The sequence below is a fragment of the Paraburkholderia caribensis genome, assembly GCF_002902945.1.
Taxonomy (GTDB): domain Bacteria; phylum Pseudomonadota; class Gammaproteobacteria; order Burkholderiales; family Burkholderiaceae; genus Paraburkholderia; species Paraburkholderia caribensis.
The window spans coordinates 2411999-2469511 of the sequence record NZ_CP026101.1 but is presented as its reverse complement, the minus strand read 5'-3'; the positions used below and the strand labels follow the sequence as shown (position 1 = coordinate 2469511).

The window sequence follows — 57513 nt, the reverse complement described above, 5'->3', positions numbered from 1 at the left end:
CGCGATCGAGGACATGACGGAGCTGCGGCTGATGGTCATGCGCGAAACGTGGTGAACGGGCCAACGTGAGCCGGGCGGCGTCGGGCGCAGGTCGGCGCGCTGTCACCAGATTGACTCGTTGCCCGTCTACGCTGCCCGCGTCGGCCGTGGTCCGTCCCTGCTTGAAACATGGCGTATTCATGACGGCGCGGGCGCGACAAGCAGAAACTCCGCGCACGCGCCATGGGTATTAGTGCCGAAGTGCTACAATACCGCCCTTTCCGGCGGATGTTTCCGCCGGCCGGAGCCGGCCGCATGCTTGCCGACACTCGCCGACGTTTGCGGCGCGAGTTCGGGCCTTGTGCGGAACGCCGTGGCTCCGCCTTCATCCTGATGTCCTGATGCCCTCCGCGGCCGCGGCCGCTGCAGAAGAAGCTGCAGAAACAATCTGAGCGGACGCCCCCGCGGCCGCCTTTGGCAACGCGCAAGCGGCAAAGCGCAGGCGCATTTTTAGCGAAAGCCACCATGTCCGACACAGCAACCACGCCTACCAACGCGACCTTCGACCAGTTCGGCCTGCATGCCGACATTCTCAAAGCCATCGCGGAACAGGGCTACACGACGCCGACGCCGATCCAGGCCGAGGCGATCCCAGTCGTACTGGGCGGCCGGGACGTGATGGGCGCCGCGCAGACCGGGACGGGCAAGACGGCCGGTTTCTCGCTGCCGATCATCCAGCGTCTGTTGCCGCTCGCCAGCACGAGCGCCTCGCCGGCCCGCCACCCGGTCCGCGCGCTGATCCTCACGCCGACGCGCGAACTCGCCGACCAGGTCGCCGCCAACGTGCAGGCGTACGCCAAACACACGTCGCTGCGCAGCGCTGTCGTGTTCGGCGGCGTCGACATGAATCCGCAATCGGCGGAACTGCGGCGCGGCGTCGAAATCCTGATCGCGACGCCGGGACGCCTGCTCGATCACGTGCAGCAGAAGACAGCCAATCTCGGCCAGGTGCAGATTCTCGTGCTCGACGAAGCCGACCGGATGCTCGACATGGGCTTTCTGCCCGACTTGCAGCGCATCCTGAACCTGCTTCCCGCCGAACGTCAGACGCTGCTGTTCTCGGCGACGTTCTCGCCGGAAATCAAGAAGCTGGCGGCCACGTATCTGCGCAATCCGCAGACGATCGAAGTGGCGCGCAGCAACTCGACGGCCACCAACGTCACGCAGATCGTCTACGAAGTGGCCGAGGGCGACAAGACGGGCGCCGTCGTGAAACTGATCCGCGATCGCGGCCTCAAGCAGGTGATCGTGTTCTGCAACAGCAAGATCGGCGCGAGCCGTCTCGCGCGTCAGCTGGAGCGCGACGGCGTGATTGCCACCGCGATTCACGGCGACCGCACGCAGAGCGAACGGATGCAGGCGCTCGACGCGTTCAAGCGCGGCGAGATCGAGGCGCTGGTTGCAACGGACGTGGCGGCGCGCGGTCTCGATATTGCCGAGTTGCCCGCCGTGATCAACTTCGATCTGCCGTTCAACGCGGAAGACTACGTGCACCGGATCGGCCGGACGGGCCGTGCGGGCGCATCGGGCGATGCGCTGTCGCTGTTCAGCCCGAACGAGCGCAAGCAGCTTGCCGACATCGAGAAGCTGATCAAGCGGCCGCTCGACGTGCAGCGCCTGACCGTCGATACGCCTGTGCGTCATCATCACGACGAGCGCGGCGCGCGACGCGAACGCGACGATCGCGGCAGCCGCCGCCGTACGACGGGCGCGCACGAGCGTCCGGCGCACGGGACGCACCATCGTCAGCAACCTGTCGACGATTTCTTCCTGAAGCCGTATGAGCCGTCGCCTTCTGCGGTCTCGGCTGCCGCGAAGCGCGACGAAGCACCCGCTGCGCCGCAGAAGCCTGCGTCGAAGCAGCCGCTCGCCGCGCTGCTGGGCGGCTTCGGCATGCCGCGCAAGACGACGCCCTCGAACTGATGTCGTGCCGCTGTTCGCGTGCTTGCGCGAATAGCGATGATCTCAAACGGAAACGGCGCCTTTGCAGGCGCCGTTTCCGTTTTGTGGCCAGTGTGATGGACGCGTCAGCGTTTGACGCGCTCCGACCAGGCGGCGATCGCTTCCGCGTAGAACGAATCCAGCGACTTCGCTGTTTGTGTCAGCTTCAGGCCGAGATGCAGCGCTGCGTCGGTCAACGCAACGAGCGGGTCGGTCGCGCTCAGCGGCAATGCGCCCGTCTGCTTGCTGAGTTTTTCGCCGTCGGCATTCGTCACGACGGGGACATGCAGATAAGAGGGCGTCGGCAGGCCCAGACAATGTTGCAGGTAGATCTGCCGCGCGGTGGAGTCGAGCAGGTCCGCGCCGCGGACGATGTGCGTGATGCGTTGATCCGCGTCGTCGACCACCACGGCCAGTTGATAGGCCCATTGATCGTCCGCGCGGCGCAGGACGAAATCGCCGACTTCGGTGGCGAGATTCTGGGTTTGCCGGCCTTGCCAGCCGTCGTCGAAGGTCACGATGGCGGCGTCGCCGTCCGGCACCCGCAGGCGCCATGCACGCGCGGGCTTGCCGTTCAGGCCGTTGCGGCAGGTGCCTGGATAGGCGAGGGTCGTATGCCGCGCGTGCGCGCGTACGAGCGAATCGGCGATTTCCTTGCGTGTGCAGCCGCACGGATAGACGAGGCCCGTGGCTTGCAGGCGCTCGAACGCGTGCTGGTAGAGCGGCATGCGCCGGCTTTGCCAGACGGGCGGCTCGTCGGCCACCATGCCGAAGCGGGCGAGGGTATCGAGGATATCTTCCGCCGCGCCGGGAACGGTGCGCGGGCCGTCGATGTCCTCGACGCGCACGAGCCACGCGCCGCGATGCGCGCGGGCGTCGAGCCAGCTTGCCAGCGCGCTGACCAGCGAGCCGAAGTGCAGCGGGCCTGTCGGCGACGGCGCGAAACGGCCGCGATAGGGTGCTTCGGTAACGGTCGTCATGCGAGGGTGTGGCGAGCGGCAGCGGCGCCGCCTATGCGCAACGGGTTCATGCGAGTAACGATGACGCGATGCGAGCGCCGCGATTACGCCGCGTGCGCCGCACCGACCTGCCGCTGCGCTTCCGGATGGCAGGATGCGCAGGTCTTGCCCGGCACGTAGAACGGCGACTTCTGGTCTTCCGGCGTGACGACGGCGCGGCAGCCGAAGCATTGGGTGGTCGCTGTCGGCTGAAGGTTCGGGTCGAGCGCGGTGCGATAGTCGAACACGAAACATTCGCCGTTGTAGTGCGCGCCGCCCACTTCCTCGAAATACTTCAGGATGCCGCCTTCGAGCTGATAGACATTGTCAATGCCGACTTCCTTCATGTGGATGGCTGCCTTCTCGCAGCGGATGCCGCCCGTGCAGAACGACACGACCGTCTTGCCTTCGAGGTCCGCGCGGTTCTGCTCGATCACTTCGGGGAACTCGCTGAATTTCGTGATCCGATAGTCGAGCGCGTTATCGAACGTGCCGACATCGACTTCAAATGCGTTACGCGTGTCGAGCATCACGACAGGGCGCCCCGCGTCGTCGTGGCCGCGGTCGAGCCATGCCTTCAGCGTGCGGGCGTCGACGGCCGGCGCGCGGCCCAGTTCCGGCTGGATAGCCGGTTTTTTCATCGTGATGATTTCGCGCTTGAGCTTGACGAGCATACGGCGAAACGGCTGTTTCTCGGACAGGCTTTCCTTGAATTGCAGTTCGGCGAACTTGCCTTCGAACAGCGGGTCGTGGCGAACGTAGTTGATGAATTCGCGTACTTGCGGAATGTTACCGGCGATAAACAGGTTGATGCCCTCCGGCGCGAGCAGGATGGTGCCGCGCAGGCCGAGTTCGTTGCAGCGCGCGGTGACGAGCGGCCGCCATTCGACGGTTTTGTCGAGCGTCACGAACTGGTAGGACGAAAGATTCAGGATATTCATGCTGGTCCAGCGACAAAGCGCCGTGCGCGGCGCGCGCATCAAGGGCTGGCGCAGCACGCGTACGGCAGAAAAATGGATTCGAACGCGTATTATCCCTCATCCTGGCAGTCGGTCCGCAATCCGCCGGACAGCATATTGACCTGCGTCGAAATAGCCGCACGGCCGACCCGCGCAAGCGCTCACGGCCATTGACAAAGGCCGGCGCGCGAGCCCGCCTGGCCGGGTGGCCAACAGGGGCGTTCGGACGCGCTTTGGCCGAAAAATTTCAGGAGGGCGGGGTTACAATGTCGCCCATGTCAGATCCCCGCTTCGTCCATCTCCGCGTTCACTCCGAATTCTCGATTGCCGATGGCATCGTGCGTATCGACGACGTCGTCGCTTCCGCTGCCAAAGACGGTCAGGGCGCGCTCGCGCTCACCGATCTCGGCAATGCATTCGGCCTCGTCCGTTTCTACCAGGAAGCCCGTGGCAAAGGGGTCAAACCCATTGCCGGCTGCGACGTCTGGATCACGAATCCCGACGACCGCGACAAGCCTTCGCGGCTTCTGTTGCTGGTCAAGAACAAGACCGGCTATCTGAATCTTTGCGAACTGCTGTCGAAGGCGTGGCTGACGAACCAGTATCGTGGGCGCGCGGAAGTGGACACCGCGTGGCTCGAAGGCGGGCTCGCCGAAGGGCTGCTCGCGCTGTCGGGTGCGCAGCATGGCGACGTCGGCATGGCGCTCGCGGCGGGCAACGAGGAAGCCGCGAGGCGCAACGCACAGCGCTGGGCGGCGATCTTTCCGAACGGTTTCTATATCGAACTGCAGCGCGGCGGCCAGCCCGGTGCGCAGGCGTATGTGCAGCAGGCGGTCGCGCTCGCGGCGTCGCTGAAGCTGCCCGTGGTCGCCACGCATCCGCTGCAGTTCATGACGCCCGACGACTTCACCGCGCACGAGGCGCGCGTGTGTATTTCGGAAGGCGACATGCTCGCGAATCCGCGTCGCCAGAAGCGCTTCACGACAGACCAGTATTTCCGCACGCAGGCCGAGATGGTGGAGATGTTCGCCGACATTCCGTCGGCGGTGGCCAACACCATCGAAATCGCGAAGCGTTGCAATCTGACGCTCGAACTCGGCAAGCCAAAGCTGCCGCTGTTCCCGACGCCGGACGGCATGTCGCTCGACGACTACCTGGTGCAACTGTCGAAAGAAGGGCTGGAAAAGCGTCTGGAGCAACTGTTCCCGGAACAGGATAAACGCGACGCGCAGCGCGAAACGTATTACGCGCGGCTCGACTTCGAATGCGGCACGATCATCAAGATGGGCTTTCCCGGCTACTTCCTGATCGTCGCGGACTTCATCAACTGGGCGAAGAACAACGGCGTGCCCGTGGGGCCCGGCCGGGGCTCGGGCGCGGGCTCGCTGGTCGCCTACGCGCTCGGCATTACCGACCTCGACCCGCTGCGCTACAACCTGCTGTTCGAGCGTTTTCTGAATCCGGAGCGGGTGTCGATGCCCGACTTCGACATCGACTTCTGCCAGCACGGCCGCGATCGTGTGATCCAGTACGTGAAGGAGAAGTACGGCGCGGACGCCGTGTCGCAGATCGCCACCTTCGGCACGATGGCCGCTAAGGCCGCCGTGCGCGATATCGGCCGCGTGCTCGATCTCGGCTACATGTTCACGGACGGGGTCGCGAAGCTGATTCCGTTCAAGCCCGGCAAGCACGTCACCATCGCCGACGCGATGAAGGAAGAGCCGCTCTTGCAGGAGCGCTTCGACAACGAAGACGAAGTGCATCAGCTGCTCGAACTCGCGCAGCGCGTGGAAGGCCTGACGCGTAACGTCGGCATGCACGCGGGCGGCGTGCTGATCGCGCCCGGCAAGCTGACGGATTTCTGTCCGCTCTATACGCAGGGCGATGAAAGCGGCGTCGTGAGCCAGTATGACAAGGACGACGTCGAAGCCGTCGGCCTCGTGAAGTTCGACTTTTTGGGCCTGACCACGCTGACCATTCTCGACTGGGCCGAGCGCTATATTCGCCGTCTCGATCCGTCGAAGGAGAACTGGTCGCTCGCGCAGGTGCCGCTCGACGACCCGGCGTCGTTCTCGATCCTCAAGAAAGCGAACACGGTCGCCGTGTTCCAGCTGGAAAGCCGCGGCATGCAAGGCATGCTGAAGGACGCGCAGCCCGATCGCTTCGAGGACATCATCGCGCTCGTGGCGTTGTACCGTCCGGGCCCGATGGACCTGATTCCGAGCTTCTGTGCGCGTAAGCACGGCCGCGAAACGGTCGAATATCCAGACCCGCGCGTCGAGCCTGTTCTGAAAGAGACCTACGGCATCATGGTCTACCAGGAGCAGGTGATGCAGATGGCGCAGATTATCGGCGGCTATTCGCTGGGTGGCGCCGACCTGCTGCGTCGCGCGATGGGCAAGAAGAAGCCCGAGGAAATGGCGAAGCACCGCGAGATCTTCGCCGAGGGCGCGGCGAAGAACGGCCTGACACGCGAGAAGGCCGACGAGACCTTCGACCTGATGGAGAAGTTCGCGGGCTACGGCTTCAACAAGTCGCACGCGGCTGCCTATGCGCTGCTCGCGTACCACACCGCGTGGCTCAAGGCGCACCATCCCGCCGAATTCATGGCGGCCAATATGTCGCTCGCGATGGACGACACGGACAAGGTCAAGATCCTGTTCGAAGACTGCATCGCGAACAAGATGGCCGTGCTGCCGCCGGACATCAACATGTCCGCATACCGCTTCGAGCCTGTCGCGGAACCCGACGGCAAGCGTTCGCGCACGATCCGCTACGGTCTCGGCGCGATCAAGGGCAGCGGCCAGAACGCGATTGAAGAAATCCTGCGCGCGCGCGAGGAAGGCTTGTTCGTCGATCTGTTCGATTTCTGCAACCGGATCGATCGCCGCATCGTCAATCGCCGCACGATCGAAGCGCTGATTCGCGCAGGCGCGTTCGATTCCTTGCACGAGAACCGCGCGCAACTGATCGCGTCGGTGTCGCTCGCCATGGAAGCCGCGGATCAGGCGAGCGCCAACGCGATGCAGGCGGGCCTGTTCGATATGGGCGACGCACCGTCGCAGGGCCATGAACTGATCGACGAACCCGCGTGGCCGGAAAAGCGCCGTTTGCAGGAAGAGAAGACGGCGCTCGGCTTCTACCTGTCGGGCCATCTGTTCGATGCCTACAAGGACGAAGTGCGCCGCTTCGTGCGTCAGAAGATCGGCGAATTGAAGGAAGGGCGTGACAAACTGGTGGCGGGCGTGATCGTGTCGCTGCGTACGCAGATGACCCAGCGCGGCAAGATGCTGATCGCACTGCTCGACGACGGCACGGGCCAGTGCGAAGTGACCGTCTTCAACGAGCAATTCGAGGCGCACAAGCAGTTGTTCAAGGAAGACGAACTGCTCGTCGTCCAAGGCCAGGCGCGCAATGACGCGTTCACGGGCGGCATCCGCTTTACCGTCGATACGCCGATGGACCTCGGCCGCGCTCGCACGCGTTACGCGCAAGCAGTGAAGGTGCAGATGAACGGCAACGCGAATGCGCTCGTGCTGCGCTCCGTGCTCGAAGCCTATCGCGCGAAGCCGGAAGACGCGGAAGTCGCTGCGCCTCCGCCCGCTGCGCGAGGCGGCGGGCGTGGCGGCTTCGGCGGCAACGGCGATTCGGGCGGGCGCGGGCAGCGGCAATCCGCGCCGATGCCGAACGGCCTTGCCGTGCAGATCGTCTATCGCAGCGACAACGCGGAAGGCGAAGTGCGGCTTGGCGATGCATGGCGCGTGAGGCCGACGGACGAACTGCTGGCCGCATTGCGCAGCGAGTTTTCGGGCAGCGCGATCGAGATCGTGTATTGATGCCGGTGCCGGGCGGCGGGTGTTGATGGTTGTCGATGAATCGAATCCGATTAACCGGACCGCCCGCGCTCAACGACCCGAAGCGCCTTCGCGGCCGAGTTGCGCAAGCTTCAGAAACCGGTAATACACGGTTTCCGCATTGAACATCGCGATCATGAAACCCGCCCGGCCGTCGAGAAATCCACGCCGCAAGAAATAGGTTCGCACGAACGCCCAGGCGCCTCGTGCGACGGCCTTGCCGAAGCTGCCGCGTTGACCTGCCGCATGCCGCTGTTGCGCGCCTGCCGTCGAATACGCGTCGAGCTTGCGCAGCACCGCCTCGAAGTCTTCGTACGAGTGGTGCATCAGCTTGCCTTCCAGCCGCTTCGCGGGCGAATCGAACACGAGCCGCTCGTGCACGAGGTCGTCCGAGAAGCGCGCGGCGCCGCGTTTGAAGAGGCGCGGAATCCAGTCGGGATACCAGCCGCCGTGGCGCACCCAATGTCCGCAGAAGGCGGACAGGCGGTCGACTGCATAGACATCGGCGGCGGGCGCGGCGAGCACGCCCGCAATCGACACGGCCAGTTCCGGCGTGACGATCTCGTCGGCGTCGATCGACAGCACCCAGGCCGTGCCGAGCGCATCCAGCGCGCGGTTCTTCTGCGGGCCGAAGCCGGGCCAGTCGGTGTGTGTCAGCACGCGCGCGCCGTGTGCGCGGGCGATCTCGACGGTGCGGTCGGTGCTGCCGCTGTCGACGACGACGATCTCGTCGGCGAATGCGACGGCGCGCAGGCATTCGTCGAGGCGGAGCGCGGCGTTCTTCGTGATGAGCGCGACGCCGAGTGTGGGTTGTGTCATGCGAATGGATGCCGGGAGAGACGGCGCACGGTCCGCCCCGCCTGCTGCCGGGGTACCGTCGCCCAACGAAAGTTGCGCAAGTATATACACAGCGGCGCACAGCGGGATGGCGGCCGGCGCCAGGCGCCGGCCCGTGGCGAACGGGCGCCTCAGCCCGTTTCGCCCGCACCGCGCCGTGAAAATCTGCAAACGCGTGGATTTCCAATCATTTAGCCGCGTCGGGATGGCATGCCGAACGGTTTACAATGTCGCATTCGCAATCCGCCCCAGGGGCGGCCTACGGGTGCCGTGAAGCGCGCCCGCATTCTCAGAGGAAGTCTTGAGCGCCAAGCCAACGTTAAGCAAGCCCATCGGCTCCCGTGAAGCAACGTCGACTGTCGTCGTCCTGCGCCGGCTGTGGCCGTATGTGAAGCCGCTCATCTGGACCGTTGTCGCCGCCATCCTCACGATGGGCGTCGTCGCCGCCACCGAGGCGGGGATTCCCGCACTGCTCAAGCCGCTGCTCGACCACGGCTTCGGCGCGCACAGCAGCGACAGCGCGAAATGGTTCGTGCCGCTCGCCATCATCGGCCTCGCGCTGTTGCGCGGCGTCACGCAGTACGCGTCGGGCTATCTGCTGTCCTACGTGTCGAACCGCATCCTGCTGGATCTGCGGCTGACCATGTTCAACCGGATGATACACAGCAGTGTTTCGTTCTTTCAGCGCGAGACGGCCAGCACGGTCATCAACGCAATCGTCTTCGAGGTCAACCAGATCCTGAACGTGCTGATCGGCGTGATGGTGACGCTCGTGCGCGATTCGCTGACGGTCGTGTTCCTGCTCGGTTACCTGTTCTACCTGAACTGGCGCCTGACGCTGATCGTCGCGGTGCTGCTGCCGGGCATCGGCTGGCTGGTCGGCAAGATCAACCGCCGGCTGCGTCGCCTGAACCGCGAGCATCAGACGCTCACCAACGAGTTGTCCTATATCGTCGAGGAGACGGTAGGCGGCTACAAGGTCGTCAAGGTGCACAACGGCGAGCGGTACGAGATCGACCGTTTCACGGAAATGAGCAAGCAGCTGCGCGGCTATTCGATGCGCATGACGGTATCGGGCGGCCTCGCGCAGCCGCTGACGCAGTTTCTGGCATCGATCGCGCTCGCGGTCGTGATCACGATTGCCGTCGTGCAGTCGTCGCACGACCAGACTACAGTCGGCGGCTTTGTCGCGTTCGTGACGTCGATGTTGCTGATCATCTCCCCGCTCAAGCATCTGATGGACGTGAATCAGCCGTTGCAACGCGGGATGACGGCGGCCGAACTGATCTTCGGACTGATCGACGAGCCGTCGGAGCCGCCGGGCGGCGGGCGCAAACTCGAGCGTTCGACGGGCGAGGTCGAATTCCGCGACGTGTCGTTCAGGTACGGCGCGAGCGGACCGATGCAGCGGCAGACGCTCGATAGCGTGTCGTTCAAGGTCGCGCCCGGTGAAATGGTCGCGCTGGCCGGCCCATCGGGCAGCGGCAAGACGACGCTCGTGAACCTGCTGCCGCGCTTCTTCGATCCGAGCGGCGGGCAGGTGCTGGTCGACGGCGTCGCGTTGCCGGAGTACGACATTCATGAATTGCGCAGCCAGATCGCGATGGTGAGCCAGGACGTCGTGCTGTTCAACGACACGATCGCGAACAACGTCGCCTACGGGCAGACGGCCGACGCCGAACGCGTGAAGGCGGCCTTGCATGCGGCCAATCTGTGGGACACGGTGGCGGCGATGCCGAACGGCATCGAGACGCTGATCGGCGACAACGGCATGATGCTGTCGGGCGGCCAGCGCCAGCGTCTCGCGATCGCACGCGCGGTGTACAAGGACGCGCCCATCCTGATTCTCGACGAAGCCACGTCTGCGCTCGATTCCGAATCCGAGCGCCACGTGCAGGCCGCGCTCGAAACGCTGATGAAGGGCCGCACGACGCTCGTGATCGCGCACCGGCTGTCGACCATCGAGCGCGCGGACCGCATCCTCGTGCTCGACGCGGGACGCATCGTCGAGCGAGGCAGCCATCGCGAACTGCTCGCGCAGAACGGGCTGTACGCGCATCTGCATCGCATCCAGTTCCAGCAGCATGCGGCGTGACGACCGTGTGACCCCACGATAGAACGCCCGCGCGGCCCTGTGCCGCACGCGGGCGCGCCCGCCGCTGCGATGCGTGCGATGCAGCCGGCGACCACTCAGACAGTTGGCATGATTCACATCTTCAACGGCTTTCACAATCCGAACGGCGGCAGCGAGCAGGAGGCACTGCGCCTGTACGAGCTGCTGCACGGCAGGGGCGACGTGCAGCTCTGGAGCACGTCGTCGCGGACGTCCGAGGAACTGTCGGCGGCCTTTCCGATCCGCCGGCTCGCTCCGCTCAAGGGCAGCGTGCCGCGCGGCGGCACGTATGTGTTCGTCGGCGCCCATTGGCGCAACCGGGCGTGGCCGTATTTCGCGGCCCGCCCCGAGCGGCTCGTGTACGTGTTCAATACGTTTCATCCGAAGCTGCTCGCGCTGACGTCGACGCCGCCGCCGCTGTTGCGCTGGCCCGCGACCGAATTCGTGCTGATTTCCGCGTTTCAGTCCCGGCTGTTGGGCGTGAAGGGCGAGATCCAGCCGTCGCCGATCGATATCGGCCGCTTTGCGCCGCGCGTGCGTGACACTCGCGCGCAACCGGTAATCGGCCGTCTGAGCCGCGATACGGCTGACAAGCATCATCCCGACGACATCGCCGTGTACAGGACCCTTGCTGAGCGCGGCTGCAAGCTGCTGCTGCAAGGCGCGACGACGCTGGCGGCGGCATTGCCGCAAGACGACGCGATCCGTCTGTTGCCCGAGGGCGCGATGGCCGCGCCGGACTTTCTGCACGAGCTCGATATCTTCTACTACCGCACGGGCGAGCACGTCGAGACGTTCGGCCGCGTGGTGCTCGAGGCGATGGCGTGCGGTTTGCCCGTCGTGTGCCACCGGCACGGCGGCTACGCCGATGTTGTGCGGCATGGCGAGAACGGGTATCTGTTCGATACATCCGAAGAAGCGCTGGCGATACTTGCCGAACTCGTTGCGCAGCCGGCGTTGCGCGCGAAGATCGGTGCTGCCGCGCGCCGGACCGTCGAGGAACTGTATTCCCCAGCGGCGCTCGATGCCCGCAGCGCGTTCTATCTGCGCGGCGCCACGCGATGACCTTCCGCGCCTTACGGCCGCTTGCGTGGCGCGCGGGCGTGAAACCAAATCGCATGGCGGCCATGAGATGATGGCGATGGCGTGACCCGTCGACGGGGCCCGGACGCAGGCAGCAGCGGGTAGAAACCGGTAGAAACAGGTAGAAACAGGCAGGATCAGCAGGATCAACAAGATCAACTAAAGGCACCGGCTGAAGAAACCGGGCCATCGACGCAGCGAGCCCTTGGTCCGAGGCTACGCGAGCGCATTTCGTCAATGAGAGTTGAAGCATACATGCAACACGCTACAAGAGATTCGTATCCCCTGATCCTTGCGCGAAGTTTCGCGCTCATCGCGCTGTTTGCCGTGCCGTTGTCGACGGCCGGCGTCAATATCGCGGCGACCCTGTTTGCGGTGTGCGCGCTGCTGTCGCCCGAAGTGTGGCGCAACTGGCGCTCGCTGTTCACCGACCGTGTGTGCGTCGCAGCGCTGCTGCTCGCTGCCGCGCTGACGCTGAGCCTTGCATGGACGACGGCGGACCGCGTGCACGCGCTGGACTTCCTGATGAAGTACCGCAAGCTGATCTATTTGCCGCTGCTGATCCTGACGTTCCGCGATTGCCGCACGACCGCGTGGACGACGGTCGCGAAGTGGGCGCTATTTAGCGCGCTGACGCTTTTGCTGCTGCTGTCATGCTCGAATTACTTCGGCTGGACGTCCATTGGCTCGTGGCATTCGAATACCGATCCGATCCGCAGGGCGTGGGTCTTCAAGGACCATATCGCCGCGGGCATCATGATGGCGCTGCTGTTTTACCTGGCGCTGAGCTTCGCGAAGCAGTCGCGCGCGCGGGCCGCGAAGGTGGCGCTCTACGTCGTCGCGCTGCTGGCCATCGTCAACGTGCTGCTGATGATGCAGGGGCGCACGGGCCAGATCATCGCGATTCTTTTCATCCTGATTTACGTCGTGACGTACTTCACCTCGCTACGCGGCGTGAAGCCGTGGGTCCGGTGGGGGAGCGGCGCCGTGCTGGTGGCCATTGCGGGTAGTCTCGTGTACGCGGCGCTGCATTCGCACGGTTCGCGGCTCGCGGAAACGAACGACGAAATCAGCGCATACGAAACGTCCAACAAGAACACGTCGATGGGCGTACGCATCGTGTTCTACCGGCGCAGCCTTGAATTACTGGCTGAGCGCCCGATCATCGGCCACGGCGTGGGCACGGTGCAGGACGAGTTCGACGCATACGCGCGCAACAACACGGGTGCCGCCGCGGCCACGGCAGGCAATCCGCACAATGAATTTCTGCTGATGGGCGTTCAGTTGGGCGCGGTCGGCATTGCGCTATTCGTGTTTCTGCTCGTGCAGATCGGTCGGACCGCGATCGAATTGCGCGAGCCGGCGCGCACGATCGTGTTCGCTTATCTATTCGCTTTTACGATCGGCTGCTTTGCGAACTCGCTGTTGCTCAACTTTACCGAAGGGAATCTGTTTATCTTCCTCATCGGCATTTTCTTGAGTTGTCGTCGAGGCACGCCTTCGCAGACGGAAGAGCGCCTCGGCAGGTAAGACTGATTCGACCCGGCTCAGACGCCGCTCGTCACCAGCGACAGCACCGACAGATCCGGATGCGTGCCTTCAATAATGCTCTTGCCGACGTGCACGGCTTCATAGGTCGCGTCGTCGAGTGTCTTAAACGATTCTTCTCCATCCGCGTGAAATGTCACCGTGTGGCCGGGCGCTTTCGGGTCGGCGCCAGGATGGCACACGTAGCCGATATACGTGTAGCGTTCGCTACCGTCTTTCAGTGACGGCGCGACGTGAATCTCGAAGCCTTCATAGTCGACTTTTTGCCAGTTCAGGGTTGCGGCTTCGTCGGGCATGATTGCCTCCGTGCGGACGGCGCCGTCGGCGGCCTGACGATGATGGGCGACGTCGACGCTTGCCGTGTGTCGTGCGCCGCGGCGCGCGGCGCGATTCGAGACGAGGTGAAAAGGGATTCAGTGCCGGGATTCAGTGCCGGTGGCGCAGGCGCTCCCACCATCGATGCCCGTCGTAACGGCCCGACATTGCGTCGCGGATGTGATGAAGGTGATGCTCGCGCCGCAATTGATGCGACAGCAGCGTCGCGATGACCGCCAGCACGACGATGCCGACCACGATGCCAACCATTGATTCAGCCATGGCTGCCTCCGTCTATTGCAACTGCATATCGAAAGTCTAGCTGATTTGCCGGAACAGGGCGGACGGCGGATGGCCCGACGCCACGCCCGATCAATCTCTGTAACCTCTACTCGGAAGTGATTGAAATTTCGTATCGCTTCGCGATGCGGGATGCATTGATGAGTCAGTTTTCGTCGTCGGAAAGCAGCGCTTCGAGCCCGAAAAGCCACGCAATGCCGAAGGTCAGCAGGCCCCCCGCCGAGCGCTTCCGTAACGTGCTTTTCTCGTGAGACGCGGGGCGGTAAAGCCCGTCGTAGCAAGGGTTAGGTAGAGCTGTCTGGTCATCGTTGTATTCGTATTGTTCGGAGCGCATGTCGCCTCCCGCGTGCGGTGTGATCCTCTGACAGCAAACGGCGTGCCATCAGAGGTGCGCGGAAGAGGTGGCGAATCACATCAGCACGATGTCGTACTGCTCCTGACTCAGATTCGACTCGACCTGCAATGAAACCGGCTTGCCGATGAAATCAATCAGCATGGCCAGATGTTGGGATTCTTCTTCGAGAAACAGATCGATCACCTGCTGCGACGCGACCACGCGAAACTCGCGCGGATTGAACTGGCGGGACTCACGCAGAATTTCCCGCAGCACGTCATAGCACACGGTACGCGCCGTCTTCACCTGCCCCTTGCCCTGGCAAACAGGGCAAGGCTCGCACAATACATGCGCAAGCGACTCACGCGTACGCTTTCGCGTCATCTCGACGAGCCCGAGCTGCGAGAACCCGTTCACCGTCACGCGGGTGCGGTCGCGTGAAAGTGCCTTCTTGAGTTCGTTGAGCACCTGATCGCGATGCTCGACGTTTTCCATATCGATGAAGTCGATGATGATCACGCCGCCCAGATTGCGCAGCCGCAACTGACGCGCGATGGTATGCGCCGCTTCGAGATTGGTCTTGAAGATCGTGTCGTCGAAATTGCGCGCGCCGACGTAGCCGCCCGTGTTGACATCGATGGTCGTCATCGCTTCCGTCTGGTCGATCACCAGATAGCCGCCCGACTTCAGATCGACACGCCTCGACAACGCGCGCTGGATTTCCGTCTCGATGTTGTACAGATCGAAGAGCGGACGCTCGCCCGTGTAGTGATGGAGCTTCGACGACACCGCAGGCGTGAACTCGGCCGCGAACTCCGCGAGCATCTGATACGTCTCGCGCGAATCCACCTGAATGCGCGTGGTCTCGTCATTGACGAAGTCGCGCAGCACGCGCTGCGCGAGATTCAGGTCCTGATAAAGCAGACTCGTGGGCGGCATGCGCTGCCCTTGCGAGAGTATCGTTGTCCATGTCTTGCGCAGATAGGCGACGTCAGCAGCAAGCTCTTCGCTCGACGAGTCTTCGGCGATGGTGCGTACGATGTAGCCGCCTTTCTCGTCGACGGGCAACACCGATGTCAGACGCGCACGCACGGCTTCGCGCTCGGCTTCGCTTTCGATCTTTTGCGAAATGCCGATATGCGGTTCCTGCGGCAGATAGACGAGCGTGCGCCCGGCGATGCTCACCTGCGTGGACAGCCGCGCGCCTTTCGTGCCGATCGGGTCCTTGACGACCTGGACCATCAGCGTTTGCCCTTCGAAGACGATCTTCTCGATGGGCTGATGCGGCACCTGCTGTTGCGTGTCGCCCGCGAGCCGCGGATGCCAGATATCGGCAACATGTAGAAACGCGGCGCGTTCCAGACCGATATCGATAAACGCGGACTGCATGCCCGGCAGCACCCGCACCACCTTGCCGAGATAGACATTGCCGACGCGCCCGCGTGACAGCGTGCGCTCGACGTGAAGCTCCTGCACTGCGCCCTGCTGGACCAACGCTACGCGCGTCTCCTGTGGCGTAACGTTAATCAGGATTTCTTCGTTCATGGTGTTGTTTTAGAAGTCGATGCTCGCCGCACGTAGAAGAGCAGCGGTTTCAAACAATGGCAAACCCATGATACCTGAATAGGACCCGTCGATATGCTCGATAAACTCCGCTGCGCGCCCCTGAATGCCATACGCGCCCGCCTTGCCGAGCGGCTCGCCGCTTGCTGCGTAACGGCGCAGCGCATCGCTTTGCACTGCAGCAAAGCGCACGCGCGATACCGATAGCGCGGGCGCGAGCAGTTCGCCATCTGCATCGACGACGGCCACGGACGTCAGCACTTCATGATCGCGGCCCGCGAGCCGAGTCAGCATCGCGACGGCGTCGTCGGCATCGATCGGCTTGCCGAGAATCGCGTCGTCGATCGTGACGGTTGTGTCGGCAACGAGGATGGGCGCATTCGCGTGGCCGCCCGCGACCAGCCGCGCGCGCGCCGCATGCGCCTTCGCGACGCACACGCGCATCACGTAGTCGTGCGCGCGCTCGCCGGGCAACTCGGCCTCGAGCGCTTCCGCGTCTTCGTCGGGGCGCGGCAGCAGCAGTTCGAAACGCACGCCCAATTGCGTGAGCAACTCCTGGCGGCGCGGGCTTTGCGACGCGAGATAGACGAACGGAAAGACAGCGGACTGATTGGACATGGATCGGCTTTAAAGAAACGGGAGACGCGGCTCGGCAAAGGCGCAAGCCAACGAAAGCGTTGAGCGTAACAGATGACGCAGACGGTTCAACCTGGCCATTCGGCCAGGTTGTGCAGGGCGAGGGACAGCGGGAAGATGAAGTGTGTTCAGACCCGGAGTTCAGGCCCGATGATACGGATGATTCTGCGTGATGGTCCACGCGCGATACAGTTGTTCGGCAAGCAGCACACGGACCATCGCGTGCGGCAGCGTCAGGCTCGACAGACGCAGCAGCATGTCCGCGCGCGCCTTCAGTTCGGGGTCGAGCCCGTCTGCACCGCCGATCAGAAACGCGACGTCGCGCCCATCCTGTTGCCACGAGGGCAGGGCGTTGGCGAGCTGCATCGTGGTCCAGTCCTTGCCGCGTTCATCGAGCGCGACGATGCGCGCGTTCTTCGGCAACGCGGCTTCGATTTTCTGGCGCTCGGCGGCCATCACGCTTTCGGCCGAGCGGCCAGACGAACGCTGCTCCGGCTTGAGTTCGCGCAATTCGATGCGCAGCTCGGGCGGCATGCGCTTCGCGTACTCGTCGAAGCCCGTGGCGATCCAGTCGGGCATCTTGTGGCCAACCGCGACGATATGCAGTTTCATCGTCAGCCTCGCGCCTGGTCAGCACCGCCCGCAGTGGCAAGCGCGAATCCCTTGATGGACAGCGGCACGCTCACGAGCGGCGGCGGGCAGGTGCCTTGCGCGCGGGACGCGCGACGGGTGCATCTTCCTCTTCGTCCTCGTCGTCGAACGGCTCTGACGGACGGGCGCCGCCGAACGGGTTCGGCGTCGACAGCTTCACGCGCACCGGCTTGTCGCCCCAGATCTCTTCGAGGTTGTAGTACTGGCGCAGGGCCGGCTGAAGGATGTGCACGACGGCATCGCCGCAGTCCACCAGCACCCATTCGCCGATGTCTTCGCCCTCGGTGCTGATGATGTCGCCGCCCGCTTCCTTGACCTTTTCGCGCACGCTGGACGCAAGCGCCTTGGTCTGGCGGTTCGACGTGCCGCTCGCGACGATCACGCGGTCGAACAGTTCGGTGAGGTGGCTGGTGTTGAACACCCTGATGTCTTGCGCCTTGACGTCTTCGAGTCCGTCGACGATCGCGCGTTGCAGCTTGCGTATATCCATGGTTACCGATGTTGGTACAGATGATGTTGAACAATATAGTCCCACACAGCAGTGGGGACATGATCTGGTGCGGACTGCACTTGCACGGCAGCGCCGCTTGCAGAGGCGTCCGCATCGTTTTCGAACCACGCGCGCAGATGCGCGCGGATGTCGGTGGCCGACACGTCCAACGCAAGCGACGTGTCGATCAGCAAATGCCCGGCGGGTGTCGCCCGCAGCGTGCCGGCTTGCGCCGCGCGCTGCGCGATGGCTGCCGCGACGGGAGCCGGCACGGCCGTTACGTCGAAACCCGGGCGTGTCGCGGCGGCGATATGCGCATAGTCGAACAGACGCTGCCAGTCTCGCCACGTGTCGAGCCGCACGAGCTGGTCGGCGCCGATCAGAAGCGAGATCGACGCGTCCGCGCCTTCGCGCTCGCGCCAGCGCCGCAGTGTTTCGACCGTATAAGTGGGGCCGTCGTGCTCGATTTCATCCGTGGCGACGCTGACGGTCACGCCCGGCAGCGTCAACGACGCAGCGGCCGCGCGCGTCATGGCGAGCCGGTCTTCGGCCGCCGATACATCCGCCTTCTGCCACGGCTGGCCAGCCGGCATCAGCACGAGTTCGGTCAGATCGAGCGCCTCGGCGAAACGTCGCGCGAGCGCGAGGTGGCCGTCGTGGATCGGGTCGAACGTGCCGCCGAGTATGCCGATGCGTCGGCGCAATGCCCGTTGAGGTGCGACGGATTGAGCGGTCGGATTCAGTTGCGGTTCCTTTGCCTGTCAGTAAAAGCGGGTAGCGCGCGACGGGTCGCGTCAGACCCACTCGCGCGGAACGAGAAAGTCGCTGGTCAGGCGCGCCTCCGGCGTGCCCGGTTCGGGCTGCCAGTTGTAGCGCCAGTTTACGACAGGCGGCATCGACATCAGGATCGATTCCGTGCGGCCGCCGCTTTGCAGCCCGAACAGTGTGCCACGGTCGAAGACGAGGTTGAACTCGACGTACCGGCCGCGCCGGTAGGCCTGGAAGTCGCGCTGGGCCTCGCCGTACGGCATGTTGCGGCGTTTTTCGACGATGGGCAGATAGGCGTCCAGAAACGCGTCGCCGACGCTCTTGACCATCGCGAACGACTGCTCGAAGCCAGGCTCCGCGTAGTCGTCGAAGAAAATCCCGCCGATGCCGCGCGGCTCGTTGCGGTGTTTCAGGAAAAAATAGTCGTCGCACCAGCGCTTGAAGCGCGGGTACAGATCGTCGCCGTATGGTTGCAGCGCATCGCGGCAGACGCGGTGAAAATGCTGCGCGTCCTCTTCGAAGCCGTAGTAGGGCGTCAGATCCATGCCGCCGCCGAACCAGAACACGGGCGCTTCGCCTGCTTTCGTCGCGACGAGCAGCCGCACGTTCATGTGGACCGTCGGGCAGTACGGGTTGCGCGGGTGCAGCACCAGCGACACGCCCATCGCCTCGAATCCGCGCCCCGCCAGTTGCGGGCGCAGCGCGCTGGCCGAGCCGGGCAGCGCGTCGCCTTGCACATCCGAGAAGCCGATGCCCGCGCGCTCGAAGAACTGGCCGTCTTCCAGAATGCGCGTGCAGCCGCCGCCACGCAGCTTTTCACCGGGCGCGCGCTGCCAGCTGTCGGTGGCGAGCGGCGTGCCGTCGAATGCGCCGAGCGCGTCGGCGATCCGCGTCTGCAGGCCTTGCATCCAGCTGCGGACCGTCTGGGTATCGTTGGCGTCGTGAATCGAATCGGTCATGGTGTGTGGGGCGCGGCAGGTTTGGAACACTGGCGCGGTCGGGTCTCGATGGGACAGATAAGGCGTGCTGCGATGTCGGCGGGGGAGTGGGCGGCTTGCGTCTGCGCGGCTGCCGCCGTCCGCGAGCGGCCGGGCGCGCTCCGCTGCCCGCAACCGCGCATCTCTGCCGGCAAATCCAAGTGTAGCGCCGGCGCGGCCAACTGGCCCCGAAGGGCCGTGTCGCGTGTTCGGGACGGGGGCCCGAACGCCGCGCCGGAAAGCGCTTTCGCGCGGAAAGCGTCAGCTCTGGCCGTGCTTGCGGTTGGCCGCCCGATAACCGATGTCGCGGCGATACTGCATGCCGTCGAACGAAATATGGTTGATCGCCTCATACGCAACCGACTGCGCGCTGCGCACCGAGTCAGCCAGCCCGACCACGCACAGCACGCGTCCGCCCGTCGTCGTCAGCTTGCCGTCCACCAGCGCCGTGCCCGCATGGAACGTCACCGCGTCTGCCGTTTCGACGGGAATGCCGCTGATGAAGTCGCCCTTGCGCGGCGCGTCCGGATAATTGTGCGCGGCGAGCACGACGCCGAGCGCCGTGCGACGGTCCCATTCCAGTTCCACCGTGTCCAGCGTGCCCGCGATTGCCTGCTCGACGACCTTCGAGAAGTCGCCCTTCAGGCGCGCCATGATCGGCTGCGTTTCCGGGTCGCCCATCCGGCAGTTGAATTCGAGCGTTTTCGGGTTGCCTTGCGCGTCGATCATCAGGCCGGCGTACAGGAAGCCGGTGAAGCGGATGCCTTCTTTCTCCATGCCGCGCACGGTCGGCAGGATGATTTCGCGCATCACGCGTGCGTGCAGTTGCGGCGTGACGATGGGCGCGGGCGAGTAGGCGCCCATGCCGCCCGTGTTCGGGCCCTGATCGCCGTCCAGCAGCCGCTTGTGGTCCTGGCTCGACGCCAGCGGCAGCACGTTCATGCCGTCCACCATCACGATGAAGCTCGCTTCCTCGCCCGCCAGGAACTCTTCGATCACGACACGCGCGCCGGCATCGCCGAGCTTGTTGTCCGATAACATCATGTCGACGGCGTGATGCGCTTCTTCGAGCGTTTGCGCGACGACCACGCCCTTGCCGGCCGCAAGGCCGTCGGCCTTGATGACGATGGGTGCACCCTTGGCGTCGATGTAGGCGTGCGCGGCAGCCACGTCCGAAAAGGTTTCGTATTCCGCTGTCGGGATAGCGTGGCGCTTCATGAACGCCTTCGCGAAGTCCTTGGAGCTTTCGAGCTGCGCCGCTTCCTTCGTCGGGCCGAAAATTTTCAGGCCACGCGCGCGGAAGATGTTGACGATGCCCGCCGCGAGCGGCTGCTCCGGCCCGACCAGCGTGAACGCGATCTGCTCTTTCTCGACGAAGTCGGCGAGCGCGTTCGGATCGGTGATGCCGATATTGAGCAGACGGTCGTCCTGCGCGGTGCCGCCGTTGCCAGGCGCGACATAGACGAGCTGCACGCGTGGCGACTGCGCGAGCTTCCATGCGAGCGCATGCTCGCGACCGCCGGAACCGACGACGAGTAACTTCATGTGATTCCCCGAATGCTAAAAACCGTGAACGGCCCGCGCAGCGGCGCGAGCCGTGGATATCTACCTTCGCACAACGCGAACGCGTTGCCTGTGAGACAGGCCACAAAGCCGGGCCATGTGGCGGGAAAAGCAGAGAAATACGCCGCGAACGACGCGCCCGTGTGAATGCCCGAACGCCCGTGCGGCGAGCGCGGGAAGGAGCGCAGCGACTGCCCCGTCTTTGAAGGGAACCGGGATGGGAACCCTGATCGGGGCGGCGCGCTCACTTGCCGCCTCACTCGTCGGCGATGGCCGCGTTCGTGTAGACCTCTTGCACGTCGTCCAGATTTTCCAGCGCGTCGAGCAGCTTTTGCATCTTGACGGCGTCGTCGCCCGTGAATTCGACTTCCGTTTGCGGCTTCATCGTCACTTCCGCGACTTCCGCCTTGAAGCCAGCGGCTTCGAGCGCGGACTTGACCTTCGGGAAGTCGTTCGGCGGGCAGACTACTTCGATGCTGCCGTCTTCGTTCGTGACGACGTCGTCGGCGCCCGCTTCGAGGGCGGCTTCCATCAGCTTGTCTTCCGGCGTGCCGGGCGCGAACAGGAACTGGCCGACGTGATCGAACATGAACGACACCGAGCCGTCCGTGCCCATGTTGCCGCCGAACTTCGAGAACGCGTGGCGCACTTCCGCGACGGTGCGGGTGCGGTTGTCGGTCATCGTGTCGACGATGATGGCCGCGCCGCCGATGCCGTAGCCTTCGTAGCGGATTTCCTCGTAGTTCGCGCCATCTACGCCGCCAACGCCGCGCTGGATCGCGCGGTTGATGTTGTCCTTCGGCATGTTGGCGTCGTACGCCTTGTCGACGGCGAGCCGCAGGCGCGGGTTCGAGTCGATATCGCCGCCGCCCATGCGGGCCGCGACCTGGATTTCCTTGATGAGCCGCGTCCAGACCTTGCCTTTCTTGGCATCGGCCGCTGCTTTCTTATGCTTGATGTTGGCCCATTTCGAATGACCCGCCATACCTTTCTCCGTCGCGCGCGCCAGCGGGGCGCACGCATTGTGCAATTGTCGTTGCGTTTGTCGGGCGTGGCGGATGTGCGCTCGCGCCCCGATGTCAGTCTGGTCGCACCCTGGAATGCTGTGGCTTGCGCGCCTGTTCGGCGGCGCGTCGGGAATGACGCTGTGCAAGCGTCGAAAGATCGACGGAATCGGCCATCGCAATGCCGGTGGTGGGTGTGCCGCCCGTTCGGTGGGCAGACCGAGATTTTATCATGGGCGGGGGTGGCCGCAGGGGCCATGGGGTTCGGGTTTGGTTTTTTGGTTTTGGTTTTGGTTTTGGTTTTGGTTTTGGTTTTGCTTTGCGCTGGCATCCGGGGTTTGCTTTTGCTTTCGCTGGCATCCGCGAATTGTTAGCGTGCTTCACGCGTCGCCCCTGTGCGGGGCGGCACCTACTTTTCTTTGCCGCCGTGTACAGACTGGAGACATCGCTGACAGGTGTACAGGGACATCGTTGACACTTTCGGGTAATCAAACGCCCGGATTTTCAACCATGCCCTGGGATGTAAAAGACATCATGAATCGCCGCGAAGATTTCGTCCGTGAGGCCGCCACACAGGCGCTCGCGTTCAGCGAACTGTGCCGCAAATACACGATCACCCGCCAGACCGGCTACAAGTGGCTGGCCCGTCACAGGGCGGAAGGCATCAAGGGCCTGGCCGACCGCTCCCGCCGCCCGCATCACAGTCCCAAACGCTCAGCGCAGACCATCGAGGCGCGGGTGCTCGAAATGCGCCAGGCGCACGGCTGGGGCGGGCGCAAGATCGCCCAGCGCCTGCGCGATCTGGGCGAAACACAGATTCCCGCGCCCGCCACGATCACTGAGATCCTGCGCCGTCACGGGCTCATCGATGAACAGGCGTCGCGCCAGCGCCAGCACTGGCAGCGCTTCGAGCACGAGTATCCGAACTCGCTGTGGCAGATGGACTTCAAGGGTGACTTCCCGACCCTGGAGAGCGGACGCTGCGCGCCATTGACGGTCATCGATGACCACTCGCGCTACAACGTCGTGCTGAGCGCCTGCTCGCGCACCACCACGCAGGTCGTGCAGGAAGCGCTGGAGCGGGCGTTCCGCTGCTACGGGCTGCCTTCGTGCATCAACACCGACAACGGCGCGCCATGGGGCTCGCCCAGCGCGCCGGGCCAGCTCACCGAGCTCGCGGTCTGGCTGATCCGGCTGGGCATCCATGTGAGCTATAGCCGGCCGTATCACCCGCAGACCAACGGCAAGGATGAACGGTTTCACCGCTCGCTGAAGGCCGAAGTGTTGCAGCGGCATGCGTTCACCACGCACGAGCACGTGCAGCGGGAACTGGATCGCTGGCGGCAGGTGTACAACACCGAGCGTCCGCACGAGGCACTGGGAATGGCGGTGCCGCTCACCCGCTACGCGTGCAGCCTGCGCAGGATGCCTGGGCGGCTGCCAGAGCCCGAATACCGCTGCGGCGACGCGGTTTTACGGGTCAACTCAAGCGGCGTGGTGCGCGTGCGCGGCGAGAAACTGAAGCTCTCGATCGCACTCAAGGGGCTGCAGGTGGCCGCCCGCCCGAGCGAGGACGAAGACGGTGTGATTGACATCTGGTTCGCCCATCAGCGGGTCGCAAAACTTGACCTGAAGGCAGCAAAACCCTGACCATCATGTGTCAGCGATGTCTCTGTACATGTGTCAACCATGTCTCCAGTCTGTACACCGCCGCAAAGAAAAGTAGGCAAAAGAAAGCGGCTCACACCGCCAGCCTTTGACGCTTGCCCACGGGCCCCCAACGTCCCCACACTTCACACGGCAACATACCCGTCGATGTCCGTTGCCAACGCTTCAAACAAATGCCTCACCCGCTTCAAATACCCGTACCCGGCCAAGCGGCAGCGAATGGTATGTGCCGCCCAGGTGGCAAACTGTGTGTAGGTTGTCGCGTCGTATAGCTTCGCGTTCTTACCGGGTGGGGCGCGTGCGCTATCGGTCCGGAGTGAGGCATGCGAAGCACTACGGCCTACACACAGTTTGCCACCTGGGCGGCGGCGGACTGTCTGGCGCGGCATGCTCAAACACGGGTGTGTGAAGCGGGTGAGGCGCTCATTTAGAGCGTTGGCAACGAACGTGGGTCATATGGTTGCCGCGTGAAGCGTAAGAACCTTTGGGGGCCCTCAGGCAAGAATTAGCGCTGGCGGTGTGAGCCGCTTTCTTTTGCCTACTTTTCTTTGCGGCGGCAAAGAAAAGTAGGTGCCGCCCCGCACAGGGGCGACGCTTGAAGCGAGCTAACGAAACGCGGATGCCAGCGCAAAGGCCAGCACACCAAACGGCGTAGCCCGCGCCACGAAGGCAAGCGCAAAGGCCAGAACAAACACCAAACGGCATAGCCCGGCACCACAACCCCCACCCCCGAAGGGCAAAAAAAACGATCAGTTCTTCGTCCCGAACAACCGATCCCCAGCATCCCCAAGCCCAGGAATAATGTAAGCATGCTCATTCAGATGTGCATCGAGCGAAGCAACATACAGCTTCACATCCGGATGCGCATCCTGAAACACCTGCACGCCTTCAGGCGCGGCCACGAGCGCGAGGAAGGAAATATTCTCCCCCGCGACACCGCGCCGCTTCAGCACATCGATCGCATGCACGGCCGAATACCCCGTCGCAACCATCGGATCGCAAAGAATAAAAATGCGATCTTCGAGATCCGGCAACCGCACCAGGTACTCGACAGGGCGATGATCGTCATCGCGATACACACCAATATGCCCGACACGCGCCGACGGAATCAGCTCCAGCAGCCCGTCCGACATGCCCACGCCCGCGCGCAGCACGGGCACGATTGCAAGCTTCTTGCCAGCAATCACAGGCGCGTCGATATCGACGAGCGGCGTGCTCACGCGACGCGTCGTCATCGGCAGGTTGCGGGTGATTTCATAGCCCATCAGCAGCGTGATCTCGCGCAGCAGTTCGCGGAACGTCCGCGTGGACGTGTCGCGGTCGCGCATGTGCGACAGCTTGTGCTGGATCAGCGGGTGATCGAGGATGAAAAGATTGGGAAAACGGCTGTCCTGGGTCATGACGGGGCGCCTCGCGGCGAAGTTGAGCTGGCTGACGATGAATTTGGCGCGGCGCCCGTGCCCCGTGACGGGCGGCGGCGCGCGGCTGCGCCATGGCTGCGAGTTTACCGGAAGGGCAGCGCAAAAAGACGGATGCTGATGAAAGGTATATCGGCAAGGTCCGGCAGCGCCGCGTCGATTCTTCTAGAATCGGGGGACAGTTGGCCGACCACCCCCGAGCGTAACGCGCAGGCATGTCCCGCTCGTTGCGCGCGCAAAAACAGGAAAATACACATGGATCTGGGCATCGCAGGAAAGACCGCGCTGGTGTGCGCGGCAAGCAAGGGACTGGGGCGCGGCTGCGCCGAGGCGCTGGCGGCCGAAGGCGTGAACGTGACGATCGTCGCCCGCACGGCCGACACGCTCGAAGCCACGGCGGCCGCGATCCGCTCGAAGACGGGCGTCGACGTGAAAGCGGTGGCCTGCGACATCACCACCCCCGAAGGCCGCGCCGCGGCGCTCGCCGCGTGTCCGCAGCCGGACATCCTCGTCAACAACGCGGGCGGCCCGCCGCCCGGCGATTTCCGCAACTTCACGCACGAAGACTGGATTCGCGCGCTCGAAGCGAACATGCTCACGCCGATCGAACTGATCCGCGCAACCATCGACGGCATGATCTCGCGCGGCTTCGGACGGGTGGTGAACATCACCAGTTCGTCGGTGAAGGCGCCTATCGATGTGCTCGGTCTGTCGAACGGCGCGCGCTCGGGCCTGACAGGCTTCGTCGCGGGCGTCGCGCGCAAGGTCGCACCCGACGGCGTGACCATCAACAACCTGCTGCCGGGCCTGTTCGACACCGACCGCATCGCCGTGACGTTCGAGGCAGCGGCGAAATCGCAGAACATCTCCGTCGACGAAGCGCGCAAGCAGCGCATGGCGACGATTCCCGCGCGCCGCTTCGGCACGCCCGACGAGTTCGGCCGCGCCTGCGCGTTCCTGTGCAGCGTGCACGCGGGCTATATCACCGGGCAGAACTGGCTGATCGACGGCGGCGCGTACCCCGGCACGTTTTGATGATGGACGGCCGTTGCACGGCCCTTCGCGGCACATCGCGAACACGATAACGACAACACAAGAGGAGCAACGACATGACAACACGCGTCGCGCTGATCGCGCACGACCACAAGAAGGATGACATCGTCAGGCTGGCGGGCGAATACGTCGACACGCTGTCGCGCTGCGAGTTGATCGCGACGGGCACGACGGGCTCGCGCATTAGCGACGCGCATGGCCTGAAAGTCGAGCGGATGCTGTCCGGCCCGCACGGCGGCGACCTGCAGATCGGCGCGCAACTGGCCGAAGGCAAAGTCGACATGGTGATTTTCCTGCGCGACCCGATGACGCCTCAGCCGCACGAGCCGGACATCAACGCGCTAGTGCGGGCGTGCGATGTCCACAACGTGCCGTGCGCGACCAACATCTCGACAGCGCGGATGATCCTCGACGTGCTGACACTGCGTCTGACGCATCAGGTCTGACGGCGTCGTTCGTTTCAAGCGGGCAATCGACGCGAATCAGGCAACGAATCAATCTGGAGATGACATGACGAAGGCAATTCGATTCGACAAGACAGGCGGCCCGGAAGTGATGAAGTGGGTCGACGTCGAAGTGGGCGAGCCGGGTAACGGCGAAATCCGCATCAAACAGCATGCCGTCGGCCTGAACTATATCGACGTGTATTTCCGTACCGGGCTGTATCCGCTGCCGTTGCCGGGCGGCCTCGGGATGGAGGCGGCGGGCGAGGTGATCGCGGTCGGCGCGGGCGTGACGGAGCTGAAGGCGGGCGACCGCGTCGCATACGTCGCGCGGCCGCCGGGCGCGTACGCGCAAGAGCGCGTGCTGCCCGCGGCGCAGGTGGTGAAACTGCCCGATGCGATCGGCTACGAACAAGCCGCTTCAGTAATGCTGCAAGGGCTGACCGCGCAATATCTGCTGCGCCGCACGTATCCCGTGAAGCCGGGCGACACGATCCTGATCCAGGCGGCCGCGGGCGGCGTGGGGCTGCTCGTGTGCCAGTGGGCGAAGGCGCTGGGCGCGACGGTGATCGGCACGGTCGGTTCGGACGAGAAGGCGGAGATCGCGAAGGCGCATGGCTGCGACCATCCCATCGTGTACACACGCGAGAACTTCACGAAACGCGTGCGCGAGATCACGAACGGGGCAGGCGTGCCCGTCGTGTATGACTCGATCGGCAAGGATACGTTTACGGCGTCGCTCGATTGCCTGGCGCCGCTCGGCATGTTCGTGAGCTTCGGCAATGCGTCGGGCCCGCTGCCGCCCATCGATTCGTCGGAATTCGCCGGGCGCGGCTCGCTGTTTTTCACGCGTCCGACGCTGTTCACGTATATGGGCAAGCGCAGCGATTACGACGCGATGTCGGCTGAACTGTTCGACGTGATCGTGTCCGGCAAGGTGAAGACGAGCATCAATCAGCGCTATGCACTCGCCGACGTCGGCAAGGCGCATGCGGATCTGGAGGCGCGCAGGACGACGGGATCGACGGTTTTGCTGCCGTAAGCAACGCTCGCTGCAATCAGGAAGGCCGCTTCACGCGCGACGTGAAGCGGCCTTTTCCGTTTACACCTTTTTTACACTCCCCGATGCATCTTTGACCTGCCCTTTACGTCGATCGGCATAACGTTGCGGCCATCCATCGCCAAACAAATGGAGAAGATGAAATGGATGTGCTGTATGTCGGGGGCATCGCGCTTTTTGCTGCGCTGACCTTTGGGTTGATCGCCGGATGCGAGAAGTTGACGCGCTACGGCCGTGGTCAGGGAGCGCGCTCATGAACTGGATCCTCTGGCTGTCGGGCGCGGCGACCGCGCTGCTGTTCGCCTATCTCGTCTATGCGCTGCTGCGCGCGGAGGACATTGAATGAACCTCAATAATGTCTTGCAGCCGGCCTTCTTCATCGTCGTGCTGCTCGCGGCTGCCGTGCCCGTTTCGCGCTATCTGTCGCGCGTGATGGACGGCACGTCGCGCGTCGTCAAACTGGGCGGGCCCGTCGAGCGTCTGCTGTACCGTCTCGCAGGCGTCGACCCCGAGCAGGAAATGGGCTGGAAGCACTACGCGATCGCCACGCTCGCGTTCAACCTGCTCGGCGTCGTGTTTCTGTACGTGCTGCTGCGCGTGCAAGGCCTGTTGCCCGGCAATCCGCAGCAGTTCAGCGCGATGACGGTCGACGGCGCGTTCAACACGGCCATCAGCTTCGTCACCAACACGAACTGGCAGGATTATTCGGGCGAGCAGACGTTGAGCTATCTGACGCAGATGCTCGGCCTGACGGTGCAGAACTTCCTGTCGGCGGCGACAGGCATCGTCGTCGTGATCGCACTGGTGCGCGGCTTTGCGCGCCACACTGCGAAGACCATCGGCAATTTCTGGGTCGATATGACGCGCGTGACGCTCTACGTGCTGCTGCCGATGTCGGCGATCGTCGCAGCGCTGCTGATGAGCCAGGGCGTGATCCAGAACTTCAAGTCGTACGAGGACGTGCCCACGCTGCAGACCACCACGTATTCCGCGCCGAAGACGGATGCCCAGGGCAACCCCGTGAAGGACGCGAAGGGCAACCCTGTGATGGTCGATACGCCTGTCAAGACGCAGACCATCGCGATGGGCCCCGTCGCCACGCAGGAAGCGATCAAGATGCTCGGCACGAACGGCGGCGGCTTCTTCAACGGCAACTCCGCGCATCCGTACGAGAACCCGACGCCGTTCTCGAACTTCGTGCAGATGTTCTCGATCCTGATCATCCCCGCCGCGCTGGCCCTCGTGTTCGGCCGCATGATCGGCGACGGGCGGCAAGGCGTGGCCGTGCTCGCAGTGATGACGATCGCCTTCGCCGTGTGCATCGCGGGCGAGATCGGCGCGGAGCAAGCCGGCAATCCGCTCTTCGCGTCGCTGCATGTCGATCAGTCGGCGAGCGCGCTGCAGCCGGGCGGCAACATGGAAGGCAAGGAAACACGCTTCGGCATCGCGCAGTCCGGCATCTTCACGGTCGCGACGACGGCCGCATCGTGCGGCGCCGTGGCCAACACGCACGACTCGCTGACGCCGCTCGGCGGTCTCGTGCCGATGCTGCTGATGCAACTCGGCGAAGTGATCCTCGGCGGCGTGGGTTCGGGTCTGTACGGGATGCTGGTGTTCGCGATGCTCGCGGTGTTCGTCGCGGGGCTGATGATCGGCCGCACGCCTGAATACGTCGGCAAGAAGATCGAAGCGTACGAGATGAAGATGGTGTCGATCGTCGTGCTGCTCACACCGCTGCTCGTGCTGGTCGCGACGTCGATTGCCGTGCTCACCGACGCGGGCAAGGCGGGCATCCTGAATCCGGGCGCGCATGGCTTCTCCGAAATCCTGTACGCGTTCAGCTCGGCCGCGAACAACAACGGCAGCGCGTTCGCGGGTCTGACGGTGAGCACGCCGTTCTACAACTGGCTGACTGCCGTGGCGATGTGGTTCGGCCGTTTCGGCACGATCGTCCCGGTGCTCGCGATTGCCGGCTCGCTGGCGGCGAAGAAGCGCATCGCGGTGACGGGCGGCACGCTGCCGACGCACGGACCGCTGTTCGTCGTGCTGCTGCTCGGCACGGTGCTGCTGGTCGGCGCGCTCACGTATGTGCCCGCGCTCGCGCTCGGCCCCGGCGTCGAACATCTGATGATGATCGCGGGCCATTGATACGCCACGCGAAAAAAACGGCGAAGCAAATAGAGGAAGAAATGACTGACCATTCCGCTACCCGGTCCATGTTCGATCCGGCGCTCTTGCGCCCGGCGATCGTGGACTCGTTCAAGAAACTCAAGCCGCACACGCAGTTCCGCAACCCGGTGATGTTCTGCGTGTACGTCGGCAGCATCCTGACGACGATCCTCTGGGTCGCCGCGCTGCTGGGCCAGGCCGAGGCGCCCGCGGGCTTCATTCTCGCGGTGTCGCTGTGGCTGTGGTTCACGGTGCTGTTCGCGAACTTCGCTGAAGCGCTCGCGGAAGGGCGCTCGAAAGCGCAGGCGGCATCGCTGCGCAGCGCGAAGAAAGACGTGATGGCGAAGAAGCTCAACGAGCCGCATCCGAAGTCGCCGATCCGCATCATGACGGCTTCCGACCTGCGCCGCGGCGACGTCGTGCTGGTCGAAACGGGCGACGTGATTCCCGCTGACGGCGAAGTCATCGAAGGCGTGGCGTCCGTCGACGAGTCGGCCATCACGGGCGAATCCGCGCCTGTGATCCGCGAGTCGGGCGGAGATTTTTCGTCGGTGACGGGTGGCACGCGCGTGCTGTCGGACTGGATCGTCGTGAAAGTGACGGCTAATCCAGGCGAGGCGTTCCTCGACCGCATGATCGCGATGGTCGAAGGCGCGAAGCGTCAGAAGACGCCGAACGAAATCGCGCTGACCATTCTGCTCGTCGCACTGACCATCGTGCTGCTGCTCGCCACCGCGACGCTGCTGCCGTTCTCGATGTTCTCCGTCGAAGCCGCGAAGGCGGGGCACGTGGTGACGATCACCGCGCTCGTCGCGCTGCTCGTGTGCCTGATTCCGACGACGATCGGCGGGCTGTTGTCGGCGATCGGCGTGGCGGGCATGAGCCGCATGATGCAGGCGAACGTCATCGCGACATCGGGCCGCGCCGTCGAAGCCGCTGGCGACGTCGACGTGCTGTTGCTCGACAAGACGGGCACGATCACGCTTGGCAACCGCCAGGCATCGGCGTTCATTCCCGTAGCGGGCATTGCGGAAGAAACGCTCGCGGATGCTGCGCAACTGTCGTCGCTGTCGGACGAAACGCCCGAAGGCCGCAGCATCGTGGTGCTGGCGAAGCAGCGCTTCAACATCCGCCAGCGCGACATGGCGGCGCTGCATCCCGTGTTCATCGCGTTCAGTGCGCAGACGCGCATGAGCGGCGTCGATCTGCCGGACCGCGAAATCCGCAAGGGCGCCGCCGATGCGGTGAAGCACTACGTCGAAGCGCATGGTGGCCACTTCCCCTCCGAAATGACAGCGGCCGTTTCGGAAGTCGCGCGGCGCGGCAGCACGCCGCTGGTGGTGGCGGAGAAAGGCGCGGGCATTGCGCGTGTGCTCGGCGTGATCGAACTGAAGGACGTGGTGAAGGGCGGCATCAAGGAGCGCTTTGCCGAACTGCGCAAGATGGGCATCAAGACCGTGATGGTGACGGGCGACAACCGTCTGACGGCGGCGGCCATCGCAGCGGAAGCGGGCGTCGACGACTTCCTCGCCGAAGCCACGCCGGAAACGAAGCTCGCGACGATCCGCGCGCACCAGGCGGAAGGGCGGCTGGTCGCGATGACGGGCGACGGCACCAACGATGCGCCGGCGCTCGCGCAGGCCGACGTTGCCGTCGCGATGAACACGGGCACGCAGGCCGCGAAGGAAGCGGGCAACATGGTCGATCTCGATTCGAATCCGACCAAGCTGATCGAGATCGTCGAGATCGGCAAGCAGATGCTGATGACGCGCGGATCGTTGACGACGTTCTCGATTGCGAATGACGTCGCCAAGTATTTCGCGATCATTCCGGCTGCGTTCGCGACCACGTATCCGCAGCTGCGCGTGCTGGATGTGATGCATCTGAGCTCGCCGTCGTCGGCGATTATGTCGGCGGTGATATTCAATGCGCTGATCATCGTGGCGTTGATCCCGCTTGCGCTGAAGGGTGTGACGTATCGTCCGCTCGGCGCCGCGTCGCTGTTGCGCCGTAATTTGCTGGTCTATGGGCTGGGTGGGATTTTGCTGCCGTTCCCGTTCATCAAGCTGATCGACATGGTGCTGGCCGCGTGCGGTTGGGTTTGATGGCTGTGCGATGCACGTCTGTCGACAGATAAAAAGGAATCTGAATCATGAAATCGCTTTTTCGCCCGATGGTGGTGATCTTTGCCGTGCTGACGGCTGTGACCGGGCTTGCGTATCCTGCCGTGATGACGGCGTTCGGCCAGGCTGTTTTTCACGATCAGGCCAATGGCAGCATGATCGAGAAGGACGGCAAGGTAGTGGGCTCGCGGTTGATCGGGCAGCAGTTCGATGCGCCGCAGTACTTCTGGGGACGGCTGTCGGCGACGGCGCCGATGCCGTATAACGCGCAGGGGTCGAGCGGCTCGAATCTCGGGCCGATTAATCCGGCTCTCGCCGATGAGGTTAAAGGTCGTCTCGATGCGCTGAAGGCTGCTGGGCATATGCCTGCCGATACGGCTGTTCCTGTTGATCTGGTGACTTCGTCGGGGAGTGGTCTCGATCCGGAGATTTCGCCTGCGGCGGCGGCTTTTCAGGTTGAGCGGGTTGCCGCTGCGCGGAAGATGAATGCCAATGACGTGGCTGCTCTTGTTGATCGCTATACGCATGGTCGGCAGTTTGGGCTGTTTGGCGAGGCGCGGGTGAATGTGCTTGAGCTGAATATCGCGTTGGATGACGCGCAGCGTACGTAAGGGGTTGTGACCGTTTCCCGGGGTGGGCGGTTTTGGTGATGGCGTAGCCCCGGGGTTTTTTGGTTTTGGTTTTGGTTTTGGTTTGTCTGCGACGCCGGGCGGTTTGCCGGTGTTTGCGCTGGCATCCGCTTTACGTTAGCTCACTTCAGGCGTCGCCCCTGTGCGGGGCGGCACCTACTTTTCTTTGCCGCCGCAAAGAAAAGTAGGCAAAAGAAAGCGGCTCACACCGCCAGCCCTTGACCTTTGTCCACGGGCCCCCAACGTCCCCACGCTTCACACGCCAGTGCCGTGCTTAGTGCCCGTTGCCAACGCTTCGAATGAACGCCTCACCCGCTTCGAATTCCCGTAGCCGGGCAAGCGGCAACGAATGGTATATGCCGCCCAGGTGGCAAACTGTGTGCAGGTTGTCGCGTCGTATAGGGTAGCGCTCTTACCGGGTGGTACGCGTGCGCTGTTGGTCTGGAGTGAAGCATGTGGAGCACCGAGGGCCGACACACAGTTTGCCACCTGGGCGGCGGTGGACTGTCTGGTGAGGCATGCTGAAACGCGGGTGCGTGAAGCGGGTGAGGCGCTCATTCAGAGCGTTGGCAACGAACGTGGGTCACGTGATTGCCGTGTGAAGCGTAAGAACCTTTGGGGGCCCTCAGGCAAGAACAAAGGCTGGCGGTGTGAGCCGCTTTCTTTTGCCTACTTTTCTTTGCGGCGGCAAAGAAAAGTAGGTGCCGCCCCGCACAGGGGCGACGCTTGAAGCGAGCTAACGAAACGCGGATGCCAGCGCAAAGGCCAGAACACCAAACGGCATAGCCCGCGCCACAAAGGCAAATCGCGGATGCCAGCGCCAAACCCAAGCCAACCACCACGAGCGTCGCAGACAAAAAACAAAAAAACCATGTCACCATACCCGCACGGAAGTGCAAAACCCCCAAACCCAACACCATGCCCCGCCCCGACCCCGACGAACTCCTCGACAAACTCCAGCGCGAAGAAGAAAAACGCCAACGTGGCAAGCTGAAGATTTTTTTCGGCGCATCGGCCGGCGTCGGCAAGACATATGCAATGCTTCAAGCAGCACGTCGCCGAAAAGAAGAACACATCGACGTAGTCGTAGGAATAGCGGAAACCCATGGCCGCAACGAAACAGCAGCGCTGCTCGAAGACCTCGACGTGCTGCCGCTCGCGCGCATCGAATACCGCGGCCGCCTGCTAGGCGAATTCGACCTAGACGCCGCGCTCGCGCGCAAACCGCAACTGATCCTCGTCGACGAACTCGCCCACTCGAACGTCCCGGGCGCACGCCACGCCAAACGCTGGCAGGACGTCTACGAACTCCTCGATGCCGGCATCGACGTCTACACCACCGTCAACGTCCAGCACCTCGAAAGCCTCAACGACGTAGTCGGCCAGATCACCGGCATCCGCGTATGGGAGACAGTCCCTGACCGCGTCTTCGACCGCGCCGACGAAGTCACGCTCGTCGACCTGCCCGCCGAAGAACTGCTCGACCGCCTGCGCGACGGCAAGGTCTATATGCCGCAACAGGCCGAGCGCGCCGTGCGCAACTTCTTCCGCAAGGGCAATCTGATCGCGTTGCGCGAACTGGCGCTGCGCCGCACGGCCGACCGCGTCGATGCGCAAATGCGTGAATACCGCGCCGATCGCTCGATCCAGCGCATCTGGCAGGCCCGCGAACGGCTCCTCGTGTGCGTAGGGCCCGGCCCCGAGGCGCCACTGCTGGTGCGCGCAGCCGCACGTCTCGCGGCGAGCCTGAAGGCGGACTGGATCGCCGTCTACGTCGAAACACCCAGGCTGCAACGGCTCTCCGACGCTCGCCGCGAACGCACGCTCGACGCGCTCAAGCTCGCCGCCGACCTCGGCGCGGAAACGGCGACGCTCGCGGGCGCCGACGCCGTCTCGACCTTGATCGGCTACGCCCGCGTGCGCAACGTCTCGAAGCTGATAGCAGGCGGCTCATCCGCCACCGGCCTCGCGCGCTGGTTACGCCGCCCGTTCGGCGAGCGCCTCGCGGAACGCGCGAGCGACCTCGATCTCACGCTGATCCGCGCCAGCAGCGACGAAGCAGGAGCGACCCGCGAACGCCACGCCGACGAAGAAGGGCGCGCGTGGCGCGACGCGCTGGTCGCGGCGCGCGAGCGTCGTTCGCCGCCGCGCAATTACGCATGGGCGGTCGCGATCTGCGCGGGCGTGACGCTGATCGCAAGCCAGCTGATCGACCGCATCGATCTCGCGAACCTCGTGATGCTGTATCTGCTCGGCGTGATCTTCACGGCCGTGAAGCTGGGACGCGGGCCTGGCGTGATGCTGTCGTTCCTGTCCGTCGCCGCGTTCGATTTCTTCTTCGTGCCGCCGCGCATGTCGTTGTCGGTGTCGGACACGCAATACCTGTTGACCTTCATCGGCATGCTGCTGACATCGCTCGTGATCGGCCATCTGACGTCGAGCCTGCGCCGCGAAGCCAGCGTCGCGCGCAGGCGCGAGCAGCGCACCAGCGCGATGTACGCAATGGCGCGCGAACTGGCGGCGGCGCTGACGACGGAGCAGATCGTCGGCATCGGCAGCCGTCATGTGAGCGAGGTGTTTCGCGCGCGCGTCGCGGTGTTGTTGCCCGACAGCGCGGACCAGGTGAAGCAGAAGGTCGACGATCCCGACGAAACCATCATGCTCGAAGCCGCCGCGCTCGACGTCGATGTCGGCCAGTGGGTGTATGACCAGCAGAAGCCCGCGGGCCACGGCACCGACACGCTGCCCGCCGCGAAGGCGCTCTATCTGCCGCTGCGCGCGCCGATGCGCACACGCGGCGTGCTGGCCGTCGCGATGCGGGACGAGCGCGAACTCGACGTGCCCGAGCAGCAGCGCATGCTCGACGCGTTCGCCGCGCAAATCGCGCTCGCCCTGGAGCGCGTGCATTACGTCGACATCGCCCGCGATGCGCTCGTTAACATGGAGTCCGAGCGGCTGCGCAACTCGCTGCTGTCCGCGATCTCGCACGATCTGCGCACGCCGCTCACGGCGATCGTCGGCTTTTCGTCGATGCTCGCCGGCCAGCCGCGCGAGGCGGGCAACGCGGCGCAAGGCGAACTCGTCGACGCGATCCATGAAGAAGCGCTGCGCATGACGGGCATCGTCACGAATCTGCTCGACATGGCGCGCCTGCAGGCGGGCAGCCTGAAGCTGAACCGGCAATGGTCGCTGCTCGAAGAGACGGTCGGCTCGGCGCTGCGCGACTGCCGGCGCACGCTTGCGCGTCATCCCGTGCAGGTATCGCTGCCCGCCGATCTGCCGTTGCTGCAGCTCGACGCCGTGCTGCTCGAGCGGCTCTTCGCGAACCTGTTCGAGAACGCGGCGAAGTACGTGCCGCCCGACACGCCGTTGACGATCGGCGCGCAGCGTATCGACGAGAACGGCAAGCCGTTCGTGCGCGTGACCGTCGACGACACCGGACCGGGCTTGCCGCCTGGCATGGAAGCGCGCATCTTCGAGAAGTTCACGCGCGGCGAAAAGGAATCGGCGAAGCCGGGCATCGGCCTCGGACTTGCGATCTGCCGCGCGATCGCCGAGGCGCATGGCGGTAGAATCGGCGCGGCCAACCGCGTCGCCGCCGATGGCCGCGTCGAAGGCGCGCGCTTCTGGTTCACGCTGCCCATCGAAACGCCGCCGCCCGTGCCCGACGTCCTCGACGACGACGCTGCGGGCGAGGTGGACCCCGAAGCGGACCCCGAAGTGGACGCAAACCCGGACGCCCCTTCGCTTCACCGACAACAAGCCGACACGCATCCGAATACCCACTCATGAGCGACCTGAGCATCACTGTCGTACTGATCGAAGACGAACAACAGATTCGCCGCTTCGTGCGAGCGTCGCTGGAAGGCGAGGGCATGGTCGTGTACGACGCGTCCACGGGCAAGCAGGGGCTGATCGAAGCGGCGACGCGCAAGCCCGATCTCGTGATCGTCGATCTAGGCCTGCCCGATACCGACGGCCTCGACGTGATCCGCGAACTGCGCGGCTGGAGCGAACTGCCCGTGATCGTGCTGTCGGCGCGCACACAGGAGAGCGAGAAGGTGGCCGCGCTCGACGCGGGCGCCGACGACTATCTCACCAAGCCGTTCGGCGTGTCCGAACTGCTCGCGCGGATTCGCGCGCATCTGCGCCGGCGCAACCAGGGCGGCGCCAACGAGACGCCGCAGGTGCATTTCGGCGGTGTGACCGTCGATCTGGCGTTGCGCCAGGTATCCCGCGACGGCGAGCCCGTCCATCTGACGCCGCTCGAATACCGGCTGCTCGCCACGCTCGTGCGCCACGCGGGCCGCGTGCTCACGCACCGGCAGTTGCTGCGCGACGTGTGGGGGCCGTCGCATGTGGAAAGCCATCACTATCTGCGCATCTATATGGCGCATTTGCGGCAGAAGCTGGAGCGCGATCCGGCGCAGCCCGAGCATATCGTCACCGAAACGGGCGTCGGCTACCGGCTGGTCGGCGTCGCCTGACGATTCGGCGCGACAGGGCGCGGCATGGCGTCGCGTTATATCGGATCAGGTATGAAGGAGCGGCGAAAACCGGTCCATTTTGATATGATGACGCACGGCAAGGACGACCTTGCTGCATCCGCTTTCAACGGGGACGGCCCCATCTTCATTGGGAGTTCGTCTCATGTCCTGGATTCTCCTTTTTATCGCCGGTTTGCTGGAAGTCGCGTGGGCGGCCGGTCTCAAGACATCCGAAGGTTTCACCCGCTTCTGGCCGTCTGTCTTCACCATCGTGACGGCGCTCGGCAGCTTCGTGCTGCTTGCGATGGCCATGCGCCAGTTGCCGCTCGGCACGGCCTACGCCGTCTGGACGGGCATCGGCGCGGTCGGCGCATTCATTTTCGGCATCGTGATGATGGGCGAGGCGGTGACGGCGGCGCGCGTCGGCAGCGCCCTGCTGATCGTCGTCGGCCTGATCGGACTGAAGCTGTCGTCTGGGCATTGACGGGGCGGCCGCCGGGGCCGTCAAAGCGCGCCATTCGTCTGAAAATTGCCGCAATCACGCTACAAACCGCGGCGCCGCCGTGCGGTCGGCGGATTGACGTGGCTATAATGAGACGGAAATCACCCTGAAATTGCTCCGCGCGGCCTTGATGCGCGGGTCCGGCGGCTTCGGCGGGCGGAGCCACTGGCGCTTCCCACCGTCTCATGGCACAGCCGCCGGAACTGACGGCACGCTATGCGCGCCTCGGAGGCGGCCATGCTTGAACCTCTTTCGCTTGCAGCCGGCCTCTCCTGGGGCAGTGGCTTGCGCCTTTATCTGACCGTGCTGATCGCGGGCGTGTTCGGGCGCGCCGGTTTCATCCATCTTCCCGATACGCTGTCCGTGCTGCAGTCGCCGTGGGTGATCGGCGCGGCAGCCGTCCTGACGCTCGCCGAATTCCTCGCCGACAAGATTCCCGCGTTCGATTCGCTGTGGGATGCCGTCCACACCTTCATCCGCATTCCGGCGGGCGCCATGCTGGCCGTCGGCGCGCTCGGCCACGCCGATCCGGCGCTGATGACGGTCGCGGCGCTGGCTGGCGGCACGCTCGCCGGCGCGTCGCATCTGACGAAGGCGGGCACGCGGGCCCTGATCAATCTGTCGCCGGAACCGGTGTCCAATGTCGTCACGTCGTCGGCGGAGGACGGGCTCGTGTTCGGCGGATTGCTGCTCGCGCTGTTCGTACCCGTGCTGTTTCTCGTCTTGCTGGTCGGCTTTCTCGTGCTCGCGAGCTGGGCGCTGCCGCGTCTGTGGCGCGGCGTGCAGGGCGGCTTCCGCGGCATGGCGACGCATATGGTGTCGCGACTCGCGCGGAGCCGTCACGATTGAGCGAAGCCGAACGCGTCACCACCGAGGCTCCGCCCGAGCTTCCGCCCGAATCCCCGCGTGAGCGCCATGCGCGGCGCGCGCCCGCACACCGGCTGTCGCTGGGTCATCTGCTGCATCAGTCGCTGCGCATGACGGCGCGCGACTGGCGCGCGGGCGAGCTGACCATGTTGCTGCTCGCGCTGGTACTGGCCGTCGCGGCGCTGTCTAGCGTCGGCTTTCTGGCCGACAGGTTGCATCAGGGACTCGAGCGCGATGCGCGGCGCATGATCGCCGCCGATTTCATCGTCCGCTCCGACCATCCCGTCGATCCGCAATTCGCTGACAAGGCCAAAGCGCTCGGCCTCGACACGGCGACGACGGCGATCTTCCCCAGCATGGTCAACTCGACCGTACCTACCCCCGTCTCCCGGCTCGCGGCGGTGAAGGCGGTGTCGGCGGGCTATCCGCTGCGCGGCGAACTGAAGATCGCGCTGGCGGCGGGCGCACCCGATCGCGAGGTGCGCGGCATCCCGCCGCCCGGCGAGGTGTGGGTCGACCAGCAGATGCTCGATGCGCTGAAAGCGCGCATCGGCGACAAGGTGAAAGTGGGTGGGCGCGATTTCACGATCGGCGCCTTGATCACACGCGAGCTGGATCGCGGCTTCGCGTTCGTCAATTTCTCGCCGCGCCTGATGATGCGCGCCGACGATCTCGCGTCGACGGGACTGACGGGCTACGGCAGCCGCGTCACGTACCGGCTGCTGGTGGCGGGCGGCGACGAGCCGGTCGCGGAATTTGCGAAGTGGGCGCACGAGCGCGTCGACAACGGCAAGATGCGCGGCTACGCGCTGGAGTCGTTGCAGGACGGCCAGCCGCAGGTGCGTCAGACGCTCGACCGTGCGAGCCACTTCCTCACGCTCGTGTCGCTGCTGACGGCGCTGCTTGCCGCCGTCGCGATCGCGATGGCCGCGCATCGCTACATGCGGCGGCATCTGGACAGCTGCGCGGCGATGCGCTGCCTCGGCGCAAGCCAGCGCACCTTGCGCGCGCTGTTCCTGTTCGAATTCGCGGGACTGGGTCTGGTCGGCGGGATGGCGGGCGTGGTGCTCGGCTTCGGCGGGCATCTCGCGCTGTTCTGGTGGCTTGGCAGTCTGATCGACGTGTCGTTGCCGTATCCGACTGTCTGGCCCGCGCTCGAGGGCATCGCCGCTGGTCTGGTGCTGCTGGTCGGTTTCGCGCTGCCGCCGCTGTTGCCGTTGACGCGTGTGCCGCCCGTGCGCGTGCTGCGCCGCGAGTGGGGCGAGGAAGGGCGCACCGCGTGGGCGGCGTACGCGCTCGGCATCGTGCTGTTCGCGGGGCTGTTGATTCTCGCCGCGGGTGAACTGAAGCTCGGCGGGATTGTCGCGGGGGGCTTCGCGGGCGGGCTGCTGCTGTTCGCACTGATCGCGCGTCTGGCGCTGTGGGGCGCCGCGCGCGTCGTGCGCAGCGAGCGGTTTCATATCGGCATTGGCTGGCGCTATGCGCTTGCGTCGCTGGAGCGCCGCGCGAATTCGAGCGCGCTGCAGATCACCGCGCTCGCGATCGGCCTGATGTGCCTGCTGCTGATCGCGATGACGCGCAACGATCTGATCGAAGGCTGGCAACGCTCGACGCCGCCCGACGCGCCGAACGAGTTCATCATCGACATCCAGCCCGATCAGCGCGATCTCGTCACGCACTATCTGTCGGCGCACGGTTTTCCCGGCGTCGAGCTTGCGCCGATGGTGCGCGGCCGCCTGATCGCGATCAACGGCAAGCCCGTCAATCCCGACGACTTCAAGAGCGAGGATGCGCGGCGGCTGGTGGATCGCGAGTTCAACCTGTCGTACACGACGCAGTTGCCGGACGACAACCGGATCGTATCGGGCGCGTGGTACGGCAACGCGACCACGCCGCAGATTTCGATCGAACAGGGCCTCGCGAAGATTCTCAAGGTGAAGGTCGGCGACACGCTGCGCTTCGACGTGACGGGCCTGCAGGTCGACGCGCCCGTGACGAGCGTGCGCAAGCTCGACTGGGGTTCGTTCAAGGTCAACTTCTTCGTCGTGATGCCGCCTGCCGCGCTGAAGGACTATCCGGCCACCTTCATCACGAGCTTCCATGTGCCGCCGGGGCAACGCGCCGTGATCGACGGGCTGATCGGCCAGTATCCGAATCTCACCGCGATCGACACCGCGCCCATTCTCGCGCAGGTGCAGCGCGTGATCGGCCAGGTGATCGGCGCCGTGCAGTTCCTGTTCGGCTTCACGCTGTTCGCGGGCGTGCTGGTGCTGTACGCCGCGCTCGCGGGCACGCGCGACGAGCGTATGCGAGAATCCGCGCTGCTGCGCGCGCTCGGCGCGTCGCACGCGCAGGTGCGTGCGGTGCAGGTCGCGGAGTTCGTCGTGGTCGGCGCTCTGTCGGGGCTGATGGCGGCGATCGGCTCGCAGCTGATCGGTTTCGTGCTCGCCTCGCGCGTGTTCGATTTTTCGATCAATTTCAACCCGTGGCTCCTGCCAGCGGGCGTTGCGGCGGGCGTGGTGTGCGCCGCCGTCGGCGGCTGGCTCAGCCTGCGGCATGTGCTGACGCGGCCCGCGCTGCAATCGTTGCGCGACGCGTGATCCGTGCGGCAGCGTCCGCCGCCGTGACATTCCTTTGACTGTGTAGTTGCCCGTATGACTGATCCGATTGACGAAGCGCCGTCGCAGCCGACCGCCTTCGAACTGGTGGGCGGCGAAGCGCGCGTGCGCGAGATCGTCGACCGTTTCTACGACCTGATGGACCTCGAAGCCGACTTCGCCGGTATCCGCAAGCTGCATCCGCCGACGCTCGACGGCTCGCGTGACAAGCTGTTCTGGTTCCTGTGCGGCTGGCTCGGCGGCCCGGATCATTACATCAGCCGCTTCGGCCATCCGCGTCTGCGCGCGCGGCATCTGCCGTTCCAGATTGCGTCGGTGGAACGCGATCAGTGGCTGCGCTGCATGGCGTGGGCGATGGAAGACGTCGGCCTGCCCGAGCCGCTGCGAGAGCGCCTGCTGCATTCGTTCTTCGATACGGCCGACTGGATGCGCAATCATCCCGGCTGACATGCTGCGCGACCGCGAGCGGAAGTGTCGCGCGTCGTAAAAGCGTCGTGCCAGAGCGACCGGTACAGTTCGGTCGGGAGCGCTTCGATCTGAACGCGGCGGGCGATGGCGGCATCGGCATAATGTCCGCTGGCTCGACACAGGCACAAAGGAGACTCCCCATGACGACGCGCGCGCTGTTTCGCGACGACGCCTATCTGACCCACTGCGACGCGACCATCACCGCGCTCGACGAGCAGGGCATCCATCTCGATCAAACCGTGTTCTATCCCCTTGGCGGCGGCCAGGCGGGCGACGCGGGCGTGTTGACGCTCGCCGACGGCACGCGTATCGAGATCGCTGACACACGTAAGGCGAAGTTCGAAGGCGCGACGCCTGACGACGCCGTCCACGTTCCCGCGCCTGGCCAGGAGGCGCTGCTCGCGCAGCTTGCCGTTGGCCGGAAGGTGACGGCGCAGATCGACTGGACGCGCCGCTACCGGCACATGCGCCTGCACACGGCGAGCCACCTGATGTGCGCGGTGCTGCCGTATCCCGTCGATGGCTGCAGCATCACGTCCGACTACGCGCGCCTCGACTTCGCGACTGTCGAGCCGATCGGGCGCGAACTCGTCGAAACGCGGCTCGCGGAGCTGGTGGGCGGCGCGCATGCCGTGGCGACGCAATGGATCACCGACGATGAAATGGCGGCGCGCCCCGAACTGGTCCGCACGATGAGCGTGAAGCCGCCGATGGGCCTCGGGCGCGTGCGGCTGCTGCGCATCGAAGGCGTCGATCTGCAGCCGTGCGGCGGGACGCATGTGCACAACACGGAAGAGATCGGTGCGCTGCGCGTCGCGAAGCTGGAAAAGAAAAGCGCGCGCACGCGGCGGCTCGTGCTGGAATTCGCATGAGCGTGCGCTTCGACGCGGCGGCGTATTCGCCGGAAGCGGACTACGCGGCACTCGATCCGACCGCGCGCGACGTGCTGGATTGCTGGTTCGGCACGCCGGGTTCGGACGGCTATGGCAAGGACCAGAAGCGCTGGTTCAAACGCAGCGACGCGTTCGACGCGATGCTGCGCGAGCGTTTCGGTGCGTCGATCGAAGCGGCGCTGGCGCATGAACTCGACGCATGGCTCGCGACGCCGCTCGGCTCGCTGGCGCTCGTGATCGTGCTCGACCAGTTCACGCGCAACTGTCATCGGCGCACGGCGCGCATGTACGACGGCGACGCGCAGGCGTTGAGCATCACGCGCCGCATGATCGAAGAGGGCAGCGACGTCCTGCTGCCGACCGTCTATCACCGCGCGTTCGCGTACATTCCGTTCGAGCACGTCGAGACGGTGGAAGGCCAGCGCGAAGGCGTGCGGCTTTACACGCTGCTCGAAGCACAGGGGCTGGACCCTTCGTATGCGCGCTCGGCTGTGCGACATGCACAGATTGTCGAGCGCTTCGGGCGCTTTCCGCATCGCAATGCGTTGCTCGGGCGTTCGTCGAGCGAGGAAGAGGTCGCGTTTTTGCGTGAGCCCGGGTCGTCGTTCTAGATCGGCTCAGCGGCCGGCGCTGACATCCAGCAGCGCGCCCGTCACATACGACGACGCATCGCTCAACAACCAGACGATCGCTTCGGCGACTTCGTCGGCCGTGCCCGGGCGGCCGAGCGGCGTCTGCACGCCGAGCACCGCGGCGCGGTCGGGACGGCCGCCGCTCGCGTGGATGTCGGTGTCGATCAGTCCGGGGCGCACCGCGTTCACGCGGATGCCCTGCGGGCCGAGTTCTTTCGCGAGGCCGATCGTCATTGTGTCGACTGCGCCTTTCGAGCCGGCGTAATCGACGTATTCGTTCGGCGAGCCGAGCCGCGACGCCGCCGACGACACATTCACGATCACGCCGCCATGTCCGCCGCGATCTTTCGACATGCGCCGCGCCGCCTCGCGCGCGCACAGATACGCGCCGTATACGTTGACGTCGAACATGCGCTTCAGGCGCGTGGCGTCCATGTTGGCGAGCGGCATGGAAGGCGCGACGATACCCGCGTTGTTGACGAGCGCGTCGATGCGGCCAAACGCATGCTCCACTGCATCGAACATCGCGATGACCTGGGCTTCGTCGGCGACGTCGCCCGCGATCAGGCGCGCGTGGCCGCCTGCGCGTCCGACTTCGGCGGCCGTCTGTCTGGCGGCCGCTTCATTGGTGGCATAGTTCACGCCGACCGACCAGCCGTGTGCACCGAGCATGCGGGCCGTCGCGCGGCCGATGCCGCGGCTCGCGCCCGTGATCAGAACCACTTTCGTCATGCTTGCCTCTCGCTATGCAGCAGGAAAGCGCTCGACGCGCATCACACGCGCTCGCGGTTGTCCGCCCACTTGTCGCTTGCGGGCGGCTGGTAGCGCTGCAGCTTCTGGATCAGAGCGGCGGGATCGCTGTCGACCTGCAGGATGTCGAAGTAGGTCTGGCGCATGAAGCCCTCCTGCACGGTGTGTTCGAGCATCGCGATCAACGGATCGTAGAAACCGTCGATGTTCAGCACGGCCACAGCTTTCTGATGATAGCCAAGCTGTGCCCACGTGTAGACCTCGAACAGCTCTTCGAGCGTGCCTGCACCGCCCGGCATCGCGACGAACGCGTCGGAGAGATCGGCCATCATCTTCTTGCGCTGATGCATGTCGGGCACGACGTGCAGTTCCGACAGGCCGTTGTGGCCGACTTCCTTGTTGACCAGCAGTTCTGGAATCACGCCGATCGCGCGGCCGCCGGCGGCCATCACTTCGTCGGCGATCACGCCCATCAGACCGACCTTGCCGCCGCCGTAGACGAGCGACAGGTTTGCCGCGACGAGCGCGCGTCCGAATGCTTTGGCGGCGTCGCGGTACAGCGGTTTGGCTCCGTTGGAGGAGCCGCAATAGACACAGACTGCCTTCATCGTTACCGGTCCTTCGATTCGTTGCGAGGTTCGCGCGGGGGCAGATAGTCGTAGAACTCGCGCTGCGGATGCTTGCCCGACACGAGGTCGTCGAACAGTTCGCGCGAGCGGCCACGCAGATACGGCGCCATCAGCGACACGATCTGCACGCTGACCTGATGCAGTTCGGCCTGGATTGCTTCCTGTTCGTTGTACTTGCGCGGATTCATGACGAACTGATACGACAGCCAGTAGGTCGCGATCACGCCGATATTGGTCGCGATGACCTTGAGTTCTTCGGGTGTCGCGACCATTTCGTTGTCGGCCACGAGTTGCTCGCAGAACTGGCTCGCGAAGCGCACCTTGTGGCTGATGATCTGCTTGAAGTGTGTTTCCAGCGTGCGGTTGCGTGCTAGCAGGTCGTTGAGGTCGCGATACAGGAAGCGGTAGCGCCATGTGAAATCGACCATGTACTGCAGATAGGACCACATTTCGTCGATGGTTGCGCGGTGGTCGTCCGGGAAACGCAGACGCTTTTCGATCTCCTGCTCGAACTGGCTGAAGATACTGTTGATGATGTCGTCTTTGTTGCGGAAGTGGTAGTACAGGTTGCCTGGACTGATTTCCATTTCCTCGGCGATCGTCGTCGTCGTGACGTTCGGCTCGCCGATCTCGTTGAAGAGCTTCAACGATAGCTCGAGAATCCGTTCGCGCGTGCGGCGGGGAGGTTTGGCTTCCATATCGTCCTTGGCGGGCTTGCTGCGCTGCCCGGGCTGGGGTTTTCGGGTTTTTGAGACTATCTTCTGGATTATAAACCGACCGTTCGATGGGTTTTGGTTCTCGATGTGGCTGGCTATTTGGTGTTTTTTTTTGTCTTGCGACGATCGTTTGGTTTGCTTGTGTTTGCGCTGGCATCCGCGGTTTGACTTCGCGCTTCGCTGGGCGGGGTGTTTGTCTATGCGCTGGCATCCGCGAATTGTTAGCGTGCTTCACGCGTCGCCCCTGTGCGGGGCGGCACCTACTTTTCTTTGCCGCCGTGTACAGACTGGAGACATGGTTGACACATGTACAGAGACATCGCTGACACATGATGGTCAGGGTTTTGCTGCCTTCAGGTCAAGTTTTGCGACCCGCTGATGGGCGAACCAGATGTCAATCACACCGTCTTCGTCCTCGCTCGGGCGGGCGGCCACCTGCAGCCCCTTGAGTGCGATCGAGAGCTTCAGTTTCTCGCCGCGCACGCGCACCACGCCGCTTGAGTTGACCCGTAAAACCGCGTCGCCGCAGCGGTATTCGGGCTCTGGCAGCCGCCCAGGCATCCTGCGCAGGCTGCACGCGTAGCGGGTGAGCGGCACCGCCATTCCCAGTGCCTCGTGCGGACGCTCGGTGTTGTACACCTGCCGCCAGCGATCCAGTTCCCGCTGCACGTGCTCGTGCGTGGTGAACGCATGCCGCTGCAACACTTCGGCCTTCAGCGAGCGGTGAAACCGTTCATCCTTGCCGTTGGTCTGCGGGTGATACGGCCGGCTATAGCTCACATGGATGCCCAGCCGGATCAGCCAGACCGCGAGCTCGGTGAGCTGGCCCGGCGCGCTGGGCGAGCCCCATGGCGCGCCGTTGTCGGTGTTGATGCACGAAGGCAGCCCGTAGCAGCGGAACGCCCGCTCCAGCGCTTCCTGCACGACCTGCGTGGTGGTGCGCGAGCAGGCGCTCAGCACGACGTTGTAGCGCGAGTGGTCATCGATGACCGTCAATGGCGCGCAGCGTCCGCTCTCCAGGGTCGGGAAGTCACCCTTGAAGTCCATCTGCCACAGCGAGTTCGGATACTCGTGCTCGAAGCGCTGCCAGTGCTGGCGCTGGCGCGACGCCTGTTCATCGATGAGCCCGTGACGGCGCAGGATCTCAGTGATCGTGGCGGGCGCGGGAATCTGTGTTTCGCCCAGATCGCGCAGGCGCTGGGCGATCTTGCGCCCGCCCCAGCCGTGCGCCTGGCGCATTTCGAGCACCCGCGCCTCGATGGTCTGCGCTGAGCGTTTGGGACTGTGATGCGGGCGGCGGGAGCGGTCGGCCAGGCCCTTGATGCCTTCCGCCCTGTGACGGGCCAGCCACTTGTAGCCGGTCTGGCGGGTGATCGTGTATTTGCGGCACAGTTCGCTGAACGCGAGCGCCTGTGTGGCGGCCTCACGGACGAAATCTTCGCGGCGATTCATGATGTCTTTTACATCCCAGGGCATGGTTGAAAATCCGGGCGTTTGATTACCCGAAAGTGTCAACGATGTCCCTGTACACCTGTCAGCGATGTCTCCAGTCTGTACACCGCCGCAAAGAAAAGTAGGCAAAAGAAAGCGGCTCACACCGCCAATTCTTGACGTTTACCCACGGGCCCCCAACGGCCCCGCACTTCACACACCAGTGGCCCTGGTTGGTGCCCGTTGCCAACGCTTCGAATGAACGCCTCACCCGCTTCAAATACCCGTACTCGGGCAAGCGGCAGCGAATCGTATGTGCCGCCCAGGTGGCAAACTGTGTGTAGGTTGTAGCGTCGTATAGGGTAGCGCTCTTACAGGGTGGAACACGTGTGCTATCGGTCCGGAGTGGTGCGCGTATGGCGCGAAGGCCTACACACAGTTTGCCACCTGGGCGGCTGTGGACTGCCCGGCAAGGCTTGCCGTGACGCGGGAACGTGAAGCGGGTGAGGCGCACCGCACGAGCGTTAGCAACGGACGTGGGTCACGTGGTTGCCGTGTGAAGTGTAAGAACCTGAAGGGGCCCTCAGGCAAGAACATGGGCTGGCGGTGTGAGCCGCTTTCTTTTGCCTACTTTTCTTTGCGGCGGCAAAGAAAAGTAGGTGCCGCCCCGCACAGGGGCAACGCGTGAAGCACGCTAACAACACGCGGATGCCAGCGCAAACACGGGCAAACGATCCGGCGTCGCCGACAACCAAAGAGTAGGTGCCGCCCCGCACAGGGGCGACGCGTGAAGCGAGCTAACGTAACGCGGATGCCAGCGAAAAGGCAAACACCCCGCCCAACGAAGCGCGAAGTCAACTCGCGGATGCCAGCGCAAAGCCCAGAACACCAAACAGCACAGCCCGCGCCACGAAGGCAAATCGCAGATGCCAAGACAAAGTCATAACGCGAATACCAGCGAAAACCAGGAGCAAACGCCCCAGCGTCGCAGACATAAAAAGAAAAGACTAACCGCGATTACATAGCCCGAACCCACCCACTCACCCAACGCACAACAAGCGGCCCAACAAGCAAACCCCACGTCATCACGCAGATAAAAAGCGCAACCATAACAGCAGCACTCCCAAGATCCTTGGCCCGCCGCGACAGTTCATGGCGTTCAAGCGAAATCCGATCAATAGCCGCCTCAACGCTCGAGTTGAGCAACTCGACAATCAGCACAAGAAACACAGATCCGAGCAACAGAACACGAGACACCGGCTCAACAGGCACCAAAACCCCGCAAGGCAAAAGAATCGCAGCCAACGTCAGCTCCTGCCGAAACGCACTCTCCTCACGAATCGCCACCCGAAACCCGGCAAACGAATTCTTCATCGCATGCCACGCACGAGTGATCCCGCGATTGCCCTTGTACGGATTGAAGGGCAGCGGTGCAAGCGGATCATCGGGACCCAATGGCTCAAGTGATTCCGGCGCATCGGTCGGCGCGCCATTCAGCGTGTCTTTACCGTCCGGCGCGGCATCGCGCGTAGTAGATGACATGGCAGAAACAGAAACAGCAGCAAACCCGGGCTCTCCAGCATACCGCGCTCGCGGCGCGCCGTCCTCGTGCATGTCATGCACTTCGTCGAACGGTTCGCCATACGGCTTCCCGTCCGACACGGCCGTCTTCGCGTCGCGCAGCGATTTCTGCGGATCGCGCAATGCGTTCGATTGTCTCGTTTGCATAGGCGTGGCGAGAAGTGAGGGCGCTTGCGCGTCGGGGCGGATCAGGCGGCAGCGCTTTCCTCGCGATAAGCGGAACGCGACAGCGGCTTCAGATGCGCAGCAAACTGCTCCGACGCAGCCGTCCACGAGAAACGCTCGGCCCACGCGCGCGCATCGTTGCGATCGATTTTCAGCGCCTGCAGGCACGCCTCGCGTAAGTCTTCGTGCATCGCGCCCGCGCCACCATCGCCGAGCACATCGATCGGACCCGTCACAGGATACGCCGCAACGGGCGTGCCGCACGCAAGCGCTTCGAGCAGCACGAGACCGAACGTGTCGGTCCTGCTCGGGAATACGAACACGTCGGCGGCCGCGTAGACCTTCGCGAGTTCGGCCTGCGTCAGCACGCCGAGATAGTTGGCGGCCGGATAGCGCGACTTCAGTTCCGCGAGCGCCGGGCCTTCGCCGCAGACCCACTTCGAGCCGGGCAGGTCGAGCTTCAGGAATGCCTCGACATTCTTCTCGACGGCGACGCGCCCGACGTACAGGAAAATCGGCCGCGCGGTGTTCAGCACTTTCGACTCCATCTGCCGGAAGATGTCGAGATCGACGCCGCGCGTCCATAACACGACGTTCGTGAAGCCGAACTTTTCCAGGTCGCTCTTGACGACGGGCGTGGGCGCCATCACGGCAAGCGACGCCTTATGAAACCAGTGCAGGAAGCGGTACGTCCACGCGACGGGCACGCCAAAGCGCGCCTCCACGTATTCTGGAAAGCGCGTGTGATAGGCCGTCGTGAACGGCAACTTGTGCTGGATCGCGTACGCGCGCGCAGCGAGCCCGAGCGGGCCTTCCGTGGCGATGTGCAGCGCGTCCGGCTGGAATTCGTCGATGCGCTTGCGCAGATGGCGTCGCGGCATCAGCGACAGACGGATCTCCGGATACGTCGGGCAGGGAATCGTCTTGAACTCGAGCGGCGTCAGCAGATCGACCTTGTGGCCGATCGCCGTCAGCTCGCGTGTCGTGTTCTTCAGCGTGCGAACGACGCCGTTGACCTGCGGTTCCCACGCATCGGTGACGATCATGATCTTCATGCGATTGACCCTCTTGTAGTGGTGGTGTGCGCTCACGCGGTGGCGCGGGCTTTCGTCGGGTTCGCTTCGGGCGAGCGCATCACGGTCCAGTAGACGACCTTCAGTTCGCCTTCGTAGGTCTCGACGAGCGCCGACAGGCTCTCGACCCAGTCGCCGTCGTTGCAATACAGCACGCCGTCGATCTCGCGGATCTCGGCCTTGTGAATGTGCCCGCACACGACGCCGTCGCAGCCGCGGCGGCGCGCTTCATCCGTCATGACGTTCTCGAACGCCGAGATGAAGTTCACTGCGTTCTTCACCTGATGCTTCAGGTACTGCGACAGCGACCAGTACTGAAAGCCGAGCTTGATGCGGATGCGGTTGAACCAGCGGTTCAGCACGAGAATCATCGTGTAGAGCGTGTCGCCGAGATACGCGAGCCACTTCGCGTGCTGGATCACGCCGTCGAACAGATCGCCGTGCACGATCCACAGGCGCTTGCCCTCCAGCGTCGTGTGGAACGCTTCGCCGCGCACGTGGATGTCGCCGAAGGCGAGATCGCAGAACTGGCGCGCGCCTTCGTCGTGATTGCCGGGGATGTACACGACCTGCGTGCCCTTGCGTGCCTTGCGCAGGATTTTCTGCACGACATCGTTGTGCGCCTGGGGCCAGTACCAGCCTTTCTTCAGCTGCCATCCGTCGATGATGTCGCCGACGAGATACAGGTACTCCGATTCGTTGTGGCGAAGAAAGTCGAGCAGATAGTTCGCCTGGCAGCCGCCGGAACCGAGATGAATGTCGGAGAGCCAGATGGTGCGATAGCGGTGCGAATTCTCGTGACCGTCGTCGTGATCGCTTTCGGTAGGTGTTGGCGTCACCGGCAGATGCGGGAGCGATGGCAGGCCAGCGGAGGGGGAGCGGGGGTCGAAAGCGACGGGATCGACGCTCGGGCCATTCTGGCGGAAGAGGGAAGTCGCGGACGTGTTGTTGTCCATGGCTCACGCGTCGAGTTGCAGTACTCGCATTGCGCCATTGCTGTGTGACCTGGCCGTGACATTCACGGGAAGTTCTTATTACGGAAGTTGTCGGGTTAGTGGCGCGGGATGCGGCGTTTGGTGTTCTGGCTTTTGCGCTGGCATCCGCGAGTTGATTTCGCGCTTCGTTGGTCGGGGTGTTTGCTTTTGCTTTCGCGGGCATCCGCGATTTGTTAGCGTGCTTCAGGCGTCGCCCCTGTGCGGGGCGGCACCTACTTTTCTTTGCCGCCGCAAAGAAAAGTAGGCAAAAGAAAGCGGCTCACACCGCCAATTCTTGACGTTTACCCACGGGCCCCCAACGTCCCCACGCCTCATGCGGCAGTGCCCTGGTTGCTGCCCGTTGCCAACGCTTCAAACAGATGCCTCACCCGCTTCAGGCACCCGTACATGAGCCAGCGGCAGCGAACGGCATGTGCCGCCCAGGTGGCAAACTGTGTGTAGGTTGTCGCGTCGTATAGGGTGGCGTTCTTACAGGGTGGGGCGCGTGCGCTATCGGTCCGGAGTGGTGCGCGTATGGCGCGAAAGCCGACACACAGTTTGCCACTTGGGCGGCCGCGGACTGTCTGGTGAGGCATGCTGAAACGCGGGGATATGAAGCGGGTGAGGCGCTCATTCAGAGCGTTGGCAACGGACGTGGGTCACGTGATTGCCGTGTGAAGTGTAAGAACCTGTGGGGGCCCTCAGGCAAGAAGAAATGTTGGCGGTGTGAGCCGCTTTCTTTTGCCTACTTTTCTTTGCGGCGGCAAAGAAAAGTAGGTGCCGCCCCGCACAGGGGCGACGCTTGAAGCGAGCTAACGAATCGCGGATGCCAGCGAAAAGGCAAATCGCGGATGCCAGCGCAAAAACCCAAAAACACCAAACCACAACGCAACAATCGACAGCGAAAAAAACCGCCGAAGGCAAAAAAATCACTTCGAAATCGAAACGACCTTAGTCCCCGCGATCCGGTCATGCAGAAACTGCCGGCTCACCCCAACCCTGCCGACGGCCGCATAAAAAACGAACCAAACCCCAGCAACAACCAGCGTCTGCGGCACCTTAAGACCAAAAATCGGATGCACCGCCAAAGGCGGCAAAAACCACAACCAGGCAAGCACATAACGCAACACAGCACGCGTCACGGAAAGCCTCCCGCCATCCTTGGCGGCCACCACCCGTAAGCGCCACGTCTTCATCGGCAGGGTCTGCCCGCCGTGTGTCCAGAACCAGACGAAGTACACGCCGACCACCAGCCCCACCCAGGCCGCGAGCCAGTTGTGATGTGTGAGCCCGTTGCGCTGCTGCGTGAGCGTGCTGAACAGATACCCCGCGAGGAACACCACGCCAAACAGCAGCACACCTTCGTACATCAGCGCGGCGAGCCGCCGGCGCACGGTCGGCGTCGAGGGTTCTGCGGATTCGGGCTGGAGCGGCACGGCTGCGGAGTCGACGGATGTGGACACAGGCTAGGCCTCGGTTGCCGTTGATGAGCCCGCGACGCAGGCTCGCAGAGGGATTATGAGCCGTTGAAGATGGACGGTGCGTCGGAGGGCGAAACAGGTGTCGGCGTGGCCGGCACGAAGCTGCCGGTGCCGGGAATGGCGGGCGCGCCGGGTGACGGCGCCGCGACGCCGGCGGACGCACCTGCCGTCGCAGGCGGCACAGGCACGCTCGCGAGCTTGTCCTTGCCGTTCACCAGCCGGTTGATGTCTTTGATCTCGGACTTGCCCGAAGGCGGCGCGCTGACGACGGTCGGCCGGCGCTTGTGCTCGCTTGCGGCGAGCTTTTGCTTCTGCTCTTCAGGCAACTGCTGGTACGCCTTCCACGCGTTTTGACGCGCCTCACGCGGCAGTTCTTTCGAGACCTGATAGTTCTCGCGCGCGACGCGCCGCTGCTCCGGCGTCATGCGCACCCACTCGGCCATGCGCTCGTGCAGTACTTTTTGCGCTTCCGGCGTCATCTTCGGATAACGCGACGCAATTTTCAGCCATTTGCGCTTGCGCTCCTCGCTGAAAGCGTCCCATTGCGCGGCAAACGGCGCGAGCGCGACGTGTTCGGCGTTCGACAGTTTCGACCACGCCAGCGGACTGGTCGAGATGGGCAAGCCCGGCAGTTCGACGGTCAACGCCGGCGCGGCTGCCTTCGCGGGTGCACCGCTGGCGGGCGCCGCGGCGGGCGTGGGCGTCGGGTAGAAGCGCGGATAGGTGGCGGCGAATGACACCAGGGCTGCAATCACGCATCCGGACACAACGGCAAGGCCGCGCTTGTAACTCACCCGTCAACTCTCCCCGGTCAGTGGTTGCGCGTCAGGTACGCGTTGAACCCGTGATCGAGATAGGCATTGAGCGGCAGGTCGTCGCTCAGCATGGCGGCATCGATATCGGCGAGCTCGGCCGTGCGCTGGTGGTCTTCCCACCACGCGACGCCCGCGAGTCCGATCACCAGCGCGAGCACCGGCCAGGCGAGCGCGAGTTTGCGCAGGCGCGGCAGGCGGCGCGAAGGTTCCGGTTGCGGCATCTGGGCAAGCGTCCCCGCGCCGACGAACACGGGCGCGAAAGCAGGCGCCTGCACGGCTTCAGGCTTCTTGCGAGCGAGTGCGGCACGGCGCGCAGCGGCGAGCCGGTCGGTCGTGGCGGGCGGAATGCGGGCAGCGTTTTCGTCGAGCGCGCGCCGAAGCTGCAGCGCAAACTCGAGTTCTTTTGTTTCGGGAGCGGAGCTCATAGCGTGATTCCTTTGGCCCTGAGCGCTTGCGCCAGCGTGTGCGTGGCCCGTGAGCAGTGCGTCTTCACACTGCCTTCCGAGCAGCCCATCGCAGCGGCAGTCTCAGCGACATCCATATCTTCCCAGTAACGCATCAGAAACGCCTCCCGTTGACGAGCCGGCAACTTTTGGATTTCGTCGTCGATCAACTGCAGGACCTGTTCGCGTTCGAGCCGCTGCTCGCTGCTCTCCACGCCCGTCGAGCCGTCCTGGCTTTCAAATGTTTCCAGCGGATCGAAGTCTTCGTCGTCGGCACTGCCCAGCGATGAGAACAGGCTCACCCAGGTATTGCGCACCTTCTGCCGACGGAAATAGTCGTGCATCGCATTCTGGAGAATACGCTGAAACAAAAGCGGCAGTTCAGCAGGAGGACGGTCGCCGTATTTTTCGGCGAGCTTGATCATCGCGTCCTGCACGATGTCGAGCGACGCGTCGTCGTCCCGCACGGCGTAGACCGTCTGCTTGAACGCGCGCCTTTCGACGCCCGCCAGAAAATCGGCGAGTTCCTTGTCTGATGCCATCCGTTGGGGGTCGGCGCAGCGAGTGTGCGCGGAATCGGTCGAAAAATGTCGTAAAACTCGCGGATGCTAACAAACTTTCACCCGAGCCGGGGAAAAACGCGGCAGGCTTTTGCCATGCATCGAGCTTCGAACGCGAAATATGCCATTTCCGTCAAGGCAACCGCAAGCCGTACGTAACGCATGTGTAAAACGGTCGAAAATGGACGATGAAACGCCGGACGCCGTCAATCATGGAAATATTTGCTTGACCATCGGACGTATCGTAGATATCGTCTACGGTTCGCAACATAAGTGACTTGTCTCATTTGAGGTTGGCCCAAGAAGCCTTCCTGTCAAACTGGACGCGCCGCTTGAACCCGAGCCACAAGCCCGGCAGAGAGCACCCGATCAATTTTTTGCCGAAAATTCGAAAGGTGAATGATGAATATGCCCAGCGCGGAATTCTCCACGTCGGATACCACCCCCCATCACGAAGCTGACTCTATCGGCGCCACCGTGCTCATGAAGGCACTGGCCGACGAAGACGTCGAATTCGTCTGGGGCTATCCCGGCGGCTCGGTACTCTACATCTACGACGAGCTTTACAAGCAGGACAAATTCCAGCACGTTCTCGTGCGCCACGAGCAGGCCGCGGTTCACGCCGCCGACGCCTATGCGCGCTCGACCGGCAAGGTCGGCGTCTGCCTCGTGACTTCCGGCCCGGGCGTCACCAACGCGGTGACGGGCATCGCAACGGCCTATATGGACTCGATCCCGATGGTGATCATCAGCGGCCAGGTGCCGACTGCTGCGATCGGTCAGGATGCGTTCCAGGAGTGCGATACCGTCGGCATCACGCGCCCCTGCGTGAAGCACAACTTCCTCGTGAAGGACGTGCGCGATCTCGCCGCCACCGTCAAGAAAGCTTTCTATATCGCCCGTACCGGCCGTCCCGGCCCGGTGCTGATCGACATTCCGAAAGACGTGTCGAAGGCGGCTTGCCAGTACGAACCGCTCAAAAGCGTGTCGCTGCGCTCGTACAACCCCGTCACGAAGGGGCACTCGGGGCAGATCCGCAAGGCCGTCGCGCTGCTTTTGTCGGCGAAGCGCCCGTATATCTACACGGGCGGCGGCATTATCCTCGCGGATGCATCGCGCGAGCTGAACCAGTTCGCCGATCTGCTCGGTTATCCCGTCACGAACACGTTGATGGGGCTGGGCGGCTATCGCGCGTCGGACAAGAAATTCCTCGGCATGCTCGGCATGCACGGCACGTACGAAGCCAACATGGCGATGCAGCACTGCGACGTGCTGATCGCGATCGGCGCGCGTTTCGACGACCGCGTGATCGGCGACCCGGCGCACTTCTCGTCGCGTCCGCGCAAGATCATTCACATCGACATCGACCCTTCGTCGATTTCGAAGCGCGTGAAGGTGGACATCCCCATCGTCGGCGATGTGAAGGAAGTGCTGAAGGAACTGATCGAGCAGCTGCAAACGGCCGAGCATGGCCCCGACACCGCGGCGCTTGCCGACTGGTGGAAGGAAATCGAAGGCTGGCGCTCGAAAGACTGTCTCAAGTTCGACCGCAAGAGCGAGATCATCAAGCCGCAATACGTGGTCGAAAAGCTGTGGGAACTGACGGACGGCAACGCGTTCGTCTGTTCGGACGTCGGCCAGCACCAGATGTGGGCCGCGCAGTTCTACCGTTTCAACAAGCCGCGCCGCTGGATCAACTCGGGCGGTCTCGGCACGATGGGCTTCGGCCTGCCGGCAGCAATGGGCGTCAAGATGGCGCATCCGGATGACGACGTCGTCTGTATCACGGGCGAAGGTTCGATCCAGATGTGCATCCAGGAACTGTCCACCTGCAAGCAGTACGACACGCCCGTCAAGATCATTTCGCTCAACAACCGCTATCTGGGCATGGTGCGCCAGTGGCAGCAGATCGAATACAGCAAGCGCTATTCGCATTCGTACATGGATGCGCTGCCCGACTTCGTGAAGCTCGCCGAAGCGTACGGCCACGTCGGCATGCGGATCGAAAAGACCGCTGACGTGGAACCGGCGCTGAAAGAAGCACTGCGCCTGAAAGATCGCACGGTGTTTCTCGACTTCCAGACCGATCCGACCGAAAACGTCTGGCCGATGGTTCAGGCCGGCAAGGGCATCACGGAGATGCTCCTCGGATCGGAAGATCTATAACGAGCGCGTTTTGGCGCCGGCTCCGTCATGCACATCTCCACAAAAGATGAGCGCGGACGGAGCGGTGCAAATCGCACGCATCGCATACATCGATATCTGGAAGAAGCGAACATGAGACACATTATTTCCGTTCTGCTGGAAAACGAACCGGGCGCGCTGTCGCGCGTGGTCGGCCTGTTCTCCGCACGCGGCTACAACATCGAAACCTTGACGGTGGCGCCGACCGAAGACCGTTCGCTGTCGCGCATGACCATCGTTTCCATTGGCTCGGACGACGTGATCGAACAGATCACGAAGCATCTGAACCGCCTGATCGAGGTGGTGAAAGTGGTCGACCTGACAGAGGGCGCCCACATCGAGCGCGAGCTGATGCTGATCAAGGTGAGGGCGGTCGGCAAGGAACGTGAGGAGATGAAGCGGATGTCGGATATTTTCCGCGGCCGCATCATCGACGTCACCGAAAAGACCTACACGATCGAACTGACGGGCGCGAGCGAGAAGCTCGACGCGTTCATCGAAGGGCTCGACGCCACCGCGATTCTCGAAACGGTCCGCACGGGCGGTTCGGGCATCGGACGCGGCGAGCGTATCCTGAAGGTTTAACGACCCGGCAACATCGGTTCGATCCGCGCCGGGCGTTGCGTCAAGCGCCCGGCCCAAGCACTACACACGCAACATTTTTCTGAATTTCGCCAAGGAACAGACATGAAAGTTTTCTACGACAAGGACGCCGACCTCTCCCTCATCAAAGGCAAGCAGGTCACCATCATCGGCTATGGCTCGCAAGGCCATGCTCACGCGCTGAACCTGAAGGAAAGCGGCGTGAACGTCACGGTCGGTCTGCGCAAGGGCGGCGCATCGTGGAGCAAGGCTGAGAACGCAGGCCTGACGGTCAAGGAAGTGGCGGAAGCCGTGAAGGGCGCCGACGTCGTCATGATGCTGCTGCCCGACGAGCAGATCGCCGAAGTCTACGCAAAGGAAGTGCACGGCAACGCCAAGCAGGGCGCAGCGCTGGCATTCGCGCACGGCTTCAACGTGCATTACGGCCAGGTGATCCCGCGCGCTGACCTCGACGTCATCATGATCGCGCCGAAGGCTCCCGGCCACACGGTGCGCGGTACGTACTCGCAAGGTGGCGGCGTGCCGCACCTGATCGCGGTCGCGCAAGACAAGTCGGGCGCAGCGCGCGACATCGCGTTGTCGTACGCAGCGGCGAACGGCGGTGGCCGTGCCGGCATCATCGAAACCAACTTCCGTGAAGAAACGGAAACGGACCTGTTCGGCGAGCAGGCTGTCCTGTGCGGCGGTACGGTCGACCTGATCAAGGCCGGCTTCGAAACGCTGGTCGAAGCGGGTTACGCGCCGGAAATGGCGTACTTCGAGTGCCTGCACGAACTGAAGCTGATCGTCGACCTGATCTACGAAGGCGGCATCGCCAACATGAACTATTCAATCTCGAACAACGCCGAGTACGGCGAGTACGTGACGGGTCCGCGCATCATCACGGACGAGACGAAGAAGGTCATGAAGGAAGTCCTGAAGGACATCCAGACGGGCGAGTACGCGAAGAGCTTCATCATTGAAAACCGCGCTGGCGCGCCGACGCTGCAATCGCGTCGCCGTATCACGGCCGAGCACCAGATCGAGCAGGTCGGCTCGAAGCTGCGCGCGATGATGCCGTGGATCGCGAAGAACAAGCTGGTCGATCAGTCGAAGAACTAATCTG

The 57513-nt window shown here is 63.9% G+C and carries 52 protein-coding genes (1 of these 52 running past the window's edge); 26 read left to right on the top strand and 26 right to left on the bottom strand.

Annotation, left to right across the window (positions count from 1 at the left end):
* A protein-coding gene (locus C2L66_RS10960; RefSeq protein ID WP_060602554.1) for an aldehyde dehydrogenase family protein crosses the window boundary here: on the top strand, window positions 1-55 show its end. The gene continues 1382 nt to the left of window position 1, outside the view; 55 of the gene's 1437 nt are visible here — the last part of the coding sequence; its start codon lies beyond the left edge, outside the window; its stop codon occupies window positions 53-55.
* 449 nt (window positions 56-504) lie between these two features.
* Window positions 505-1962, top strand: coding sequence for a DEAD/DEAH box helicase (locus tag C2L66_RS10950; RefSeq protein WP_060600149.1), 1458 nt, complete (start codon window positions 505-507; stop codon window positions 1960-1962).
* A 104-nt stretch (window positions 1963-2066) separates the two neighbouring features.
* Here the strand turns inward: C2L66_RS10950 and gluQRS are convergent, their stop codons facing one another.
* Both gluQRS and C2L66_RS10940 read right to left on the bottom strand, forming a co-directional pair.
* On the bottom strand, window positions 2067-2960 hold the full coding sequence (gene gluQRS / locus C2L66_RS10945) for a tRNA glutamyl-Q(34) synthetase GluQRS (RefSeq protein WP_060600151.1): 894 nt from the start codon (window positions 2958-2960) through the stop codon (window positions 2067-2069).
* Window positions 2961-3043: 83 nt separating this feature from the next.
* A complete protein-coding gene (locus C2L66_RS10940) occupies window positions 3044-3919 on the bottom strand; it encodes a sulfurtransferase (RefSeq protein ID WP_054930039.1) in 876 nt (291 codons plus the stop codon).
* Between the two features lie 284 nt (window positions 3920-4203).
* Here C2L66_RS10940 and dnaE point away from each other — a divergent pair, with 284 nt between their 5' ends.
* A complete protein-coding gene (dnaE, locus tag C2L66_RS10935) occupies window positions 4204-7773 on the top strand; it encodes a DNA polymerase III subunit alpha (RefSeq protein WP_060600153.1) in 3570 nt (1189 codons plus the stop codon).
* A 69-nt stretch (window positions 7774-7842) separates the two neighbouring features.
* Here the strand turns inward: dnaE and C2L66_RS10930 are convergent, their stop codons facing one another.
* A complete protein-coding gene (locus tag C2L66_RS10930; protein WP_054930005.1) occupies window positions 7843-8610 on the bottom strand; it encodes a glycosyltransferase family 2 protein in 768 nt (255 codons plus the stop codon).
* A 319-nt stretch (window positions 8611-8929) separates the two neighbouring features.
* Here C2L66_RS10930 and msbA point away from each other — a divergent pair, with 319 nt between their 5' ends.
* From msbA to C2L66_RS10915, 3 genes are all read left to right on the top strand, one after another.
* Window positions 8930-10723 (top strand): lipid A export permease/ATP-binding protein MsbA, encoded by a 1794-nt coding sequence (msbA, locus tag C2L66_RS10925; RefSeq protein WP_060600155.1) that lies wholly within the window; start codon window positions 8930-8932, stop codon window positions 10721-10723.
* 108 nt (window positions 10724-10831) lie between these two features.
* Window positions 10832-11806, top strand: a complete 975-nt coding sequence (locus C2L66_RS10920) for a glycosyltransferase family 4 protein (RefSeq protein ID WP_224100311.1) — start codon at window positions 10832-10834, stop codon at window positions 11804-11806.
* A 273-nt stretch (window positions 11807-12079) separates the two neighbouring features.
* On the top strand, window positions 12080-13354 hold the full coding sequence (locus C2L66_RS10915; protein ID WP_054930007.1) for an O-antigen ligase family protein: 1275 nt from the start codon (window positions 12080-12082) through the stop codon (window positions 13352-13354).
* 17 nt (window positions 13355-13371) lie between these two features.
* Here the strand turns inward: C2L66_RS10915 and C2L66_RS10910 are convergent, their stop codons facing one another.
* The 11 genes from C2L66_RS10910 to C2L66_RS10860 all read right to left on the bottom strand — a co-directional run bounded on the left by C2L66_RS10910 (window position 13372) and on the right by C2L66_RS10860 (window position 21954).
* Window positions 13372-13668: a hypothetical protein gene (locus C2L66_RS10910; protein ID WP_054930008.1), complete on the bottom strand. Its 297-nt coding sequence runs from the start codon at window positions 13666-13668 to the stop codon at window positions 13372-13374.
* A 130-nt stretch (window positions 13669-13798) separates the two neighbouring features.
* On the bottom strand, window positions 13799-13969 hold the full coding sequence (locus C2L66_RS41220) for a hypothetical protein (RefSeq protein WP_167352343.1): 171 nt from the start codon (window positions 13967-13969) through the stop codon (window positions 13799-13801).
* A 163-nt stretch (window positions 13970-14132) separates the two neighbouring features.
* Window positions 14133-14321 (bottom strand): hypothetical protein, encoded by a 189-nt coding sequence (locus C2L66_RS10905; RefSeq protein ID WP_054930009.1) that lies wholly within the window; start codon window positions 14319-14321, stop codon window positions 14133-14135.
* Between the two features lie 75 nt (window positions 14322-14396).
* Window positions 14397-15866, bottom strand: coding sequence for a ribonuclease G (gene rng / locus C2L66_RS10900; protein WP_060600157.1), 1470 nt, complete (start codon window positions 15864-15866; stop codon window positions 14397-14399).
* Between the two features lie 9 nt (window positions 15867-15875).
* A complete protein-coding gene (locus C2L66_RS10895) occupies window positions 15876-16502 on the bottom strand; it encodes a Maf family protein (protein WP_054930011.1) in 627 nt (208 codons plus the stop codon).
* Between the two features lie 159 nt (window positions 16503-16661).
* The gene (gene rlmH / locus C2L66_RS10890) at window positions 16662-17132 is read right to left on the bottom strand and encodes a 23S rRNA (pseudouridine(1915)-N(3))-methyltransferase RlmH (protein ID WP_007583432.1); all 471 of its coding nucleotides are present in this window, start codon (window positions 17130-17132) and stop codon (window positions 16662-16664) included.
* 70 nt (window positions 17133-17202) lie between these two features.
* The gene (gene rsfS / locus C2L66_RS10885) at window positions 17203-17661 is read right to left on the bottom strand and encodes a ribosome silencing factor (RefSeq protein WP_054930013.1); all 459 of its coding nucleotides are present in this window, start codon (window positions 17659-17661) and stop codon (window positions 17203-17205) included.
* A gap of 2 nt (window positions 17662-17663) precedes the next feature.
* The gene (locus C2L66_RS10880) at window positions 17664-18404 is read right to left on the bottom strand and encodes a nicotinate-nucleotide adenylyltransferase (protein ID WP_082670328.1); all 741 of its coding nucleotides are present in this window, start codon (window positions 18402-18404) and stop codon (window positions 17664-17666) included.
* A gap of 51 nt (window positions 18405-18455) precedes the next feature.
* The gene (gene hemF / locus C2L66_RS10875) at window positions 18456-19388 is read right to left on the bottom strand and encodes an oxygen-dependent coproporphyrinogen oxidase (RefSeq protein ID WP_060600160.1); all 933 of its coding nucleotides are present in this window, start codon (window positions 19386-19388) and stop codon (window positions 18456-18458) included.
* A gap of 279 nt (window positions 19389-19667) precedes the next feature.
* Window positions 19668-20951, bottom strand: coding sequence for a phosphoribosylamine--glycine ligase (gene purD, locus C2L66_RS10870; RefSeq protein WP_054930016.1), 1284 nt, complete (start codon window positions 20949-20951; stop codon window positions 19668-19670).
* 274 nt (window positions 20952-21225) lie between these two features.
* Window positions 21226-21954 (bottom strand): YebC/PmpR family DNA-binding transcriptional regulator, encoded by a 729-nt coding sequence (locus C2L66_RS10860; protein ID WP_036003723.1) that lies wholly within the window; start codon window positions 21952-21954, stop codon window positions 21226-21228.
* 529 nt (window positions 21955-22483) lie between these two features.
* Between C2L66_RS10860 and C2L66_RS10855 the strand changes: the two genes are divergently transcribed.
* Window positions 22484-23623 carry an IS481 family transposase gene (locus C2L66_RS10855; protein ID WP_060600163.1) on the top strand — a complete coding sequence of 380 codons (1140 nt, stop codon included), beginning with the start codon at window positions 22484-22486 and terminating at the stop codon, window positions 23621-23623.
* Between the two features lie 767 nt (window positions 23624-24390).
* On the opposite strand, the gene upp is transcribed toward C2L66_RS10855, so the two are convergent.
* The gene (upp, locus tag C2L66_RS10850) at window positions 24391-25041 is read right to left on the bottom strand and encodes a uracil phosphoribosyltransferase (protein ID WP_054930041.1); all 651 of its coding nucleotides are present in this window, start codon (window positions 25039-25041) and stop codon (window positions 24391-24393) included.
* A 273-nt stretch (window positions 25042-25314) separates the two neighbouring features.
* Between upp and C2L66_RS10845 the strand changes: the two genes are divergently transcribed.
* The 16 genes from C2L66_RS10845 (at window position 25315) to C2L66_RS10770 (ending at window position 42982) form a co-directional block, all read left to right on the top strand.
* Window positions 25315-26094: an SDR family oxidoreductase gene (locus C2L66_RS10845; RefSeq protein ID WP_060600165.1), complete on the top strand. Its 780-nt coding sequence runs from the start codon at window positions 25315-25317 to the stop codon at window positions 26092-26094.
* 74 nt (window positions 26095-26168) lie between these two features.
* Window positions 26169-26558, top strand: coding sequence for a methylglyoxal synthase (locus C2L66_RS10840; RefSeq protein WP_054930043.1), 390 nt, complete (start codon window positions 26169-26171; stop codon window positions 26556-26558).
* A gap of 64 nt (window positions 26559-26622) precedes the next feature.
* Window positions 26623-27597, top strand: coding sequence for a quinone oxidoreductase family protein (locus C2L66_RS10835; RefSeq protein ID WP_054930044.1), 975 nt, complete (start codon window positions 26623-26625; stop codon window positions 27595-27597).
* Window positions 27598-27758: 161 nt separating this feature from the next.
* Window positions 27759-27872: a hypothetical protein gene (locus C2L66_RS10830; protein ID WP_007583456.1), complete on the top strand. Its 114-nt coding sequence runs from the start codon at window positions 27759-27761 to the stop codon at window positions 27870-27872.
* Complete coding sequence (gene kdpF / locus C2L66_RS10825; protein ID WP_007583461.1) at window positions 27869-27961, top strand: K(+)-transporting ATPase subunit F; 93 nt, start codon at window positions 27869-27871, stop codon at window positions 27959-27961. Before C2L66_RS10830 ends, kdpF begins: the two co-directional genes overlap by 4 nt.
* Complete coding sequence (kdpA, locus tag C2L66_RS10820; protein ID WP_060600167.1) at window positions 27958-29763, top strand: potassium-transporting ATPase subunit KdpA; 1806 nt, start codon at window positions 27958-27960, stop codon at window positions 29761-29763. The genes kdpF and kdpA overlap by 4 nt, the downstream gene beginning before the upstream one ends.
* 41 nt (window positions 29764-29804) lie before the next feature.
* Window positions 29805-31889 carry a potassium-transporting ATPase subunit KdpB gene (gene kdpB, locus C2L66_RS10815; RefSeq protein ID WP_054930046.1) on the top strand — a complete coding sequence of 695 codons (2085 nt, stop codon included), beginning with the start codon at window positions 29805-29807 and terminating at the stop codon, window positions 31887-31889.
* A 47-nt stretch (window positions 31890-31936) separates the two neighbouring features.
* Entirely contained in the window at window positions 31937-32518 is a 582-nt protein-coding gene (kdpC, locus tag C2L66_RS10810) for a potassium-transporting ATPase subunit KdpC (RefSeq protein WP_054930047.1), read from the top strand.
* 936 nt (window positions 32519-33454) lie between these two features.
* On the top strand, window positions 33455-36328 hold the full coding sequence (locus C2L66_RS10805) for a DUF4118 domain-containing protein (protein ID WP_060600169.1): 2874 nt from the start codon (window positions 33455-33457) through the stop codon (window positions 36326-36328).
* A complete protein-coding gene (gene kdpE / locus C2L66_RS10800) occupies window positions 36325-37023 on the top strand; it encodes a two-component system response regulator KdpE (protein ID WP_060600171.1) in 699 nt (232 codons plus the stop codon). Before C2L66_RS10805 ends, kdpE begins: the two co-directional genes overlap by 4 nt.
* A gap of 163 nt (window positions 37024-37186) precedes the next feature.
* Window positions 37187-37507, top strand: a complete 321-nt coding sequence (gene sugE, locus C2L66_RS10795) for a quaternary ammonium compound efflux SMR transporter SugE (protein ID WP_060600173.1) — start codon at window positions 37187-37189, stop codon at window positions 37505-37507.
* Window positions 37508-37762: 255 nt separating this feature from the next.
* A complete protein-coding gene (locus C2L66_RS10790; protein WP_054930055.1) occupies window positions 37763-38374 on the top strand; it encodes a DUF4126 domain-containing protein in 612 nt (203 codons plus the stop codon).
* A 128-nt stretch (window positions 38375-38502) separates the two neighbouring features.
* A complete protein-coding gene (locus C2L66_RS10785; protein ID WP_082670370.1) occupies window positions 38503-40992 on the top strand; it encodes an ABC transporter permease in 2490 nt (829 codons plus the stop codon).
* Window positions 40993-41046: 54 nt separating this feature from the next.
* A complete protein-coding gene (locus C2L66_RS10780; protein WP_036003758.1) occupies window positions 41047-41457 on the top strand; it encodes a group II truncated hemoglobin in 411 nt (136 codons plus the stop codon).
* A 161-nt stretch (window positions 41458-41618) separates the two neighbouring features.
* Window positions 41619-42350: an alanyl-tRNA editing protein gene (locus C2L66_RS10775; RefSeq protein WP_060600175.1), complete on the top strand. Its 732-nt coding sequence runs from the start codon at window positions 41619-41621 to the stop codon at window positions 42348-42350.
* On the top strand, window positions 42347-42982 hold the full coding sequence (locus C2L66_RS10770) for a DUF924 family protein (protein ID WP_060600177.1): 636 nt from the start codon (window positions 42347-42349) through the stop codon (window positions 42980-42982). Before C2L66_RS10775 ends, C2L66_RS10770 begins: the two co-directional genes overlap by 4 nt.
* Before the next feature lie 6 nt (window positions 42983-42988).
* On the opposite strand, the gene C2L66_RS10765 is transcribed toward C2L66_RS10770, so the two are convergent.
* From C2L66_RS10765 to C2L66_RS10715, 11 genes are all read right to left on the bottom strand, one after another.
* Window positions 42989-43735, bottom strand: a complete 747-nt coding sequence (locus tag C2L66_RS10765; RefSeq protein WP_054930052.1) for an SDR family oxidoreductase — start codon at window positions 43733-43735, stop codon at window positions 42989-42991.
* Between the two features lie 41 nt (window positions 43736-43776).
* Entirely contained in the window at window positions 43777-44361 is a 585-nt protein-coding gene (locus C2L66_RS10760; protein WP_060600178.1) for an LOG family protein, read from the bottom strand.
* 2 nt (window positions 44362-44363) lie between these two features.
* On the bottom strand, window positions 44364-45080 hold the full coding sequence (locus tag C2L66_RS10755; RefSeq protein ID WP_054930054.1) for a TetR/AcrR family transcriptional regulator: 717 nt from the start codon (window positions 45078-45080) through the stop codon (window positions 44364-44366).
* Between the two features lie 354 nt (window positions 45081-45434).
* Window positions 45435-46574: an IS481 family transposase gene (locus tag C2L66_RS10750; RefSeq protein WP_060600163.1), complete on the bottom strand. Its 1140-nt coding sequence runs from the start codon at window positions 46572-46574 to the stop codon at window positions 45435-45437.
* A gap of 972 nt (window positions 46575-47546) precedes the next feature.
* Entirely contained in the window at window positions 47547-48257 is a 711-nt protein-coding gene (locus tag C2L66_RS10745; RefSeq protein WP_082670330.1) for a diacylglycerol kinase, read from the bottom strand.
* Between the two features lie 41 nt (window positions 48258-48298).
* Complete coding sequence (locus C2L66_RS10740; protein WP_060600180.1) at window positions 48299-49330, bottom strand: glycosyltransferase family 4 protein; 1032 nt, start codon at window positions 49328-49330, stop codon at window positions 48299-48301.
* A gap of 32 nt (window positions 49331-49362) precedes the next feature.
* On the bottom strand, window positions 49363-50304 hold the full coding sequence (locus tag C2L66_RS10735) for a UDP-2,3-diacylglucosamine diphosphatase (protein ID WP_060600182.1): 942 nt from the start codon (window positions 50302-50304) through the stop codon (window positions 49363-49365).
* Between the two features lie 947 nt (window positions 50305-51251).
* On the bottom strand, window positions 51252-51785 hold the full coding sequence (locus C2L66_RS10730) for an RDD family protein (protein ID WP_054930059.1): 534 nt from the start codon (window positions 51783-51785) through the stop codon (window positions 51252-51254).
* A gap of 53 nt (window positions 51786-51838) precedes the next feature.
* Complete coding sequence (locus tag C2L66_RS10725) at window positions 51839-52597, bottom strand: DUF3106 domain-containing protein (protein WP_054930060.1); 759 nt, start codon at window positions 52595-52597, stop codon at window positions 51839-51841.
* A 17-nt stretch (window positions 52598-52614) separates the two neighbouring features.
* Window positions 52615-53043, bottom strand: a complete 429-nt coding sequence (locus C2L66_RS10720) for a DUF3619 family protein (RefSeq protein WP_060600184.1) — start codon at window positions 53041-53043, stop codon at window positions 52615-52617.
* Window positions 53040-53603 carry an RNA polymerase sigma factor gene (locus tag C2L66_RS10715; RefSeq protein ID WP_036003788.1) on the bottom strand — a complete coding sequence of 188 codons (564 nt, stop codon included), beginning with the start codon at window positions 53601-53603 and terminating at the stop codon, window positions 53040-53042. The genes C2L66_RS10720 and C2L66_RS10715 overlap by 4 nt, the downstream gene beginning before the upstream one ends.
* Window positions 53604-54023: 420 nt before the next feature.
* Between C2L66_RS10715 and C2L66_RS10710 the strand changes: the two genes are divergently transcribed.
* The 3 genes from C2L66_RS10710 (at window position 54024) to ilvC (ending at window position 57509) form a co-directional block, all read left to right on the top strand.
* Window positions 54024-55787: an acetolactate synthase 3 catalytic subunit gene (locus C2L66_RS10710; protein ID WP_054930064.1), complete on the top strand. Its 1764-nt coding sequence runs from the start codon at window positions 54024-54026 to the stop codon at window positions 55785-55787.
* A gap of 111 nt (window positions 55788-55898) precedes the next feature.
* Window positions 55899-56390: an acetolactate synthase small subunit gene (gene ilvN / locus C2L66_RS10705; protein ID WP_007588180.1), complete on the top strand. Its 492-nt coding sequence runs from the start codon at window positions 55899-55901 to the stop codon at window positions 56388-56390.
* Between the two features lie 102 nt (window positions 56391-56492).
* Window positions 56493-57509, top strand: coding sequence for a ketol-acid reductoisomerase (gene ilvC / locus C2L66_RS10700; RefSeq protein ID WP_007588179.1), 1017 nt, complete (start codon window positions 56493-56495; stop codon window positions 57507-57509).
* Window positions 57510-57513 lie beyond the last annotated feature (4 nt).

Bases quoted from the DNA above. Each gene is read 5' to 3' on its own strand.
- C2L66_RS10950 (WP_060600149.1), top strand. From the start codon at position 505: ATGTCCGACACAGCAACCACGCCTACCAACGCGACCTTCGACCAGTTC.
- gluQRS (WP_060600151.1), bottom strand. From the start codon at position 2,960: ATGACGACCGTTACCGAAGCACCCTATCGCGGCCGTTTCGCGCCGTCG.
- C2L66_RS10940 (WP_054930039.1), bottom strand. From the start codon at position 3,919: ATGAATATCCTGAATCTTTCGTCCTACCAGTTCGTGACGCTCGACAAA.
- dnaE (WP_060600153.1), top strand. From the start codon at position 4,204: ATGTCGCCCATGTCAGATCCCCGCTTCGTCCATCTCCGCGTTCACTCC.
- C2L66_RS10930 (WP_054930005.1), bottom strand. From the start codon at position 8,610: ATGACACAACCCACACTCGGCGTCGCGCTCATCACGAAGAACGCCGCG.
- C2L66_RS10920 (WP_224100311.1), top strand. From the start codon at position 10,832: ATGATTCACATCTTCAACGGCTTTCACAATCCGAACGGCGGCAGCGAG.
- C2L66_RS10915 (WP_054930007.1), top strand. From the start codon at position 12,080: ATGCAACACGCTACAAGAGATTCGTATCCCCTGATCCTTGCGCGAAGT.
- C2L66_RS10910 (WP_054930008.1), bottom strand. From the start codon at position 13,668: ATGCCCGACGAAGCCGCAACCCTGAACTGGCAAAAAGTCGACTATGAA.
- C2L66_RS41220 (WP_167352343.1), bottom strand. From the start codon at position 13,969: ATGGCTGAATCAATGGTTGGCATCGTGGTCGGCATCGTCGTGCTGGCG.
- C2L66_RS10905 (WP_054930009.1), bottom strand. From the start codon at position 14,321: ATGCGCTCCGAACAATACGAATACAACGATGACCAGACAGCTCTACCT.
- rng (WP_060600157.1), bottom strand. From the start codon at position 15,866: ATGAACGAAGAAATCCTGATTAACGTTACGCCACAGGAGACGCGCGTA.
- C2L66_RS10895 (WP_054930011.1), bottom strand. From the start codon at position 16,502: ATGTCCAATCAGTCCGCTGTCTTTCCGTTCGTCTATCTCGCGTCGCAA.
- rlmH (WP_007583432.1), bottom strand. From the start codon at position 17,132: ATGAAACTGCATATCGTCGCGGTTGGCCACAAGATGCCCGACTGGATC.
- rsfS (WP_054930013.1), bottom strand. From the start codon at position 17,661: ATGGATATACGCAAGCTGCAACGCGCGATCGTCGACGGACTCGAAGAC.
- hemF (WP_060600160.1), bottom strand. From the start codon at position 19,388: ATGACCGATTCGATTCACGACGCCAACGATACCCAGACGGTCCGCAGC.
- purD (WP_054930016.1), bottom strand. From the start codon at position 20,951: ATGAAGTTACTCGTCGTCGGTTCCGGCGGTCGCGAGCATGCGCTCGCA.
- C2L66_RS10860 (WP_036003723.1), bottom strand. From the start codon at position 21,954: ATGGCGGGTCATTCGAAATGGGCCAACATCAAGCATAAGAAAGCAGCG.
- C2L66_RS10855 (WP_060600163.1), top strand. From the start codon at position 22,484: ATGCCCTGGGATGTAAAAGACATCATGAATCGCCGCGAAGATTTCGTC.
- upp (WP_054930041.1), bottom strand. From the start codon at position 25,041: ATGACCCAGGACAGCCGTTTTCCCAATCTTTTCATCCTCGATCACCCG.
- C2L66_RS10845 (WP_060600165.1), top strand. From the start codon at position 25,315: ATGGATCTGGGCATCGCAGGAAAGACCGCGCTGGTGTGCGCGGCAAGC.
- C2L66_RS10840 (WP_054930043.1), top strand. From the start codon at position 26,169: ATGACAACACGCGTCGCGCTGATCGCGCACGACCACAAGAAGGATGAC.
- C2L66_RS10835 (WP_054930044.1), top strand. From the start codon at position 26,623: ATGACGAAGGCAATTCGATTCGACAAGACAGGCGGCCCGGAAGTGATG.
- C2L66_RS10830 (WP_007583456.1), top strand. From the start codon at position 27,759: ATGGATGTGCTGTATGTCGGGGGCATCGCGCTTTTTGCTGCGCTGACC.
- kdpF (WP_007583461.1), top strand. From the start codon at position 27,869: ATGAACTGGATCCTCTGGCTGTCGGGCGCGGCGACCGCGCTGCTGTTC.
- kdpA (WP_060600167.1), top strand. From the start codon at position 27,958: ATGAACCTCAATAATGTCTTGCAGCCGGCCTTCTTCATCGTCGTGCTG.
- kdpB (WP_054930046.1), top strand. From the start codon at position 29,805: ATGACTGACCATTCCGCTACCCGGTCCATGTTCGATCCGGCGCTCTTG.
- kdpC (WP_054930047.1), top strand. From the start codon at position 31,937: ATGAAATCGCTTTTTCGCCCGATGGTGGTGATCTTTGCCGTGCTGACG.
- C2L66_RS10805 (WP_060600169.1), top strand. From the start codon at position 33,455: ATGCCCCGCCCCGACCCCGACGAACTCCTCGACAAACTCCAGCGCGAA.
- kdpE (WP_060600171.1), top strand. From the start codon at position 36,325: ATGAGCGACCTGAGCATCACTGTCGTACTGATCGAAGACGAACAACAG.
- sugE (WP_060600173.1), top strand. From the start codon at position 37,187: ATGTCCTGGATTCTCCTTTTTATCGCCGGTTTGCTGGAAGTCGCGTGG.
- C2L66_RS10790 (WP_054930055.1), top strand. From the start codon at position 37,763: ATGCTTGAACCTCTTTCGCTTGCAGCCGGCCTCTCCTGGGGCAGTGGC.
- C2L66_RS10785 (WP_082670370.1), top strand. From the start codon at position 38,503: ATGACGGCGCGCGACTGGCGCGCGGGCGAGCTGACCATGTTGCTGCTC.
- C2L66_RS10780 (WP_036003758.1), top strand. From the start codon at position 41,047: ATGACTGATCCGATTGACGAAGCGCCGTCGCAGCCGACCGCCTTCGAA.
- C2L66_RS10775 (WP_060600175.1), top strand. From the start codon at position 41,619: ATGACGACGCGCGCGCTGTTTCGCGACGACGCCTATCTGACCCACTGC.
- C2L66_RS10770 (WP_060600177.1), top strand. From the start codon at position 42,347: ATGAGCGTGCGCTTCGACGCGGCGGCGTATTCGCCGGAAGCGGACTAC.
- C2L66_RS10765 (WP_054930052.1), bottom strand. From the start codon at position 43,735: ATGACGAAAGTGGTTCTGATCACGGGCGCGAGCCGCGGCATCGGCCGC.
- C2L66_RS10760 (WP_060600178.1), bottom strand. From the start codon at position 44,361: ATGAAGGCAGTCTGTGTCTATTGCGGCTCCTCCAACGGAGCCAAACCG.
- C2L66_RS10755 (WP_054930054.1), bottom strand. From the start codon at position 45,080: ATGGAAGCCAAACCTCCCCGCCGCACGCGCGAACGGATTCTCGAGCTA.
- C2L66_RS10750 (WP_060600163.1), bottom strand. From the start codon at position 46,574: ATGCCCTGGGATGTAAAAGACATCATGAATCGCCGCGAAGATTTCGTC.
- C2L66_RS10745 (WP_082670330.1), bottom strand. From the start codon at position 48,257: ATGCAAACGAGACAATCGAACGCATTGCGCGATCCGCAGAAATCGCTG.
- C2L66_RS10740 (WP_060600180.1), bottom strand. From the start codon at position 49,330: ATGAAGATCATGATCGTCACCGATGCGTGGGAACCGCAGGTCAACGGC.
- C2L66_RS10735 (WP_060600182.1), bottom strand. From the start codon at position 50,304: ATGGACAACAACACGTCCGCGACTTCCCTCTTCCGCCAGAATGGCCCG.
- C2L66_RS10720 (WP_060600184.1), bottom strand. From the start codon at position 53,043: ATGAGCTCCGCTCCCGAAACAAAAGAACTCGAGTTTGCGCTGCAGCTT.
- C2L66_RS10715 (WP_036003788.1), bottom strand. From the start codon at position 53,603: ATGGCATCAGACAAGGAACTCGCCGATTTTCTGGCGGGCGTCGAAAGG.
- C2L66_RS10710 (WP_054930064.1), top strand. From the start codon at position 54,024: ATGAATATGCCCAGCGCGGAATTCTCCACGTCGGATACCACCCCCCAT.
- ilvN (WP_007588180.1), top strand. From the start codon at position 55,899: ATGAGACACATTATTTCCGTTCTGCTGGAAAACGAACCGGGCGCGCTG.
- ilvC (WP_007588179.1), top strand. From the start codon at position 56,493: ATGAAAGTTTTCTACGACAAGGACGCCGACCTCTCCCTCATCAAAGGC.